This is a genomic window from Novosphingobium sp. Fuku2-ISO-50, assembly GCF_001519055.1.
Classification (GTDB): Bacteria; Pseudomonadota; Alphaproteobacteria; order Sphingomonadales; family Sphingomonadaceae; genus Novosphingobium.
In genome coordinates, this window is the sequence record NZ_KQ954295.1 from 1 (window position 1) to 56,641 (window position 56,641).

Here is a 56,641-nt window from a genome sequence, read left to right on the forward strand (position 1 = left end):
GCACGAACGGGTATATCAAGAGTATGGACGATCGCCGGGTACGCGAACCGGAAATTGCACCCGAGCTTGCAGCGCCCGCGCGCGCCCTGTAGAGCGCGGCCAGAACCTAACACGCGCATTCCCAAAGGACGACCATGGCCGCCCAGTACGCCTACGTCATGAAGAACATGACGAAGACCTTTCCCGGCGCGCAAAAGCCGGTGCTCAGCGATATCAATTTGCAGTTCTATCAGGGCGCAAAGATCGGGATCGTCGGGCCCAACGGCGTCGGCAAGTCGACGCTGATGAAAATCATGGCCGGGATCGACACCGACTATACCGGCGAAGCCTGGCCCGGCGAATACATCACCGTCGGCTATCTGGCGCAGGAACCGCAGCTCGATCCGAACAAGACCGTGCTCGAAAACGTCAAGGACGGCGCGCGCGAAGTCGCCGACCTGGTCGACCGGTTCAACGAAATTTCCAACATCATGGCCGATCCGCCGGAAGACGTCGATTTTGACGCGCTGATGGACGAAATGGGCGAGCTTCAGGGCAAGATCGACGCGGTCGACGGCTGGACGCTCGACAACCAGCTTGAAATCGCGATGGAAGCGCTGCGCTGCCCGCCGTCGGACTGGTCGGTCGAAAACCTGTCGGGCGGTGAACGTCGCCGTATCGCGCTGACCCGCCTGCTTATCCAGAAGCCGTCGATCCTGCTGCTCGACGAACCGACCAACCACCTTGATGCCGAAAGCGTCGAATGGCTGGAAAATCACCTCAAGGAATATGCCGGCGCGGTGCTGATGATCACCCACGACCGCTATTTCCTCGACAATGTGGTCGGCTGGATTCTCGAACTCGATCGGGGCAAATACTTCCCCTACGAAGGCAACTATTCGACGTATCTCGAAAAGAAGGCCAAGCGGCTCGAACAGGAAGACCGCGAAGCCACCGGTCGTCAGAAGGCGATCAACGACGAACTCGAGTGGATCCGCGCCGGGACCAAAGGTCGCCAGACCAAGTCCAAATCGCGTATCAAGAAGTTCGAGGAACTCGTCGCCAGCCAGAACAACCGCAGCCCCGGCAAGGCGCAGATCGTCATTCAGGTGCCCGAACGTCTGGGCGGCAAAGTCATCGAGGCCAAGGGCATTTCCAAGGCCTATGGCGACAAGCTGCTGTTTGAAAACCTGTCGTTCCTTCTGCCGCCGGGCGGCATTGTCGGCGTCATCGGCCCCAACGGGGCGGGTAAATCAACGCTGTTCAAGCTGATCACCGGCAAGGAACAACCCGATACCGGCACGATCGAGATCGGCTCGACCGTGCGGCTGGGCTATGTCGACCAGAGCCGCGATGCGCTCGATCCGGCCAAGAACGTCTGGGAGGAAATCTCCGGCGGGCACGACTACATGAAAGTCAACGGCTTCGACACCTCGACGCGGGCCTATGTCGGCGCGTTCAACTTCAAGGGCCAGGATCAGCAGAAAAACGTCGGCAAGCTGTCGGGCGGTGAACGCAACCGCGTCCACATGGCCAAGATGCTGAAAACCGGCGGCAACGTGCTGCTGCTCGACGAACCGACCAACGACCTTGACGTCGAAACGCTCGGCGCGCTCGAAGAAGCGATCGAAAACTTCGCCGGTTGCGCGGTCGTCATCAGCCACGACCGTTTCTTCCTCGATCGTCTGGCGACGCACATTCTCGCGTTCGAAGGCAACAGCCACGTCGAATGGTTCGAAGGCAACTTCGCCGCCTATGAAGAAGACAAGCGCCGCCGCCTCGGCGATGCCGCCGACCGTCCGACTCCGCTGGCCTATAAAAAGCTGTCGCGCTGACCCGATGCAGGGGGCGCCTCGCGCCCCCTGTTTCCCGAAATCGGACAGAGATCCTGCCCGTCCTGACCGGTTCAGGATTCGTGCAGCAGGCCTACGCAATACCCCGTAGCACATACTGAGTCGCAATCTGGTCGGTCAGGGCGTTGGCCCGCGCCAGGCGACAGGTCCTGCTCGGGAGACTGGCTATGGCGGCGCCGATCCATTCGACTGCCCGTTTGATTGCCCATTCGACGACAATGCCGATCTTGGCTGTGCTTCTGGCGCTCGCTTTTGCGCCAGGGGCCGCGCTGGCCGGAGAACCGGACCATGCGGGCAATCGCGGCGGCTGGCGGGGCGGATCGCACGCTGCGCCCAATGCGCCGCGACCGGCACCGCAAGGCGCGCGCGGCGGTGGCGCAATGCCGACGACACGACCCGCTTATGCACCGCAGGCGGCAGCCCCGGCCTGGCACAATGCTCCCCCGGTGCGCGGCGCCGAGGCAACACGCGGCGGTGGCTGGACGGCGAATGCGGGCGGGGCCAACTGGCGCGGATCCGGCACAGCCCATGGCGCGCATGCGCCCGGCTATCCCGCTCAGCCTTATGCCGCACGCGGTTATCAAGGCGGGAATGATCGGGCGCCGCGCTATCAGGGGCAATACGGTGCTGCGCAAGGCTATGCAGGCAGGGGCGCCGGATACGGTGAACGCGGCTATGGAGGTGATCGCGGCTATGGCGGGGAACGTGGCGGGCGCTGGAACAATGGCTGGCGCAACGATCGCCGCTTTGACTGGGTCGGCTGGCGCGGCGCCCATCGCGACGTGTTCCATCCGGGCTATTACTATCCGCCCTATGGCGGCTATGCCTATTCGCGCATCGGCATCGGCTATATGCTCGATGAAGCGTTCCTTGATGAACGCTACTGGATCGAAGACCCGGGCGCTTACCACTTGCCGCCGGTCTGGGGCCCCTATCGCTGGGTACGCTATTACAACGATTGCCTGTTGATCGACATCGACACCGGGCAAACGGTCGACGTTTTGTACAACGTATTCTGGTAATCACCGTTCAACGCGATCGGGCGCGGTTTCATCGTGGCAAAATCACGACGAAACTGGCGCGGAAAAGACCCGCCAGGCCGACCCGCAGACTTTCGGATCAGGCTCTTATTCGCAGACGTTGAGCGCATCGAGCACACGGTCCATCAGCGCATTGCCCGCTTCGGTCAGCCGGACATAGCGGCGCCGTCCGTCGACATTGTCAGAAGCGCGATAGATCAGCCCTTCCTGTTCCAGCCGGGCAAGCCAGCGCAGGATCGTGGTCGAGGGCACCCCCGCTTCGATGCAGACGCTTGAGACCTGGATTTCGCGCCGGCTCTTTTGGGCAATGTAGACGTCGAGCAGGATGTCCCATGCCGGCTCGCCAAACAGGCCGGAGATACCCACTGCGGCATCTCGCCGTCGACGTGCGCTGTATACCAACTTTGCCCGGCGCAGATACCGGCTTTCCATATCAAAACGGACGTCCAAGTGTGTCGTCTCCGTCAAACGGGCCATCCCTTGCCAACCGACAAGCAGAGACATGAAAACCTGATCATTGCTTCCGCCAGTTGGCCCGGCGACCAATACGGACCGACCAACATGGACAGGACAACGACCGAGTGCCCCACTTAAGACCAGTTACTTCCAGCCTTACCGCGTTAACCAAACTCTCAGGAGATTTTTCGTGATTTTGCAATGGGATTTGTCCGTAATGGACTAAAACACACCCAGATAACTCCTGCAGCATCGGCTTCGACACCTTATTTTCGACCCTCTTGCCGTTATTGTCGGCATGGGCCATGAACTTGCGCTGTCATGGTTTTTTCGTTCAATTCCGCCGCCCGCGACCCCGATCGCACCAATTTGCAACGCGCCGGCGAAATCGTGCGTGCCCGGCTCGATGCCGACCCGTCGGCCTATCGTCTGCCGGTCGAGGGAATCGAAATCTATGCCGTCGCCGACTTTCTGTCAGACGTCGACTGCCGTCGCCTGATGACCATCGTCGACGGCGTTGCCCGGCCCTCGCCCACCTACAACGGCAATATCGACGGCGGGCGCACCAGCTATACCGGCGATGTCGATCCGGGCGATCCGTTCATCCGCATGGTGCAGCGCCGGATCGACGACCTGCTCGGCCTTGACCCGGCACTGGGTGAAACCCTGCAGGGCCAACGCTACGCAGTCGGTCAGGAATTCAAGCATCATTTCGATTACTTCGTCGCCAAACACGAATACTGGGACGATGAACGCAAGCGCGGCGGCCAACGCAGCTGGACGGCGATGGGCTATCTCAATTCGGTCGAAGAAGGCGGCGCGACCAACTTTCCCAAGATCGACCTGACGATCCCGCCCCAGGCCGGGGTTCTGCTGGTGTGGAACAACATGGCCCGCGACGGGCGCCCCAATCCGCGCACGCTTCACGCCGGCATGCCTGTCATGCGCGGGATCAAATACGTGCTGACCAAATGGTATCGGGCGCACGCATGGTCCTGAAGGGGCGGCCTGCGCGGATTTGGGCCCCGGTCTGGCTGATCTGCACGCTGACGCTGGCAGGGTGCGCGGTCCAGACCGCGTCATCGCGCCCGCCGGAGCCCGCGCCCGCCGTCGCGATCGCGAACGATACGCCGCCGACGACGGCGCGCCCCGCTCTGCCCGCTGCAGAGCCCGCGCCCGTCACGCCCGATGTTGCGGCATCGACGGCCGACCGGCTCGATCGCCTGTTTGCCGAGGACAGCCGTGCCCAGCAGGCCCTCGACCCGCTGGGCGCACTGGCGCGGGGCGAAGCCGTGCCGCACGATTTGCTCGTGCTGACCTTTACCCCGGCGCTGACCGAGCGGCAGCGCACGGTGATCGACCATTCGCTGGCGCAGCTTGCCGCGATCGATCCCCAGGCGCTCGATGAACAGCGCCGCCTGTCCTACGATATCTTCCGCCAGACGCTCGATGAACAGCGCGCCTTTCTGGCTCCTGCGGCGCAGGCGCTGCTGGGTGTGCAGCCGTTCAATCACTTCATGGGCTTTCCGGTCGAGTTCCCGGAAATGGCGGCAACCAGCGAAGGCGGCTCGTTGCGCACGTATGCCGATGTCACGGCGCGGCTCGATCTCGAACGGTCGCTGCCGGTGCTGTTTGCCAACGCCGAGGCACGGTTTCGCGAAGGCATCGCCAGCGGTGTGGTCGAGCCGCGCCTGACCGTGATCGCCATGATCGCGGAGATCGACGCGATCCTCGCCCGGCCGCCCGAACGCTCGCTGTTCATGGCGCCGCTGCAACACCTGCCGCGCCATACCCCGATCGCGACACGGCGCCGGCTCGATCGCGCCTTTCTCGCTGCGACCCGTGATGCGGTCTATCCCGCCTATCGCAAGCTGCGCGCGTTCCTGGCCGACGAATATCTGCCCGCCGCGCGCGAATCGGTGGGCCTGTCGGCAATCCCCGGCGGCACCGGGCTCTATCGCCTGCTCGTGCGCGAAGAGACCACGCTCGATCTCGATCCCGAAGCCGTACACCAGACCGGGCTTGGCGAAGTTGCGCGGATTCAGCGAGAGATGGAGGGCGTCGAGCACGAGCTTGGCTTTGCCGTGCCGCTCAGGGCCTTTTTCGAAGTGATCCGCAGCGACCCCCGGTTTCACCCGAAAAGCGCCGATGACCTTGGCCTTGGCTTTCGCGCGGTCGGCGAAAAAGTCGCGCGACTGGCGCCCCGCTATTTCCTGCATCTGCCCTCGACGCCGCTGCAGATCCAGCCTTACCCCGATTATCGCGCCCGCTTCGAAGCCGGCGGCAGCTATAGCGAAGGCATGCCCGATGGCAGCCGCCCCGGCATATTCTGGTACAACACCTATGACTGGCAGCATCGGTTCCTGACCGGGATCTCCACGCTTTACCTGCACGAAGGCGCGCCGGGGCATCATTTTCAGATCAGCCTCGCGCAGGAAAATCCGGCGCTTCCCGATTTCCAGCGGTTTGGCGGCAATGCCGCCTATGTCGAAGGCTGGGCGCTCTATGCCGAAACGCTGGGCTATGACATGGGGCTCTATCGCGACCCGATGCAACATTGGGGCACGCTCGATGACGAGATGTTGCGCGCGATGCGGCTCGTGGTCGATACCGGGCTGCATACCCGCGCCTGGACCCGCGATCAGGCGATTGCCTATATGCTCGACAATTCAGGCATTGGCCGGATCGATGCCGCCGCCGAAGTCGATCGCTACATCGCCAATCCGGGGCAGGCGCTGGCCTACAAAATCGGGGCGATGACTATCCAGCGCCTGCGCGATGAAGCCCGCGCGGCGCTGGGCGCGAATTTTGACATTCGCGCCTTTCACGATCAGGTGCTGAACAGCGGCGCGCTGCCGCTGGCCGTCCTGGAGGCCAAGATCCGTCGCTGGATCGCGGCTCAGACCGCCAGCGCCTCGGCAATCAGGGCGCGCGTGTTGGCCAATCCGTAAAGCGCGATGAAGCTGCCCATGCGCGGCCCTTGCGACGATCCGAGCAACGTCTCGTAAAGCGCCTTGAACCAGTCGCGCAAGCTTTCAAAGCCGAACGCTTCATCCTTGCCCACTTCGTAGACGACGGTCTGGAACGCTTCGGCCCCGGCATCGGCAGGCATGCCCGCCAGCGCCGCGTCGAGCGCCGCCAGCGCCGCCGCCTCGTTGGCCGCCGGGGCACGGCGCTTGAGCGTCGGGGCAATGAAATCGCGGTTATACGCCAGCGCGCATGTCACCAGCGTATCAAGCGCGGGATGCGCCGCCGGATCGGCATTGGCGACATAGTTGCCAAGATAGGACCAGACCTGATCACGGCTCGCGCCCGCGCCGAGCACGCCGACCAGATTGAGCAACAGCCCAAAGGTCACCGGCAGGCTTTCGCCCGCGCCGCCGCGATAGCCGGTGGTGCGCAGCAAGTGCCAGACCGGATTGCCCAATTGCTGCTCGACCGGCTGCGCGGGCATCTTTTCGCGGAACTGCCAATATTCGTCGACCGCGCGCGGGATGATCCCGACATGCAGCGACTTGGCGCTCTTGGGTTCGCGGAACAAGTAGAAGCCGAGCGATTCTTCCGAGCCATATTCGAGCCATTGCTCGATGGTCAGCCCGTTGCCCTTCGACTTCGAGATCTTTTCGCCCTTTTCATCGAGAAACAGCTCGTAGATCAGGCCTTCGGGGCGTCGCCCGCCGAGCACTTTCGCGATCCGGCCCGATTGCGTGGCGCTGTCGGTCAGATCCTTGCCGCACATTTCGTAATCGACGCCAAGCGCGACCCAGCGCATCGCCCAGTCGACTTTCCATTGCAGCTTTGACCAGCCGCCCAGAATGCTCTGCTCGATCACGCTGCCGTCGGCATCGGTAAAGCGCACGAGGCCCGCATCGGCGTCGACCACTTCGATCGGCACTTGCAGCACGGCGCCGGTCGTGGGCGAAACCGGCAGGACCGGCGAATACGTCTTGCGCCGTTCCTCGCGCAGCGTCGGCAGCATGATCGCCATGATTTCGTCATAATGGCGCAGGACATTCTTCAACGCTTCGTCAAACGCGCTGGAATTGTAGCGATCCGAAGCCGAGACGAATTCGTAGTCAAAGCCAAAGCGATCGAGAAACTGGCGCAGCTTTGCGTTGTTGTGATGGGCAAAGCTCTCGTGCGTGCCGAACGGATCGGGAATGCGCGTCAGCGGCTTGCCCAGATTGGCCGTGAGCAAATCCTTGTTGGGGACATTGTCGGGCACTTTGCGCAGACCGTCCATATCGTCCGAAAAGGCGACCAGCCGCGTCGGCGCGGGCGTACCCGTCGCATCGGTGGTCAGCACTTCATAGGCGCGGCGCACCAGCGTCGTGCGCAAGACTTCCTGAAACGTGCCGATATGCGGCAGCCCCGAGGGGCCATAGCCGGTTTCGAATAGCACCGGCACGAGCGCACCGGTCGCATCGCGCTTGCCGTCGGGATAGCGCTTGATCAGTTTGCGCGCCTCTTCGAACGGCCAGGCTTTGGACACCTTGGCCGCTTCCAGAACGGCGTTGTCGAAAATGGCGGGTTCGGTTTGGGCGTTATCGGTCATAGCCATCGGGCCATTCGCGATTACGCCCGGTTTTGCAAGGGCTGCGTTGGCAGCGCGCTCTAAATCGCGGGCGCGGCACCAACGTTCTGCGTGGGTGGCGCGGGCAAAGGCCGCCCCACATCCGATGTCATGGCCTTGATCACGGTGATGACCGCCTCGGTCCGTACCGCCTTGATCGTGAATTCGGCCCCATTCACCGCGCCAACGCCCCTGCCTTCGGCATCGAGCGGAAATGTAAAATCGACATTTTTGGTTCTTCGCGCTGTCACTTTGGCAAAGCGTATCTTTGCGCGATCCCGTCCGCTCAACCCGAGATAGATCAGTCGCTCCACCGCCTGCTCGGTGATGAAATCCACCTCGGTCGGCTTGAGCGCAGGATCTGTCGGCGCGATCGGTCGGGTCCACAGCTTGGGCTGCCTTGCATAGCGGGAATTGTCGACAAACCACTCCTTCTGCCCGGCCGGGCCAACCCGCAGGCCAACGGTATCGCCATCGCGCAGGACCGAGCCGAGCAGGCTGTGCCACGCGCGATATTGGTGGTTGGGAGGGATGAAATAATCCCAGCCCGACGGACTTTCATAGACAAACACCAAAGTGTCGGCGTCGACGGCAAAGCCGAAGGGCAACCCCATGGTGCCCGGCATGGTGCTCTTGAAAGGGGCCTGCAAGTGATAAGCCGGAGTCGGCTCTGCTTCGACCTGGGCGTAAAATTCCTGCCCCGGCGTCACCACGATGGGTGTGCCTATGGGCGCGCGGGTCAGCTTGACCGTCTGATCGTCCAGCGCGCTGGCGCGCCCACCGGGGATGATGGCGCAAAGGATCAAGGCAAACAGGCTGGCGCGCATGGATCGTGTCCCAATCTTCAGGCACGAACCTAGCGCGCGGCCTGCCGATGAAAAGCGGCTTGTCCGATCCGCTGCCAAATTGGCGCCATCTCCGGCGCCCGGTGCGGCCTGGCTCAATCGCGCAGGATGAGGCTTGCCTGAGGCTTGTGCGCCCGGATCTCGTCTTCGGTCAGACCGCAGATCTCGTGCGGAAAAACCAGCCACTCGTCGGTTTCGTGGACATAGAAATCGGGGCGCAAGTCGGTCTTGTTGCGCCGGGGCTTCCAGTAGACGGTGGCGATGCGGATTTCGCGCGGGGTGTTGTGGCGACACCGCGCCTTGAGCTCGCGGAGGAACGCCTCGATCGATCGGCCCGAATCGAACACGTCATCGACCACCACCAGCCGGTCATCGGGCGAAAGCGTATCGATCAGATAGCCGAGCGAATAGACGTGGACTTCGGCGCTCTGCTGGTCGATCCCGGCATAGGACTTGGTGCGCACGGCGATATGATCGGTCTCGATCCCGCGATATTCCAGCAATTCCTGCACCGCGATGCCGACCGGCGCGCCGCCGCGCCAGATGCCGACGATATGCGTCGGGGTAAACCCGGAATCGGCGATCAGATTGGCCAGCCGGAACGAATCCTCGAGCAGGCGGTCGGCGGTAAGCCAGGTCTTTTCGACGGCAGCAGCAACGTTTCCCATCGACCCAGTCTAAGGGCACAAGCCGCGCGCCGATGCAAGCCCCCCTGCCCGACTCCCCGCCGACACGCGGCGCGCAAGCGGAGCCGCGCGCAAACGCGGCCCCGCAAACCGGGAGAATGGTGCGCAAAGGCCTTACCCTTTGAGCAGCGACAGCACATTCTGCTGGCTCTGGTTGGCTTGCGCGATCATCGCGGTCGACGCCTGCGACAGGATCTGCGCCTTGGCCAGATTGGTGGTTTCGGTCGAATAGTTGGTATCCTGGATGCGGCTGCGCGCCGCAGACAGATTGGTGATGTTGGTGTTGACGTTGTTGACCACCGAAGTCAGCCGGTTTTGCGCCGCGCCCAGCGAAGACTGGTTGGCGTTGACCTCGGCAATCGCGGCATCGACATTGGTGATCGTGGTTGCCGCGCCGGCCTGGGTCGATACGTCCATCGCTGCGGTCGTGCCGCTCGCACTGTTATAGGTCGTATTGCCCGCGCCGCCAGTGATGCCGAACAGCTGCGAACCGTTGAACGCGGGGCTGTCGATAACGACGTTTTCGCCGTTGTTGGCGCCGGTCTGAATGGTGAATTTCACATCGTTGCTGCCGTCGGTCGCGGGCGCTCCGGACGTGACATTGAAGACATTGACCCCGTTGAACGTGGTCGTCGACAAGATGCCGGAAATCTGCTGCGTCAGGTTGGCGACTTCGGTCTGCATCGACTGGCGATCCGACGCCTCATACGTGCCCGAGCTCGACTGCACCGCCAGTTCGCGGATGCGTTGCAGCATGTTGGTCACTTCGCTCAGCGCGCCGCCGGCGGTCTGCGCCAGCGAGACGCCGTCATTGGCATTGGAAACCGCCTGCTGCATGCCGTCGATCTGCGACGTCATCGTGTTGACGATGGCAAGGCCTGCCGCATTGTCGGCGGCACTGTTGATCTGCAGACCGGTCGACAGGCGTTGCATCGACTGCGAGGTCAATTGCGCGGCACTGTTCGAGGCATTGGCCGCCTGCACGGCGGCAATGTTGGTGTTGATGACTGTCATGGTTCCCATTCTCCACTATGGGCGGCCCCCTTTGGCGCGACATGCGGGGCAGTGCCGGCCGCATCCAAAGGGTTCCTGTGCGGGTAGAACGACACGCTGCGCCGGTTGTTAAGGGCCAGGCAGGGCAATCCCCCGCCAAGCCGGCCACGACGTTTACTTTCGTCCGCTCCCGCGCCAGACGGGTTGCCGATGGATTCGCCCCCGCCCGCCTCCTCCCCAGCTCCCGCTATCGTACCGCTGGCACTGCCGGCGCTGCATGCCAGCCATGGCGGCTGCTGGATCGACGACGCGCGCGCCGGGGCCGCGCGTGAAATCAGCAAGGGCGAGGCGATCGTCGCCGCCGCCGATACCCCGCTGATCGTGCTCAATGCGCCGCTGGTGGCCAGCCGCCTGGGCTATCCCGATCTTTCGGGGCTCGACTTGCTCGAACTGTTTGCCTTTGTCTTTCCCGCCCGTTTCGTGGTGCCGACGCCGCGCGGTCTGGCCCATGCGCTCGAATTGCCCGAACCAAAGGGCGATGCGGCAGTGCCCGGCTTTCTGCGGCTGGCCGCCGCAGCGCTGATTACCGAGACCACGCGGCCCGCATGGCCGCAGCGCGAAGGCGCCTGGACCGTGCTTCAGACAATGGCCCGGCTGCACTGGCCCTGGGCACCTTTGCTGGGCCAGTCGATCCGCCGCCCCGAACGCGCCGAACGCTGGCTGTTTACCCGCCTGCCCGAATGGGAAGAAGCCCCACCCCGCCCCCAGCCCGCGCAAGTCGTGCTCGACGAGGCGGCAATCGCCGCGCGGCTGGCCCATATCGCCGGCAGCGATGCCGAAGATCGACCGGCGCAACGCGCCTTTGCGCAAGAAGCGGCGCATGCCTTTGCCCCGCGCGGTCGTGCGCGGGCGCCGCATGTCGTGCTCGCGCAGGCCGGCACCGGCACCGGCAAGACCCTGGGCTATCTCGCGCCGGGCTCGTTGTGGAGCGCGGCCACCGGCGGCACCGTCTGGGTTTCGACGTATACCAAAGCTCTTCAGCGCCAGTTGCGCCGCGAAAGCCGCCGCGCCTTTGCCGACCGAGCGCAAGGCGAACGCCCCGCCGTCGTGGTGCGCAAGGGGCGCGAAAACTACCTCTGCCTGCTCAATCTCGAAGACGCCCTGCAAGGCGGATTTCAGGGGCGCCCGGCGATTTTGGCGCAATTGGTCGCGCGCTGGGCCGCCTATAGCCAGGATGGCGACATGATCGGCGGCGATTTGCCCGGCTGGCTGGGCACGCTGTTTCGCCGCCGGGGGATTGCCGCGCTGACCGATCAGCGCGGCGAATGCATTTATGCCGCCTGCCCGCATTACCGCAAATGCTTCATCGAACGCGCCGCGCGCGCTTCGGCCGAGGCGGATCTGGTCATCGCCAATCACGCGCTGGTGATGATCAACGCCGCAAGAGGGCGCGAAAGCGGTGCCCAGCCGACGCGAATCGTGTTCGACGAAGGCCATCATGTCTTTGATGCCGCCGATTCGACATTCGCCGCCGCGCTGACCGGCGCCGAAACGATCGAGCTGCGCCGCTGGGTGATCGGGCCCGAGGGCAAATCGCGCGGTCGTCGCCGCGGCCTGGCCGCCCGCCTCGCCGACGTGGCCAGCTATGACGACGACGGCGCGCTCGCCATCACCCGCGCGCGCAAAGCCGCCGAAGCGCTGCCCGGCGAAGGCTGGCTGGCGCGGATTGGCGAAGGCACGCCCTCGGGGCCGATCGAAACGCTGCTCGCGGCAACGCGCGGCGTGGTCCATGCCCGCGACGAAAGCGGCGGACAGGAGGCGGGCTATGGCCTCGAAACCGAGGCGGCCGGGCTCGACGGCGCGTATATCGCGATCGCGGGCGCCGCCGAAGACGCACTCGAAGCCTTGCGCCAGCCGCTGGTGCGGCTCGGCGCAAGGCTCGACGCGATCCTGGCCGATCCGCCCGACTGGCTTGACGGCGCGGCGCGCGCACGGATCGAGGGCGCGCGCGGATCGATCCAGTGGCGCTGCGACTTGCTGTCGGGCTGGATTGCGCTGCTCGCTCGCCTGGGGGGGCCCGCCGACCCCGATTTCGTCGACTGGCTGGCGGTCGACCGCTCCGAAGGGCGCGAATGGGATGTCGGGCTGCATCGCCGCTATCTCGATCCGATGAAGCCCTTTGCCGAAACCGTGCTCGCCCCGGCGCATGGCGTGCTGATGACCAGCGCGACGCTGTGCGACCGCAATGCCAAAGGCGCGGCGTTCGAGCATGACTGGGATTCGGCCATCGCGCGCAGCGGCGCGCGCCATCTGGCAATCGAGCCGCGCCGGTTCGCTGTCGACAGCCCGTTCGACTATGCGACGCAGGCCGAAGTCCTGATCGTCACCGATGTTCCGCGCGGCGACATCGCCGCCCTCGCCGGGGCCTATGCCCGGCTGATCGAGGCATCGGGCGGCGGCGCGCTGGGGCTGTTTACCGCGATCCGCCGCCTGCGCGCGGTCCACGGGCGGATCGTCGACCGGCTCGCGCGCGCCGGGCTGCCGCTCTATGCCCAGCATGTCGATCCGATCGATACCGGCACACTCGTCGACATCTTTCGCGATGATCCGCGCGCCTCGCTGCTCGGCACCGATGCCTTGCGCGACGGGGTCGATGTGCCGGGCGATTCGCTGCGGCTGGTGGTGATGGAGCAAGTCCCCTGGCCCAAACCGTCGATTCTGCATCGCGCGCGGCGCCTGGCCGGCGGCGGGCAAGCGCATGACGATGCGATCATCCGGGCGCGGCTGGCGCAGGCTTTTGGTCGATTGATCCGCTCCGGACAGGATCGCGGCGCGTTCGTCGTCCTGTCGGCGGCGTTTCCTTCGCGCCTGATCGGGGCCTTCCCCGCCGGAACGCCGGTGCGCCGGGTGACGCTTGATGTCGCTTTACAAAGCATCGCAGCCAGTGTTTCTGAGCCAGTCGTTTCTGGCCCCTCCGCCATGTCATCCGATCCAACATCCGGCGTGACCGCGCCGCCAACGTCCGGGAACCCTGCGTGAAGACGCTCGCCTTGTTCCGCCATGCCAAATCCGACTGGTCCGATGCGCGCGCGCGCGATTTCGATCGACCGCTCAATGCGCGCGGTCAACGCGGCGCGGCCGCGATGGGGCGGCATGTGCGCGATGGTCGCTGGCGCTTCGACCGGATCATCGCCTCGCCCGCCGTGCGCGTGGCCGAAACGATCGAAATCGCCAGCCGCGCCTGGGGCCGCACGTTTCCGGTGGAATGGGATCGCCGGATCTATCTGGCCAGTTCGGCGACGCTGATCGATCTCTTGCGCGAAGTGTCGGGCGATCCGGACAGCCTGTTGATGGTCGGGCATAATCCGGGACTCGAAGACCTGATCTTCGACCTCGTGCCCGATGACGGGAGCAGCCCTTTGCGCGCGATCGTCGAACAGAAGTTTCCGACGGCGACCTTTGCCGTGCTCGAATGCGCGATCGACCGCTGGGAAGATATCGACATCGGCTGTGCCCGGCTGACCGAACTGACTCGCCCGCGCGATCTCGACCCGACGCTCGGCCCCGAACTGCTCGACTGAAACGCTGATTTTTGGAAAATCAGCCGAGCGAAATCGCTTCCGCCAGCCGGGCGCGGATCGATTCGAGATGCGTGCGCAGCACCGCCAGCGCGGAAACCATTGCAAGTTCGGGCGCCAGTTCGGGCTCGCCGTCTTCTGACAGGGGGCCGCCTTCTGACAGGGGAATGCCCGGCAGGTCGATCGCCGAATGGTCCGCAATGCCATCGAACAAAGGCGCCGAGGTGTCGCGATGCGGCGGCGCGGCGCTGCGTCGTCCGGCCGGTTTGCCCAAAGCCTGACGCGCGCCGCGGATGGTATAGCCTTCGCGATGGAGCAGGCGATCGATTTCACCCAATAAGGCGATGTCCGCGGGGCGATAATAACGCCGCCCGCCGGCGCGGGTCAGCGGGCGCAACATCGGGAACTGTTCTTCCCAATAGCGCAGGACATGCTGGCGCAGGCCAAGCGCACGCGCAACTTCGCCGATCGTGCGCAGCGCACCGGCGTCCTTGCCGTCGCAAAACAGGTCATCGGCGGCTTGCCATGGCGCTGCAACGGCCTTGACGCCCGGCGCGGCACGTCCCCGCCCGGCAGCGCGGGGCTTCGCCCCGGCGCGCTGTCCGGCTGGAACGGAGCCGTTCATCCGGCCCTGCTCAATTGCCCGCGCAGATGCGGTCCTTGAGCATCTGGCTGGCCCGGAACGTCAGCACGCGGCGCGGCGTGATCGGCACTTCGATGCCGGTCTTGGGGTTACGGCCGATCCGCTCTGCCTTGTCCCGCAGAAGAAACGTGCCAAATCCCGAAATCTTCACATTTTCGCCCTCGGCCAAGGCATCGCACACATGATTGAGAATCGATTCAACCATGTCGAGCGACTCAGCACGCGACAAACCGACGCGGCGATTGATGCCTTCCGCGAGGTCCGCCCGCGTCAAAGTCCCAACAGAGCGCATCCGCCATTCCCCCAATTGTAACAAGTTCCCACTACCCGTATCCAAGATAGCGGCTTTTCGGTCCAAGGCAATGCGTTACGCGCCCGATCCGGACGATTCCGGACGCCTGTCCAGTTTATTTCGTCCCGTTTCTAGACGCGTGCGAGCGCTGCACCCCACGTGAAGCCCCCGCCCATCGCTTCGAACATGACCAGATCGCCAGACTTGATTCGCCCATCGCGCACAGCCTCGTCATAGGCGAGCGGCACCGAGGCCGCGCTGGTATTGGCGTGATGATCGACTGTCACGATGACCTTTTCGGGCGGCAGCGACAGTTTGCGCGCGGTGGCGTCGAGAATGCGCATATTGGCCTGGTGCGGCACGACCCAGTCGATCGCTTCGACCGTGACCCCGGCCTCGGTCAGGACTTCCTCAAGCACGCCGGCCAGATTGACGACCGCGTGGCGAAACACTTCGCGCCCCTTCATCCGCAGTTTGCCCACGGTCTGCGTCGTCGATGGCCCGCCATCGACATAGAGCAAGTCGTTATGGGCGCCATCGGCATGAAGCCGGCTGGCGATGATTCCCGGCGCATTGACGTCGGACGGATCGACGTCGATCGCTTCGAGCACCATGGCCCCGGCGCCATCGCCAAACAGCACGCATGTCGTGCGGTCTTCCCAATCGAGAATGCGGCTGAACGTTTCCGCACCGATCACCAGCGCACGACGTGCATTGCCCCCACGCAGCAGGGCATCGGCCGTCGTCAACGCATAGAGAAAGCCGGAGCAGACCGCCGCGATGTCGAACGCGATCCCGCCGTTACAGCCCAGATTATGCTGCACGATCGTCGCACTGGCGGGAAACGTCTGATCCGGCGTCGCCGTGGCGAGGATGATCAGATCGATGTCCGCCGCAGCAATTCCCGCAGCATCGAGCGCACGACGCGCCGCAAGCGTGGCCAGCGAACTGGTGGTTTCCCCCTCGCCCGCGATATACCGCGCGCGAATGCCGGTGCGCTCGACGATCCATTCGTCGGTGGTATCGACCCGTGTCGCCAATTCGGCATTGGTGACTTTGTGTTCGGGCAAGGCCGAACCGCTGCCGCGAATGGCAGAGCGCCGCACGGTTCCGCTCATAGCCCCGGCTCCGGCTCGGCTTCGCTCGGCACGGGCCGGCTCGGCGCGCCCTGAACCGCAGTCCTGGGGCTCGAACGGACGGGACTCTGGATTTTTTCAGCTCCGACATCGGCAAGGTCGGCGGCAATGCGCTCGGTCAGATTTTCCTCCAGCAGGCGGGCGGTGATCTCGATGGCATGGGCCACGCCGCGCGCCGTGGCGCCGCCATGGCTTTTCACGACAATGCCGTTGAGGCCGACGAAAAGCGCACCATTGTGATTGTTGGGATCGAGATGATGGCGCAAAAGTTCGGTCGCAGGGCGCGAGATGAGAAAGCCGAATTTCGACCGCAGCGAGCTGGAAAAGCTTCGCCGCAGGAGGTCGGCGACAAAACGGGCCGCGCCCTCCATCGCCTTCAGCGCGATATTGCCGGAAAAGCCGTCGGTGACAACGACATCGACATTGCCCCGGCTGATCTTGTCCGCCTCGATAAAACCGTCAAAGCTCAGTGCGAGCGTGGCGTCGACTTCCTTGAGCAGCGCAGCGGCATCGCGCAAGTCATCGGTGCCCTTGGTTTCTTCGCTGCCGATATTGAGCAGGCGCACCCGCGGACTGGCAAGGCCATTGGCAATCCGCGCATAAGCCGCGCCCATGATGGCGAACTGCACCAGATTGCGCGCATCGCACGCCGTGTTGGCGCCGAGATCGAGCATGACAAGGTCGTGATCGCCCAGCGTGGGCACCAGCGCGGCGAGCGCCGGCCGGTCGATACCCGGCAGTGTGCGCAAGGCCAGCTTGGCCATGGCCATCAGCGCGCCGGTATTGCCGGAACTGACCGCCGCGCCCGCCTGCCCCTGCTTTACCGCGTCGATCGCCAGCCCCATCGACGTCGTGCGCGCACGGCGCAGCGCCTGGGTCGGACGTTCATCGCCGGTAACGACATCGGGCGCATGACGAATGGTCGCACGCGCAGAAAGCCCTGGATGATGCGCCATTGCAGCCACCACCCGCGCTTCATCGCCGACCATCAGGAAAGTGAGGCGCGGATCGGCCGCAAGGGCCAGCGCCGCACCGGCGACCATCACGCTGAGCCCTTCATCGCCGCCCATCGCGTCAATGGCGATACGCGGCAGGCTCATGGTGCGATGGTCCCCCTCTGCGCGATCGGCTCGCCCGCCTGCCCCGGCTCTTTGATGCCGGGGTGATGCGGGCGGCCATAAGCGATGCGCGCTGATCCTGCAAAAATCTGACGACGCGATCGTCGCCAGTCAATCTGTCACGCGCCGAATCGATTGCCGATCCGGCGCGTGAAAACCGCGTGTCAGTTGCTGACCGCGAGAACTTCACGACCATTGTAATGGCCGCAAGCGTTGCACAAGTTGTGCGGACGCTTGAGTTCGCCGCAGTTGGAGCATTCATGGAAGGCTTCAACCTTCAGCGCATCGTGGCTGCGACGCATGCCGCGGCGGGACGGCGAGGTTTTACGCTTTGGGACGGCCATTTCGGCACCTGTTCCTGATAGATCTAAGTTCTGAGATACGGCGCGATAGGCAAAACCGGACGACCAGACAACCCCCACGAACCATTTCGCATGGAACATGCAGATCAGAACGGACGGGTCGGACCGAAAGGTGCCGCTCACGAGCGAAGGGGGGCCTATACGCAATTTCAGATGATTTGCAAGACGGCCTGCGATAGCATTCGCGATATGGCCGGAAGCCCAGACCCGGCCTGCCTTGCCGAGACCCCGCCAAGACCAGAGCGGGGAGCGGTTTGAACGGGAGAATACAAGAGGATGTACCTGCCCATTTCCCTGGCGGCGGCCGCCGCCGCCGCGTTTCTCAATCTCTGGCTTTCCATCCGCGTCGGCATGGTTCGCCAGGCCAAGAAGATCTCGATCGGCGACGGGGGCGACGAGGAATTGATCCGGCGCATGCGTGCGCAGGCCAATTTCATCGAAAACACGCCGATCGTGCTGATTCTCATCGCGGTGATCGAAGCTTCGCGCCCCGCCAATCCCTGGCTCGCCGCAAGCGCGACGATCTATATCCTCGCCCGCGTCGCACACGGCGTCGGCATGGACGGCGGGCCATTCCGCACCAGCCGCATGGTCGGCACGATGCTTACCATGCTGACTCTGCTCACTCTCGGCGTCTGGGCCGCAACCATCGCAATCGACATGTAATCGTGTGATCCTCCCCGCTTGCGGGGAGGATCTCAGGCCAGAACGGCGTCGGCCACGTAAGCATTGGTCTGGCGCTCGCGGCCAAACGTGCTGACCGGGCCGTGGCCGGGCACGAATGTCACATCGTTGCCCAGGGGCCACAGCTTTTGGGTAATCGAATCGATCAGCTTCTGATGATTGCCGAGCGGAAAATCGGTGCGCCCGATCGAGCCCTGAAACAGCACATCGCCGACAATCGCAAAGCGCGAGGGCGCATGAAAGAACACCACATGCCCCGGCGTGTGCCCCGGGCAATGGATCACATCGAGCACGCATTCCCCGATCGTGACGGTATCGCCATCATGCAGCCAGCGGGTGGGCTCGAACACTTCGCCCGCGATGCCATAGCGCGCGCCGTCCTCGTTCAGCTTCGCGATCCAGTAGCGGTCCGATTCTTCGGGCCCCTCGATCGGCACGCCCAGTTCTCGGGCAAAGGCACCTGTGGCGCCGCAATGGTCGATATGACCATGTGTCACGAGCAGCTTTTCGATGGTCACCCCGGTCTTGGCAATCGCCTGACGCAACAGCGGCAGATCGCCGCCCACGTCGACAAAGGCGCCGCGCATGGTCTTGGTACACCATACCAGCGTGCAGTTCTGCTGCAGCGGCGTAACGGGAATGATCGCCACTTTCAGCGGCGGTTCGGGCTTGGTTTGGGCTGTATCGGTCATCACGGCCCAAGATGATGCGCAGCAAGGCTCAGCGCAAGAGCTTCAGATTCGCCCGCCCTTCCACACCACCCGGCCAACGATCGTCACATCGGCGCGCGCACGTTCGGCGCTGGAATAGGCGGGATTGTCGCTGATCACCCGAATCGCGCCCGCTGCGCCCTGTTCGAGCCGCTTGACCAGCAGAACATCGTCGATGCGCACGACATGAATGCCATCGCGCCAGGGCCGCACAGACCGATCGACCAGGATCTCGTCCCCGTCGTGCAACGTCGGCTCCATCGAATCGCCTGTCACCTCGATCACGGTCAATTGCGCCGGATCGAGCCCCAGCGTGCGCAACCAGCGCTGACTGAAGCGCAAGCGGTCACCCGCCACTTCTTCGCCCGCCAGCGCCCCCGGACCTGCCGAAGCGCCCAGGGCAAGCCGGGGAATATCGACCCATTCCGCAGCTGATGCGCGGCCCTTTGGCGCGATCGCGATGGCGCCATCGATCCGCACCGTGGCAACCGCAGGCGTCTGCGGCGCGCCCAGTTCGCTCTCGCCCACGCCAAAGAACGTCGCGAGCGTGCGGCGATCGTTTTCCTCCAGCTTGCGCGGCGATCCCTTGCGCACAAACTGCTGCAGATAGGCCGCATTGCGCCCGAGCATGGCCGACAGCGCCGACAGGCTGACCCCGCGCGCACGCGCCAGATCCACCAGCCGCGCGCGCGCGTCGGCTTCGTCGTGGCCTGCCGGAATTCTGCCTGCTGAAATTCTGTCCGTCGCGTTCATTGCAGGACGGGTCATAGCGCAGCCATGGTTGACAGTTCCTCACCCCAAATTCGAAGGATATTTCCTAGACCGGGAGAATTTTCCTGTCAATCTAGGAAATATCTTATACCGACTCGAAGGACACACCCGATGCCGCTTTCCCGCCTGATCGCCGACCTCGCCGCCGCTTTCGGTCTTGCCCCCACCCAGCTTACCCCCGCCCCGCTCGCTTTCGCCGGTCACGGCGCATCCGCTAACCGCCGCGATCCAAACTTCTTCGGCTTGTGGCGCAATGCATCCCAGCCCGGCGAGTCACTGGCCCGCGAAACACGGGAGGAACATTTCATGAACAACGCACGGAGCACGACGATGTGGCGCAATGCCGACGAGACCCGCCCCCCGGTCCACCACAGCCAGCGCCCGTCACGCCACGCCGGGCATCGCCCGCGCGTGACCAGCGGCCAGCGGCTCGCCCAGGCGCTGTTCGACCTCGCCGGGCCGCTCGCCCGGCTGGTCCGCCACGGCGAAACGCAATGGTCGAGCGCGACGTTCACCGGCTCGCGCCACACGTTCGTGCTGCGCTTTCAGGGCGCCGAAGCGGTCGACCATGCCGAAGCGCTGACTCTGGCGATCAGCGATGACGAAGTGACCGTGCTGGGCGCGCTGATCGCCGAAATCACCGTCACCCGCTTTTCCCAGACGCTGCTCCCCGAGCCCGAAGCCGAAATCGAGATCAGCGCGCTGCTGCTCGATCAGTAACCAAGCGCCAGATCGACCGCCGGGGCAACCGCTTCGCCCCGGCGCCAGCGGTCGAGATTGACGAGAAAGCGGTCGACCGCGCGCGCAAACATCCTGTCTTGCGCACGGCCCGACAAATGCATCGTGACATGGGCATTGCGCGCGCGCCACAGCGGATGACCGGCGGGCAAGGGTTCGGGGGTGCAGACGTCGAGAAAGGCGCCACCCAGCCGCCCCGCGTCGAGCGCGGCGATCAGCGCATCCTGATCGATCACGCTGCCCCGCGCGACATTGATCACCACCGCGCCCGGTTTCATCGCCGCGATGGCGTCTGCGCCGATCAAGCCTTGCGTTTCGGGCGTAGCGGGGACCGCGATGATCACCCAGTCGAATTCGCCCAGCCGCGCGCGCCATGCGTCGGGGCCGATGCATCCGGCTGCGGGGCTGCGCCTGACCATGGTCACATCGACATCGAATCCGGCCAGCATCCGCGCCACGCGTCCGCCGATTTCGCCCGCGCCGAGGATCAGCGCGCGGCTGCCGTGCAATTCGCGCTTGCCCGGCGAATCGATCAGCCATTCCTCCCGATCCTGCGCCCGCACCACTTCGCGATAGCCCTTGGCGATCGTCAGCATGCCCATGACGACATATTCGGCAATGGTGATCGCGTTGATCCCGACACCGTTGGTCAACACGACACCGCGCGCCGCCAGGACTTCGAGCGGAAAGGCATCGACCCCGGCATAGACCGAATTGAGCCAGCGCAGCCGCGTCGCCAACCCGATCGCCTTGGCCATCGGGGCGACCTTGTGCAGATCGAACCAGCCGACCTCGGCCAGCGGGGCCAGCGCCATCAGTTCGTCCGTCGTGGCAAAGGCGCGCAAATCCACCCAGTCGGGCACGCGCCCCGCCAACAGCGGCCCTGCCATCGCGTTGACCACGACAACCGTGCGGCCCGGTTCGGCCTGCGTGTTCCTGATCACCCGTGCTTCTCCCACCTGTCCGCTAGTCAATCGGCAAGTCTTGCCGCGTAAACCTCCGGCGGAAAAGCGGTTTTGCAGTCCTTGGGCGCGATCGTTCGCGCTCCGGCGAAGCGCCGCTTGCCTCGGGAACGGACGCAATTGGCGGCCTCAGGATGCAAGTCAGCCTTCCGCACGACCGATTGAACGTTACGCACGAAGCGTCATGTCGAAAACGCAATGCAGGGGAATTTCATGGAGCAAATGCCGGGTACGCGGGGCTTGACCGGGCGCAGCACCCCATCGCGCGCGCCCCTGTTCGCCGCGCTGTTCGCGGGCTTTCTTGCGCTTTTCGCAGCTCCGGCGCTGGCCCGGTCGCATCCGGGCCCGATCATGAGCGAGGACCATGCCGGGCGCGTCGTCCTGCATCGCGCGGCCTGCGCGCGCGACGATCGGCCCGGGCACATGCATTGCCACGCCCATGTCATCGTGCGCGCCGATGGCGCTCCGCTCGGCGGCGCGGCGACGACGATTTCGCTGACACCGTCCGGCTATGGCCCGGCCGATCTACGCGCTGCCTACAGTGTCACGACCACCGGCAGCCCCGGCACGATCATCGCGATCATCGATGCCATGGCTATCCCAGGGCGGAAAGCGACCTTGCCACCTATCGGGCGCAATTCGGCCTGCCTGCCTGCACCAAGGCCAGCGGCTGTTTTACCCGGATCGATCAGCGCGGCGGCACGACCACGCCGCAGACCGACATCGGCTGGGCTCAGGAACAGGCGCTCGACATCCAGATAGCCAGCGCGATGTGCCCCAATTGCCGCATCCTGCTGATCGAGACCGACGATGATTCGATCGACAATCTGGCCGCCGGAGTCAGGCTCGCGGTGGCGAAAGGCGCCGCCGCGATTTCCAACAGCTATGGCGGGACCGAGCCCGGCACCCGCGCTTATGCGCTCACCTATAAACATCCCGGCATCGCCATGACCGCCAGCGCGGGCGACGCCGGCTATGGCGCCGAATTCCCCGCCAGCGCGCCGGACGTGATCGCCGTCGGCGGGACAAAGCTGGTGCGGGCCCCCAATACCCTGCGCGGGTGGAAGGAAACCGTCTGGACCCAGACCGGCAGCGGCTGTTCGGCCATCTATCCAAAGCCGCTGTGGCAGACCGATGCGTTGTGCACCAAACGGATGATGAACGATGTCGCCGCAGTCGCCGCGCCCGCGACCGGGGTAGCGGTCTATGGCCCGATCGGCCCGGTCAGCACTTCCGGCTGGATGGTGTTTGGCGGCACCAGTGTCGGCGCGCCCCTGATCGCGGGAATCTATGCCGCAGCCGGTGCCAAACCGACGGGCGCACGGTCCTTGTGGCGGCATCCGGGCGATCTTTTCGATGTGACTGCGGGCAGCGACGGCCAATGCGGCGGCACCTATTTCTGCACCGCGCAGACCGGCTATGACGGCCCCACCGGCAATGGCACGCCCAAAGGCAAGGCGGCGTTTTGATGCGCGAAGTGCCGGATGAACGGGGTTTGCCCAGCGTGTGCAAGTTTGCCCGACCGATATTGGCGCCGATCATGGCTCTTGCGCTGCTGGCGACGGGGCTCGCTCCGGCGGCCTGGGCCGAGGCCGCCGACGCGCCTGCCGACACCCGGCCCGACGCCGCCCCGGCAGTCCTGACCGCGATTCAGCCGCTTGCGCAAGGGCCTGGCGAAACCCGCTTTCGCCTGACTTTCGCGCCACGCGCCAACGGCTTTGCACAACTCGCCGACGCGCCCGACACGCATGGCAAGGCGGCGCTCGCGCTCGCGCTGACCACCCGCGCCAGCAGCGCGGCGATCGCCACCCGACTCGACGGGCTGGTCCGCACGGTCAGCTTCGAACAGACCGGCAGCGTGCTGATCATCCATTTCGCTACCACCGCCCCGGCCCGTGCCGACGCCATGACGATCAGCCCGACCGAGATCGAGATCACCGTCCACGCGCTGGCCCCGCCCCACGCCGAGACCGCCGCCGCCCACCGCAGCCCGCTCTCTGCGCCCGCCGACGATGTTGACGCGATCAGCGAACTGGTCATGCTCAAATATGCCGACGTCAGCGAAGTCGTCGGGCTGATCAGCCCCGGCGCGCAAGTCAAACCCAACGACCATTTCACCCCGCGCGAGCCCGGTTTCGGCTCGAACAGCCTGACCGGCGGCGCTTATGCCGCGCAAGGCCCCGGCCCTGCCGACATCTCGGATCAATCGATGGGCGAAGCGGTCGATGCCGCCGGTTCCATCGCGATCGACCGGCGGCTCAACGCGATCTGGCTGCACGCGTCAAAGGAGCGCATTGCCCGGCTCAAGGCCCAGATCGCGCAAATCGATGTGCCGGTCGACAGCGTGATTCTGGAAACCGAGCTGGTCGAGCTGACCGAAAGCGGTGCGAAATCGATCGGCATCGACTTTGCCAATGCCAATGGCCAACTGGCGCTGTTTTCCGTGCAATCGGGGCAATATATCCCGTCGGGATTCTTCGCCAACAATGCCGGGCGGCTGGCCAGCGGGCAATTGCAGGCGGCGATTTCGGCGCAAGTGTCCAAAGGCAACGGCAAGATCGTGTCGCGCCCGCGCATCGCCGCGCAATCGGGCGCGACCGCCAAGATCATCACCGGCGATGCGCTGCCGATCCTGACCTCGATCACGCTGTCCGGGGTAAACGGCGTTTCGCAGCAAGTGCAATACGTCAATGTCGGCGTGACGCTGCAGATCGCGCCGCGCGTCGGCGATGACGGCGCCGTGACCAGCCATGTGTTCTGCGTCGTGTCGAGCGTGACCGGCTATGCCCAGGGCTATCCCACGATCTCGCAGCGCGAAGCGGAAACCGTGGCCAGCGTCCACGACGGCGAAAGCTTCGTGATCGGTGGGCTGACCCAGGAAACGACGCTCGACAACAAGAGCAAGATCCCCCTGCTCGGCGACATCCCGCTGATCGGCCACGCCTTCGGCACGACATCGCACACCCGGCAAAAGACCGACCTCTATATCGTCGTCACCCCGCACATCGTCCGCCACAAGGCCTGACGCAAGAGCCCTCTACCTTGCAAGGCTATGGCATTCACACATTGCTCTTTGGTTCGTCATTCCCGCGAACGCGGGAATCCAGCCTCAACGGTTGCGTAATTACGAGACATCAGGACTGGATTCCCGCCTTCGCGGGAAAATACGATTTTGATTTAAAAATGGATATTTTTGCAAAAGGCGATGTGTGTATCAAGTAACCCTGCGGAGAGACGGTTGGGTTGGGGTATGTCGGGCTCCGTCCCCGGTGCCAATGCCCTTACTGCGGCTTCCAGTCCCAGCCGAGCGGATCGCCGTCCATGACGTCGATCCCGGCCGCGGATAGCGCGTCGCGCAAGGCGTCCGAACGGGCAAAATCCTTGTCCGCCCGCGCGGCGCGGCGGTCTTCAAGCACTTTGGCAATCGCCGCCTCATCGATCGTCGTCGCCTTGGGCCGCAAACGCAGCGCCGCGCGGTCGAGTGTCAAAAGGCCAAGGCCAAGCACCGCATCGACCGCGCCGATCGCGGCCAGCTTTTCGCCCGGATCGACCTTTTTCATGCCCACGATGTCATCGAGCACGGTCAGCGCGACCGGCGTGTTGAGATCGTCGCAGATCGCCGCGTCAAACCGGTCGAGCGCATCGCCAAATTTCGGCCCCGGCCGGGCGCCGCCGTCGCCCGCCCGTTCGCGCACTTGCGCCACGGCCAGAACCAGCCGCTTGAGCCGGGTCAGCGCCGCGCCGAGCCCGTCCCAGCTGAATTCCAGCTCGCTGCGGTAATGCGCCTGAAGGCACAGCAGACGATAGGCCAGCGGGTGATAGCCGCGATCGATCAGCAGTTGCAGGCGCAGGAATTCGCCCGAACTTTTCGACATCTTGCCCGATCGTTCGACCAGAAAATTGTTGTGCATCCACACGCGCGCGCCCGAATTGGCCGGAACATCGAGGCCGTTCGTGCAGCAAAATGCTTGATTCTGCGCGATTTCGTTGGGGTGGTGAATTTCGCGATGATCGATCCCGCCGGTGTGAATGTCGAAAGGAAAGCCGAGCAGCCGCCCGCTCATCACCGAGCATTCGAGATGCCAGCCCGGCGCGCCCCGGCCCCAGGGCGAATCCCATTCCATCTGCCGCTTTTCGCCCGGCGGTGTCTTGCGCCAGATGGCAAAGTCGGCGGGATGCCGCTTGCCTTCGACTTCGTCGATCCGGCCAGAGCCTTCTTCGGTGTGGCTACGCGCCAGACGCCCGTAATCGGCCACCGATCCGACATCGAAATAGAGCCCGCTGGGCAATTCGTAGCAGTGCTTTCCGGCGATCGCTTTGGCAAATTCGATCATCTGCGGCACGTATTCGGTGGCGATCGACCAATGCGCGGGCTGACGGATATTGAGCGCGGCGATGTCGGCCCAATAGGCCTGCGTATAATGGCGCGAAATGTCCCAGATCGACTGCGCGTTCGCCGCAGCGGCCTTTTCCATCTTGTCCTCGCCATCGTCCGCATCGTCGGTCAGATGCCCGACATCGGTGATGTTGATGACATGGGTCAGCTTGTAGCCCTTGTGGCTCAAGGTGCGGCCCAGCACATCGGCAAAGACATAAGCGCGCATATTGCCGATATGCGGATAGTTGTAGACCGTCGGTCCACAGCTGTAGACGCGCGCCTCGCCGGGGTGGACGGGCTGGAACGGCTCCAACTGGCGAGTGAGGCTGTTGAACAGCACGAGCGGGCGCGGATCGGTCATGGAAAGGGGCATTGCCCCGGCCCTGCCCCGAGCGTCAAGCCTGCCCGACACACCCCTTTGCCAACCCCGCTCGTCCTGTCGAAGGATGCGCGAGACGGCCCGGCCCAGTAAAGAACCTGCGCGCAGGGCAGGCGTTTGCGCGCATCCTTCGACAGGTTCAGGATGAGCGACCCCATTTACTATGTTGATTCAAAACTGCTTTATGAAAACCCCAGCCAGGTCACCACTTCATCGAGCGGTGCACGGGCCACGGGAAAGCGGTTGATCGAAGCGCCGGAATCGCGCCGGCCGATCGCCAGCCCGCAAAAGAAGATATGGTCATCCGGGATCGGCACGCACTCGCGAATCTGCTTCTGGTATATCGCCCATGCCTCTTGCGCACAGGAATCGAGCCCCTCTTCGCGCAGCAACAGCATGACCGTCTGCAACCACATGCCGATGTCCGCCCATTGCGGCGGGCCCATATAGCGCGGCATATGCACCAGCATCAGCACGGGCGCATCAAACGCCCGGAAATTGGCCGCAAATTGCGCCAATCGCCCGATCTTGTCCTCACGCGGGATATGCAGCGCGGCATACATCGCCTCGCCCACGCCAAAGCGCCGCTCCGCATAGACGCCATCGAGCCCGGCCGGATAGATCGCATATTCGGCCGCCTGTGCCGCGCGCCCTTGCGGCAGGACTTCGCCCACCGCCCCCAACAGCAAGGCCAATGGCTCGCCCGTCAGGACATGCGCGCTCCATGGCTGCACATTGCCCCCCGATGGCGCGCGCTGCGCCTTTTCCAGGACGCGCCGCAACACGTCCGAATCGACCGGATCGGGCAAAAAACGACGGACCGAGCGGCGGCTGGCCACTGCGGCGGAAACGGAGGTCGAGGCAGGTTCGGTCATTGGATTTAAGTGACCAATTAAACCGTGAGCGTCAATCGTCCTCGAACAAGTCGGCCAATTGCTCGACGATCGTGCCGCCCAATTGCTCGACATCCATGATCGTCACCGCGCGGCGATAATAGCGCGTGACGTCATGACCGATGCCGATGGCAACGAGCTGCACCGGCGACTGTTTCTCGATCCAGTCGATCACTTTGCGCAAATGCTGTTCGAGATAGCCCGCGCTGTTGACCGAGAGCGTCGAATCGTCGACCGGCGCCCCGTCGGAAATGACCATCAGGATGCGGCGATCTTCGGGCCGCGCCAAGAGGCGCGAATGTGCCCAGAGCAGCGCTTCGCCGTCGATGTTTTCCTTGAGCAGCCCTTCGCGCATCATCAGCCCGAGATTCTTGCGCGCGCGGCGCCAGGGTTCATCGGCCTTTTTGTAAACAATGTGGCGCAAATCGTTGAGACGGCCCGGATTTGCCGGTTTTCCGCCGAGCAGCCATGCTTCGCGCGATTGCCCGCCCTTCCACGCGCGGGTGGTAAAGCCGAGCACTTCGGTCTTCACCCCGCAGCGTTCGAGCGTGCGCGCCAGAATGTCCGCGCTGATCGCCGCGATCGAGATCGGTCGCCCGCGCATCGATCCCGAATTGTCGATCAGCAGCGTGACCACGGTGTCCTTGAATTCGACATCGCGCTCGATCTTGTAGCTCAGCGAATGGCCGGGCGAGATCACCACGCGGGCCAGCCGCGCGGCATCGACAATGCCCTCTTCCTGGTCGAAATCCCAGGACCGGTTCTGCTGCGCCATCAAGCGGCGCTGCAACCGGTTGGCCAGCCGCGTGACGACCGACTGCAACCCCTTCATCTGCGCATCGAGATAGGCGCGCAGCCGGGTCAGTTCTTCTTCGTCGCACAGATCGCTCGCCGCGATGACTTCGTCGAACTGTTCGGTATAGGCCTTGTAGTCGAAACCGTCGGGAATGTCGGTCCACGGCCGGTTGGGCCGGGTCGGCAGCATGCCTTCCTGGCCGTCGTCGGCCATGTCGGCGTCGGCGCTGTCCTCGGCTTCGGACGGTTCCTGATCCTGCTCGCTGTCTTCGCCGCCGTCGCTGGTGTCGCCGGCCATTTCGCTGGGATTCTGCTCTTCGGAGCCTTCGCTGTCGTCGGGCTGTTCCTCGCCATCGTCCTGATCCTCGCCCTCATCCTCGTCGGAATCGGTCTCGGGGGCGTCGGTGGGCTGGGTCAGTTCGAGATGGCCGAGCAGATCGAGCGTGAGCTGTTGAAACGCCTTTTGATCGTCAAGCGTTGCAGCCAGCGCGGCGAAATCGTCGCCCGCGCGCGCATCGATCCAGCTGCGCACCATATCGGCACCCAGACGCGCCGATTCGGGCACCGGCTGGCCGGTCAGGCGCTCGCGCAACAGCATCGCGACGGCGCTTTGCAGCGGAACCTCTTCGGCCCGCGACGCCCGCGCGATCGGATCGCTCAGCATGCGCATGTCGGTCGCAGCGCCGATATTGCCGCGAATCCCGGCATAGCCTTCGGAGCCCAGGGCTTCGTAGCGGACTTGTTCGACGGCATCATAGACCGCACGCGCCACCGGCTCACCCGGCGCGCGCGCCTGATGCAGCGCGGCATTGTGCAGCCGCAGTTTCAGCGCCATCGAATCGGCAAAACCGCGCGCCTCGGCGACTTGCGCCGCAGGCAGCGCGCGCGGCGGCATCGGCACGCGCAAGGCCATACCCGCCTGCCCGGGGGCATCGGCGGTCCATGCGACCTCGATCTCGGGTTCATCAGCGAGAGCCCGCGCCGTGCCGGTGAGCACGGAGCGAAACTGGTCGAGCGGCGATTCGTCACGCAAGGCGGTCAAACTTCCCTGATCTGGCGCCTTGCGGCCATCAATCGCCGCTCAGCACATCAACCGATGCTCTGCCCCGTCTTGGCCCAATCCGCAAGGAACCCTTCGATGCCCTTGTCGGTCAGGACATGGCGGAACAGACCCTTGATCACCGCCGGCGGGGCAGTGATGACATCGGCGCCGATCTTCGCGCTTTCCAGGACATGGATACCATGGCGGATCGACGCGACGAGGATTTCGGTGCGATAGTCGTAATTGTCGTAAATCAGGCGGATGTCGTCGATCAACTGCATCCCGTCAAAGCCGTTGTCGTCGTGACGCCCGACAAAGGGCGAAACAAAGCTGGCCCCGGCCTTCGCCGCAAGCAGCGCCTGAGTCGCCGAAAAACACAGCGTCACATTGACCATCGTGCCGTCGGAGGTCAGCGCCTTGCAGGTTTTCAGCCCGTCGATCGTCAGCGGCACCTTGATGCACACATTGTCGGCGATCTTGCGCAGGATTTCGGCCTCGCGCATCATGCCTTCATGGTCCAAAGCCACGACTTCGGCGCTGACCGGGCCATCGGTCAGCTTACAGATTTCCGCCGTGACTTCGAGGAAATCGCGCCCGGCCTTGGCAATCAGGCTGGGATTGGTGGTCACCCCGTCGAGCAGCCCGGTGGCGGCAAGATCGGCGATTTCGGCAGTGTCGGCGGTGTCGACGAAAAATTTCATGGGGGGATTCCTGCTGGGACTGGGCTTTTGCGCCCTATAGGCAAAGGCAGCGGCGGGGCAAACCCCCTAGCATTTGATCGCAAGGAACCCCCTGCCCCTTCCCATCCGTTCATCCTGAGCGTGCCGAAGGACACGCGCCAAGGCTTGCCCCAAGCGCCTCATGACCCGCCAAGCCAGCCCGCCTCGCGCATCCTTCGACAGGCTCAGGATGAGCGGGTTCTGGTCGCTTTCATATCCTTACGGCCTTGCCAATACGTCCGCCAGTTGCGGATCGCCGCCCGCTGACGGATCGGCGCGAATCGCGGCTTCTTCATCGCCGATCGCGTCCCACACTGCATCGTCGGCATGATGCGCCAGCTTGCGCGCCAGGGCATCGCCGCCCAGCCCGGCCAAGGCGGCAATCACCGGCCCGAGCACGGGATCATCGATGGCACGCAGCGCATCGCGAAATTCGGGAACCATCGCCTCGATCACCGCCGGGCCCATCGCGCTGCGCAACATCTGTGTCGCAGCGCGCGGCCCCCCGGCGAGGACGGCGCGCGCATTGGCGATCCCCATCGTCCTGACCGCCGCAGCCACGCGCGGCGCCGCCGCACGCGCCGCGCGCAAGGCCACCGGGCGCAACCAGGCATCGAGTCGCCGGTGAAACTCGGCCGACATCAGCGTCCGTTGCAAAATCAGCCCCGCCGGACCCAGGCCCGAAGCCAGATCGAGCCCGGCGATAAAGCGATCCCACGCCCCGCCCGGCTCGTTCAGCCGCGCCAAGGCGCGCTCGGTCGAGCGGCGCAACAGGCGGCGCACCGCTTCATCGAGACTGAGCGGAGGCAGCGCCGCGCAAGCGCTGAGCAGCAAGGCCGCTGTCCCGCCGATCATGGCGCGTCGCGAAATCTGGGGGCAGATCATCACAAATGCTTTCGCCCGGTTGTTGGCAACAGGCCAGCGGGTCTGGCCGCATAGCCCCTGCCTCCCTATATCCCGCCAAAGATGAACGCTGCCAAGACACCCCCGATAAAAGCCTGCCGCTGCCTGGTATTCAATCCGGGGCTGGAGGTGCTCGACTATCGCGTGCCTGCGGGCATGACGCTCGTGCCCGGCAGCGTGGTGGTCGCCCCGCTCGGCCCGCGCCAGATCATCGGCATTGTCTGGGACGAAGGGCGCCTGCCCGGCAACGACTATCCTTTGGCCAAGCTGCGCCCGCTGCTCTCGGTGCTGCCGGTGCCGCCGCTGCCTGCGCCTTTGCGCCGGTTGATCGAATGGACCGCCGACTATTACCTGGCCCCGCTGTCGCAAGTCGCGCGCATGGCGCTGTCGAGCAGTGCCGCGTTGCAGGGCGGCGGGATGATCACCGAATACCGCCTGACCGACAAACAGCCCGATCGCGTGACGCCGCAGCGCGCACAGGCAATCGAGCGGCTGGCCGGGCAACAGGCAACGATTCGCGAGTTGGCGACGATCGCCGGAGTGTCCGACGCGGTGCTGCGCGGCATGGTCGGCGCGGGGCTGATGGAGGCGGTGCGAGTCGACAGCGACCGCCCCTATCCCGAGCCCGACCCCGATCATGCCGTGCCCGATCTCAATCCGGGGCAGGCCGAAGCGGCGGAGCGGATTATCGATGCCGTGCGCACGCGGCACTTTCAGCCGTTCCTGCTCGACGGGGTGACCGGATCGGGCAAGACCGAGACGTATGCCGAAGCGATTGCCGCCGCGCTGACGATGGGGCGGCAGGTGCTGGTGCTCTTGCCCGAAATCGCGCTGACGCAGAATTTCCTCGCCCGGTTCGAAGCGCGCTTCGGCGCGGCACCGGTCGCCTGGCATTCCTCGCTCAAGGCGTCGGAGCGGCGGCGCGCCTGGCGCCATGTCGCCGACGGCGGGGCCAAAGTGGTGGTCGGCGCGCGCTCGGCGCTGTTTCTGCCGTTTGCCAATCTCGGCCTGATCGTCGTCGACGAAGCGCACGAGATCGCCTTCAAACAGGACGACGGCGTGCGGTACAATGCGCGCGATGTCGCGGTGATGCGCGCGCGGTTCGAATCGGTGCCGGTCGTGCTGGCCAGCGCCACCCCCGCGCTCGAAAGCCTGGCCATGGCCGATGCCGGGCGGTACGAACGGCTGGTGCTGCCCGACCGGTTCGGCGGGGCGCAGATGCCCGATATTCAAATCGTCGATCTGCGCGACCATCCGCCCGAACGGGGCCGCTGGATCGCGCCGCCGCTGGTCAAGGCACTGGAAGAACGGGCCAAACGCGGCGAACAGAGCCTCCTGTTTCTCAACCGGCGCGGCTATGCCCCGCTGACGCTGTGCCGGGGCTGCGGCTATCGCTTCTGCTGCCCCAATTGTTCGGCCTGGCTGGTCGAACACCGCCTGTCGCGCCGCCTCGCCTGCCACCATTGCGGCCATGAAGTGCCCCCGCCGCCGGTCTGCCCCGAATGCGGCGAGCCCGACTGCCTGGTCGCCTGCGGCCCCGGCGTCGAACGCATCGCCGACGAACTGGCCGAAATCCTGCCCGAGGCGCGCGTCATCGTGGCAACCTCGGACACGCTCAACAGCCCGGAAAAAGCGGCGGAATTCGTTGAATTGGCCACCAACGGCGGCGTCGATGTGATCGTCGGCACGCAATTGGTGACCAAGGGGTTTCACTTTCCCGACCTGACGCTGGTCGGCGTGATCGATGCCGACATGGGTCTCGAAGGCGGCGATCTGCGCGCGGCGGAGCGCACGTATCAACAGATCGCGCAAGTCGCCGGGCGCGCCGGGCGCGGCGAAAAACCGGGCGAAGTCCTGCTCCAGACCCGCCATCCCGAAGCCGCCGTCATCGCGGCGCTCGCCAGTGGCGACCGCGACGCCTTTTACGCCGCCGAAACCGAAGCCCGCCGCGACGCCTGCGCCCCGCCGTTCGGCCGCTGGGCCGCGATCATCGTATCCAGCGAAGACGAAGCCGAAGCGAAGGAAGCCGCGCGCGGCATCGGCGGCACCCGCCCCGTGCTCGACGACGTCGCCATCATGGGCCCCGCCCCCGCCCCGCTCTCGCTGCTGCGCGGTCGCTACCGCTATCGCTTCCTCGTCAACGCCCGCCGCTCAAGCGACCTGCAAACCGTCCTGCGCGACTGGCTCGCCCCCCTCAAATTCCCGCAAGGCGTGCGCGTGGCCGTAGACATCGATCCCTACAGCTTTGTTTAGCCACGTATGGCACTTGCGGACGCATGCGCAAAAGTGCGCGCTCCGCGAATTCATGGCTTGAGCACCGTCAGCCTGAACGGCCCGGCCTGGGCTGCCGCATTCGCAACAGCGGCGTTGGCGTCATCCAGTGGAAACGCCGTCACTGCCCAGTGGCGCAGATCCAGCAGCCCGCTGCGGATCAAGCCCACCAGACCCGGAATGGCGGCGGCGTCATACATCCACTGCCCGCGCACCGTGATCAGGTTGCGCATGATCCACGGATAGGGCAGCGCCAGATCCTCCCCGCCCATCATACCCACGCCTCCCATCAGCACAGCACGTCCGCCCTGTCGCAAAGTCATGATCGCGGCGCGGGTCACCGCAGCGGCTGCGGATGGCGGCAGGAAGTCCTGCACCGCGTCGATCGAGCCCGGTGCCGCAGCGCGCATCGCCGCCGTGTCGGTGTCGGCATCGCCGGTCAGCCGCACCGGCACCAGGCGCTCGCCGAAGCGCTGACGCAAGTCATCCAGCACTGCGATGTTGCGGCCCGGGGCGACCACGCAGCGCGCACCCATGGCCAATGCCAGCGCCACTGTCGAAGAGCCGAAGTTGCCCGTTGCGCCGCTCACCAAGAGCGTCCCACCGGGCCGGAAATCCATCGCCAGCAGCCCGCCATAGGCAATCAGCAACGCGCCGACGGCGCACCACCGCCCAGCCTCTGCCGGGTCGATCATGCCGATGGGTGCCGCATTCTCGGTCGGCACGCGGACCTGCGCGGCAAATGTGCCATCGCGGAAATAGCGCTGGAGCTTCTGCCCGCCCTCGCCTCGGGCGCTTGCCCCCTGCAGGGTGATATCCGGCGCGGGCAGGCCATCGCGCGCGCGCACCGTGGGATCGCAGAATACCCAGTCGCCGGGCTGTAGCCGAGTGGCATCCGGACCGACCGTACGCACCCGCCCGATAGCGCCGGCGCCCGGCACCACCGGCGTCGGCAACAGGTATCGCCGCGCGCCGCTCAATATCTCGCCCGAGTAAGACAGCACCGGCGCGGCGACCACATCCACAAGCACTTCGCCCGTACCGATCACCGGATCGATCACCTGCTCGACGCTCAGCGGCATTCCAAATTCGTGCAGGACAGCGGCCTTCATCTGCGAACTCCCCGAACAAGACAGACCGGAGATATAGCGTTCTGGAAATCGGCAGGAAGAACCGGTATGATACTGGTCTTTCATGGTACCACTCTCGGGGTCATGGCATGGCAGGTAACCGCCCTTTCGGAGACTTCCTCCGTTCCCGTCGCACGCGCCTCGGCCCGGACCAGACCGGCGATGCGACCCGGCATCGGCGTCGCACGCCGGGCCTCAAGCGCGAGGAAGTGGCACAGCGCGCCGGCATCAGCGCCGAGTGGTATGTCAAACTGGAACAGGGCCGTGCTGTCTCTCCCTCCGCCGAGACAGTGGAAGCACTTGGCCGCGCCCTGCGGCTTGATCAGATAGAGCTGACACACCTGCGCGCGCTTGCCGCTTCAGGCAGGCGACAGGCGTTCCGGCGCGAGGACACCCCGGATCAGTTGCGCCGCATGGTCTCCAGCCTTCCGGAACCGGCCTACCTCACCGGGCAGCGCTGGGACGTCCTCGCATGGAACGACGCTGCCACAGCGCTCTTCGGAGACTTCGGCCGGCTCTCGCCCGAGAACCGCAACATTCTGCACTGGATGTTCACCGATCCGAACGCCAGACACGTATTCGGCCAGACCTGGGCGGAGGAGGCGCGGCGCATGGTGTCACTGTTTCGTGCAGCGCATGACCTCTGGCCCGGCGACGAGGCTTTCATCGGCCTTGTGGATCGGATACGCGAGAGTTGTGGGGAGTTCGAGACATGGTGGTCCGAACATGGGATCGGCGCGCCGGTCTTCGGCACCAAGCACCTGCATCATCCGACGCTTGGCGCGGTGCGTTACGAATATGCGAGTTTCCAGGCCAACGACGACCCGGCGCTCAAGCTGGCGCTCTATACACGCGCCTGAAGCTGCGAGGCGTCCCAACCCGATTCTTTCGGGCCGTCATGCCGTTTCGCGCGCCAGCAGTTCGCGCTTGATGTCCAACCCGTAAGCATAGCCGCCGAGCGTGCCGTCGCTACGGATGACGCGGTGACAGGGGATCAGGACGGCGATGGGGTTGGCGCCGTTGGCGGTGCCGGCGGCGCGCACGGCGCCGGGGTGGCCGATGGCGGCGGCGATTGCGCCGTAGCTGCGAGTTTCGCCGGGGGGGATCGTGCGCAGGGCTCGCCAGACGGCTTCCTGAAATGCGGTGCCGCGCACGTCGAGCGGGATGTGATCGCCGCTGCCGGGGGCTTCGACCGCCGCGACAACCTGATCGAGCAGCGCGGCGAAGGCCTCGCCGCCTTCGGTGAGCGTGGCATGGGGGAAGCGTTTGGCGAGCGCGGCGCGGTCTTCGGCGAAGGACAGGCGGCATACGCCCTTGTCGGTCGCGGCGACGAGCATCGGGCCGAGGCTGGTCGGCACCACGGCCCAGCGAATCACCACCCCGCGCCCGCCATCGACCCAGGCCGACGGCGCCATGCCCAGCCGGTCAGCACCCGCCGCATAGAACCGCGAGGGGCCGGAAAAGCCCGCGTCATAGATCGCCTCGGTCACGCTGCCCGCGCCGCTCAGGCTTTCGGCCATGCGTTCGGCACGCAGCGCGCGGGCATAGGCGGCAGGCGACAGGCCGGTGTGGCGGGTGAACAACCGCTGAAAATGTGTCGGGCTATATCCGGCGCCCGCCGCCAGTTCGGCGAGCGCGGGCGGCGCATCGGCCTCGCGAATCGCGGCGATCGCAGCCACGATCGCCGCCTCGTCGCGCGCCAGATCGTCGGGGCGACAGCGCAGACAGGCGCGCAGACCTGCCGCGCGCGCCGCCGCGCCATCGGCGAAAAAGCGGACATGCTCGCGCCGGGGATGACGCGCGGCGCACGACGGGCGGCAATAGATCCCGGTCGACAGCACGCCGGTCACGAATCGCCCGTCAAACGCGCGGTCGCGCGCCATCACGGCGGTCCACGCCTGATCGTCGGTCATGGGGTCATCGACCATTGCGCTCTCCATCCGGCCTTCATGCGTCATCCTTTTGCCTGCATGGCACCGACAATGCATCCCGCGCCTTGCGATCAAAACGCGGGGCGGGCAAGAACGCGGGCATGTCCTTGCCACGCCCCATCCGCCTTTCGTCCCTGTTCGTCGCGCTCGCCGCCATGCTGGCGCTGATCGGGTTTGCGCGCCCGGCTTTTGCCGACCCGACCGACATCGCCGCCGCGAGCCGGGGCGTGGTGCGCGTGGTGCTGGTGCGCAACGGCTGGACCGGGGTTTCGATGCTCGGCCATGGCTCGGGCTTTGCCGTCGCGCCCGACATGATCGTCACCAATGCCCATGTCGTCGAAGCGGCGCATGGCGACGGCAATGTGGTGATCGGGGTGATCCCGTCGCAAGGGCGAGACAGCTATCCGGCGCGAATCGTCGCTTACTCGCCCGCCAACGATCTCGCGCTGCTGCAACTGGGCAACCATGCCGCGCTGCCGCCGCTGACGCTGTTTCCCGGCGTGGTGCAGGACGGCATGCAGATCGCGGCGGTCGGCTATCCCGGCAATGTCGACGCGGCGCAGGGGCTCAACACCGGCGACATCATCACCCCGCAGGATACGGTCAAGACGTATGGCCAGGTCTCGTCGGGGCGCTCGTCCAAGCAATTCGACACGATCCTGCACACCGCGCAATTGGGCGCGGGCAATTCGGGCGGGCCGCTGCTCGATACCTGCGGGCGCGTGCTGGGGGTCAACAGCTTTGGCACGGTCAGCGACAACGGCACGGATTCGTCCTTCTTTTTCGCCATTTCGATGCGAGAGCTCGAACCCTTCCTGAAGACCGCAGGCGTCGTACCGCATCTGGCCAGCCTGCCCTGCACCTCGATCGCCGATCTCGATCGCGCCGACACGCAGCGCGCCGCCGACGATCAGGCGCGGCTCGCCGCACAGGCCGCCGCACGCAGCGCCGCCAGGGACCACGCGCTCGACAAGGCGCGCCGCGATGCCGAAATGGACGTGCTGGCCGAACGCGACAACGGGCTGGCGATCGCCGCCCTGGCTCTCGTCGCAGCGATCGGCGCGGCGACCTTTGCCTTTCTCCAGTATCAGCGCGGCAAGACCCGCCCCTCGCGCATCGCCGTCGGCCTGACCATCGTGCTGATCCTCGGCGCGGCGTTTGCGTGGGTCTTGCGCCCCTCGCTCGGCGCCATCGACGAACGCGCCAAGGATCGCATCGCCGAAGTCGAAGCCAGCGGCACCCCCGAAGCCGACGCGAGCGGGGCTGATGCGAGTGGGGCCGGCGGATCGCGCAAGATGATCTGCGTGCTCGATCCGCAGCGCAGCCGCGTCACCGTGTCGGACATTACCGACGTCCCGCTCGAATGGGGCGCGGGCGGCTGTGTCAACGGCCGCGCGCAATATGGTCTGGCCCAGGATGGCTGGTCGCGGATCCTCGTGCCCAATGGCGAAGACACGATTTCAGTCACGCATTATGACCCGGAAACGCACACCTATACCGTCGAACGGTTTCTGATGGGCATCAACGACATGAACCGCGCCCGCGCCGAGCGGCAGAAAATCTCGATCCCCCCGTGCGGCGCACAGGAAGGCCTCGCGCGGCAATTCGGCGCGGCGCAGGGCGCGATCAAGGCGCTGCTGCCCAGCGAACCCAACGAACGCATGCGCTACACCTGCCAACCTGCGCGTTGATCGCGGCGCGTTGGTCGAGGCGGCACCGGCCCTCTCCCCCGCCCGAGCGCCCGTCGGCAGCATTCTGTGGGCGGTCGGGCGGGGGAGAGGGCCGGTGCCGCCTCACAAAATTCGCGTGATCGCGAAAGGCGGCGAATCAACGCGCTGTCCTTGTTTCGGGACAGGAATGCGCATACGTCTGCATTGCGGCAGGCAAGGCTTGCCATCTGCTATCTTGTCATACCCCCGCGAGGTTGCTAGGCGCCCCCCGGTTACGGGCCGATACGCATGCCGCTTTTCGGGTATATGGCGCGGCCCGCGCAACACATCCGGGTGTCAGACATTCGAAGAGGGGACTTAGGCGCGTGGGGATTTCCGGCGGCATTACGGCCAGCTTGGCAGGGCGTTACGCTTCGGCGCTCTATGACCTTGCCAACGAACAAGGCACGGTCGCGAGCGTGGAAAGCGATTTCGACCGGCTGGCAACGGCAATCGGCGAATCGGCCGACCTTGCCCAGTTGCTCCACGACCCGCAGGTTTCGCGCGAAGCAGCTGCCCGCGCGATCAAGGCGGTTGCCGAAGTGTTGTCGCTGACACCGCTCACCGGCAATTTCCTCGGCGTGCTGGCGGACAATCGCCGTCTTGCCGACTTGCCCTCGATGATTCGCGCTTTTGCCGCGATCGCCGCCGATGCGCGCGGCGAAATCACGGCCGACGTCACTACCGCGCACCCGCTGCTGGACAGCCAGCTTGCCGAGCTTTCGGCCAAGCTGGCCCAGCGCGAAGGCCGCTCGGTCAAACTCCGCACCCGTGTCGACCCCGCCGTTCTCGGTGGGCTGGTGGTCCAGATCGGCAGCCAGATGATCGATGGTTCGATCCGCACTCGTCTCAATTCGCTTGCCCAGGCCCTGAAGGCCTGAACGCCCGCGTAACTGTCCCACGAAAGGCAGAACATGGAAATCCGCGCTGCTGAAATCTCCCGGGTCATCAAGGACCAGATCGCCAGCTTCGGCACCGAGGCACAAGTCTCGGAAGTCGGCTCCGTGCTGTCGGTCGGCGACGGCATCGCCCGCATTCACGGTCTGGACCAGGTCCAGGCCGGTGAAATGGTCGAATTCGCCAATGGCATCAAGGGCATGGCGCTGAACCTCGAAGCCGACAATGTCGGCGTCGTGATCTTCGGCACCGACTCCGACATCAAGGAAGGCGACATCGTTCGCCGCACCGGCACGATCGTCGACGTTCCCATCGGCAAGGGCCTGCTCGGCCGCGTGGTCGATGCTCTGGGCAATCCGATCGACGGCAAGGGCCCGATCGAATACACCGAGCGCCGCCGCGTCGAAATCAAGGCGCCGGGCATCATCCCGCGCAAATCGGTTCACGAGCCGGTGCAGACCGGGCTCAAGGCGATCGACGCGCTCGTGCCGATCGGCCGTGGTCAGCGCGAATTGATCATCGGCGACCGTCAGACCGGCAAGACCGCCGTGGCGATCGACACCTTCATCAACCAGAAGGAAGCCAACGCCGGCACCGACGAATCGAAGAAGCTGTATTGCATCTACGTCGCCGTCGGCCAAAAGCGCTCGACCGTCGCGCAGATCGTGCGTCAGCTCGAAGAAAACGGCGCGATGGAATATTCGATCGTCGTCGCCGCGACCGCTTCGGAACCGGCTCCGCTGCAGTATCTGGCGCCCTACACCGGCTGCACGATGGGCGAATTCTTCCGCGACAACGCCATGCATGCGGTCATCGTCTATGACGACCTTTCCAAGCAGGCGGTTGCCTATCGTCAGATGTCGCTGCTGCTGCGCCGCCCGCCGGGCCGCGAAGCCTACCCTGGCGACGTGTTCTATCTGCACAGCCGTCTGCTCGAACGCGCCGCGAAAATGAACGACGACAATGGCGCCGGTTCGCTGACCGCGTTGCCGATCATCGAAACGCAGGCCGGCGACGTCTCGGCCTACATTCCGACCAACGTGATCTCGATCACCGACGGCCAGATCTTCCTTGAAACCGGCCTGTTCTATCAGGGCGTCCGTCCGGCCATCAACGTCGGCCTTTCGGTCAGCCGCGTCGGCTCTTCGGCGCAGACCAAGGCGATGAAGAAGGTTTCGGGCTCGATCAAGCTGGAGCTGGCGCAGTACCGCGAAATGGCGGCGTTTGCCCAGTTCGGCTCGGACCTCGACGCTTCGACGCAAAAGCTGCTCAACCGCGGCGCGCGCCTGACCGAGTTGCTCAAGCAGGCGCAGTTCTCGCCGCTGTCGTTCGAAGAACAGACCGTGGTGATCTTTGCCGGCACCAACGGCTATCTCGATTCGGTGCCGACCAATCAGGTGACCCAGTACGAGGCCGAGCTGCTGAGCTTCCTGCACGCCAGCCATGCCGACGTGCTCAAGGAAATCCGCGACACGAAGGATCTGGGCGACGGCGCCAAGGCGAAAGTCAAGGCCGCGCTCGACACCTTCGCCAAGCAGTTCGCCTGACCAGAGCCGTCGGCCCCGCCAAGGGGCCGGCCGGTTCGGCGAAACGTTCAGGTATTCATGCCGTCAGTCCGTCCCTAGCCGACGCCTGGCGGAGCCCAAGGGAAACGACGAGTGGCCTCGCTCAAGGAACTTAAAGGTCGGATCAACTCGGTCAAATCGACCCAGAAGATCACCAAGGCCAAGCAGATGGTCGCTGCGGCCAAACTGCGCAAGGCACAGGCCTCGGCCGAAGCCGCGCGCCCTTATGCCACGCGGCTGGCCGAAGTCGTCGGCAGCCTCGCCGGCCGCGTTCTGGTGGGCGAAAGCTCGCCGCGCCTGCTCGCAGGGACCGGCAAAAGCCAGGTCCACCTGCTGGTCGTGGCCAATTCCGATCGTGGCCTGTGCGGCGCGTTCAACGCCAACATCGTCAAGGCCGCCAAGCTCAAGGCGCACGAACTGCTCGCCGAAGGCAAGACCGTGCTGTTCTATCTGGTCGGGCGCAAAGGCCGTGCACCGATCCGCCGCGATTTCCCCAAGGCGGTTCTGGGCATGTTCGACACGACGCAAGTGCGCGAACCCGGCTTTACCGAAGCCGAAGCGATCACCAACGAGCTGCTCGCGCTGTTTGAAGCGGGCAAGTTCGATGTCGCCCACCTGATCTACGGCAAGTTCAAGAGCGCGCTGGTCCAGGAACCGACCGTGCAGCAGATCGTGCCCGTGCCGACACCCAAGGTCGCGGTCAGCGACGGCGCGGTCGTCGAATACGAGCCCGACGAGGAAACCATCCTCGCCGAACTGCTGCCGCGCTATCTGCGCACCCAGCTCTTTGGCGCGCTGCTTGAAAACGTCGCGAGCGAACAGGGCGCGTCGATGACCGCGATGGACAACGCGACACGCAACGCCGGCGAACTGATCAAGAAGCTGACGATCCAGTACAACCGCAGCCGTCAGGCCGCGATCACCACCGAACTCGTTGAAATCATTGCTGGCGCGGAAGCGCTGTAGCAACATCGAATTAATGCTGGCGCGCAAGCGCCGTAGCAACATCGAATTAATGCTGGCGCGCAAGCGCTGTAGCAACATCAAAATCGCTGGCGCCGAGGCGCTCTGACGATCCGATAAGAAGGCAAGGAACACCTCATGGCCACCGTGCTTACCTCTACCGGCAAGATCAGCCAGGTCATCGGCGCCGTCGTCGACGTGGCGTTCGACGGCGAACTGCCGTCGATCCTGACCGCGCTGGAAACCGACAACAACGGCAACCGCCTGGTCCTCGAAGTCGCCCAGCATCTCGGCGAAGGCACCGTCCGCACGATCGCGATGGACTCGACCGACGGTCTGACCCGCGGCCAGCCGGTGCGCAGCACCGGTGCCCAGATCACCGTGCCGGTCGGCCCCAAGACGCTCGGCCGCATTCTCAACGTCATCGGTGAACCGATCGACGACAACGGCCCGGTCGGTTCGGACATGTTCGCCCCGATCCATGCCAAGGCTCCCGAATTCGTCGAACAGTCGACCGAATCGGCGATCCTGGTCACCGGCATCAAGGTCATCGACTTGCTCGCGCCTTATGCGCGCGGCGGCAAGATCGGCCTGTTCGGCGGCGCTGGCGTCGGCAAGACCGTGTTGATCCAGGAACTGATCAACAACATCGCCAAAGGCCACGGCGGCGTGTCGGTGTTTGCGGGCGTCGGTGAACGCACCCGCGAAGGCAACGACCTTTACCACGAATTCCTCGACGCGGGCGTCATCGCCAAGGACGCCGACGGCAAGGCCACTTCGGAAGGTTCGAAAGTGGCGCTGGTCTTCGGTCAGATGAACGAACCGCCGGGTGCGCGTGCGCGCGTCGCCCTGTCGGGCCTGACCATGGCGGAATATTTCCGCGATCAGGAAGGCCAGGACGTGCTGTTCTTCGTCGACAACATCTTCCGCTTTACCCAGGCGGGTTCGGAAGTGTCGGCTCTGCTCGGTCGTATTCCTTCGGCGGTGGGCTATCAGCCGACTCTCGCCACCGACATGGGCCAGTTGCAGGAACGCATCACCTCGACCAACAAGGGCTCGATCACCTCGGTTCAGGCGATTTATGTTCCGGCCGACGACTTGACCGACCCTGCGCCGGCCGCTTCGTTTGCCCACCTTGACGCGACCACCACGCTGAACCGCGCGATTTCCGAACTCGGCATCTATCCGGCGGTCGACCCGCTCGATTCGACCAGCCGCGTGCTCGAACCGCGCATCGTCGGTGAAGAACACTACACCACGGCGCGCCGCGTTCAGGAAACGCTGCAGAAGTACAAGTCGCTGCAGGACATCATCGCCATTCTCGGGATGGACGAACTGTCCGAAGAGGACAAGCTGACCGTCGCCCGCGCGCGCAAGATCCAGCGCTTCCTGTCGCAGCCGTTCCACGTCGCCGAAGTGTTCACCGGCATCGCGGGCAAGTTCGTGCAGCTTGAAGACACTGTCCGTTCGTTCAAGGCGGTTGTCGACGGCGAATACGACCACCTGCCCGAAGCCGCGTTCTACATGGTCGGCGGGATCGAAGAAGCGGTCGAAAAGGGCAAGAAGCTGGCCGCTGAAGCCTGATGGCTTTGGGGCTCCGTGCGCCGGTCGATGGCTCGACCGGGGCGTGGGCAACAACGGGACTGCATGATCATGCCGCTGCATTTTGAACTCGTCACCCCCGCCCGGCTCGTCCTGTCGGAAGACGTCCATCTGGTCGTCGTGCCCGGCACCGAAGGCGAATTCGGCGTGCTGGAAGGCCACGCCCCGTTCACCGCAACGGTCAAGGACGGCGTGATCCGCGTCTGGCGCAGCGCCGGCGGCAGTGCGGAAGAAATCCCTGTGAAGGGCGGTTTTGCCGAAGTCAGCGCCAAGGGGCTGACGGTTCTGGCCGAACACGTCGGCTGAACCGAACTCGGACAAGCCAAAAAAGGGCGCGGTCGGCAACGACCGCGCCCTTTTTTTGGCTCCCCGGATTTCAAACGAGCCTTCAGGCGATACCCGTGGCTTTGACAATCACCGCGCCAACCACGCCGCCTGCCAACGGACCCAGCACCGGCACCCATGCGTATCCCCAGTCCGAATCGCGTTTGCCCGCAATCGGCAGGATTGCGTGGGCAATGCGCGGGCCAAGGTCGCGCGCGGGGTTGATCGCATAGCCGGTCTGCCCGCCGAGCGAGAGCCCGAGCGCCCAGACCAGAATGCCCCAGAAGAACGGCCCCATTCCGGGGGCCAGGCCACCGGCGACAAAGCCCTTCGCGGCGAGCGCCATGCCGATCACGATCAGCATGACTGTGCCGATCAGTTCGCTCAGCACGTTATGCGCCGGTGCGCGGATCGCGGGCTGGGTGCAAAACGCCGCCAGCTTGCTGTCGGGATCGCTCGTCGCCCAATGCGGCAGATAGACCAGCCAGACGAGCACGCCCGAAACCACCGCGCCCGCCATCTGCGCCGCGACATAAGGCACGACATGGCTGTAATCGCCCGAAACGATCGCCCCCGCCAGAGTCACCGCCGGATTGAGTTGTGCCACGCCGCCGACCCCAAGGCTGACGACAATCCCGCAAAACACGGCAAAGCCCCAACCCGCCGTAATCACGATCCAGCCGCTATCCTTGCCCTTGGACCGATCGAGCAAGACGTTGGCGACGACCCCGTTGCCGAACAGCAAGAGCACCATGGTGCCCAGAAATTCCCCGAAAACAGCGCCGTGCATCACGCTCCCTCTCCCTTTGGCCTGCCGGTCCCCGGATGCCGACGGTCATCCTCCAACAAAAGCCTTTGCTGCGTATGATGGCAAGGCATCAGTTATCGTCATGCAAGGGTCATAATCCGGCGACATGGGTCAAGCCGCCCGTTCCCTTTCCCGCAACCATACGACAGGACCCGATGCGGCAGATTGACATCTTGGTGACCGGCGCGCTGACCGGGGGAAATGACCACTTTCTCCATGGCGATCTGCGCGTGGTGTTTCATAACTGGCTGGGCGATGCCCCCTTGCCCCTGCTCGATGGACAGCCCTGGGCTTTTGTCGACTGGGTGTTGCCCGACTTGTCGGGCCTGGAACTGTGTCGGCGCCTGCGCTGCGACCCGCAGACCGAGGCGGCGCATGTAACCATGGTGCTCGAAGAGGACGAATCCGAGGTCAAGCGCCGCGCGCTGCGCGCCGGAGCCGACGATTACGTGATCGGCCCCATCGACCGATCGACCGTGCTCGACCGCGTCTTGTCGCTGCAATTGCCCGAAGCCGAATTGCCCGCGCGGACGCTGCGGCTGGGTGATCTGTCGCTCGACTTGTCCGCCTTGCAGGCGCGCTGGAAGGACAAGGCGATCGCCCTGATGCCCAACGAGTTTCGCCTTTTGCGCTATTTGATGGAACAGCCGGGCCAGGTCTTTTCGCGCGGACAATTGATCGCCGCGCTCGGCAAGCAGGGCCAGCCGATCGACGAGCGTACAGTCGATGCCTGGGTCAGTCGGCTTCGTCGCGCGCTGCGCGAAGCGGGCACGGGCTATCCCTTGCGCACGGTACGCTCGCTCGGCTACGTGCTCGACAGACCCTGATCGTTCGGGGCCCTGATGGCCAAAGGGGCGGGTCGGGGATTGCCGGGTAGAATGGCCTTGTCGACAGCACCGCAACAGACATCGGCAGGGCGGATCTCGCTGGTCCTGCCCTATTACAACGAGGAAAACTTCATCCTGCCGACGCTGCAGGCGATCGCGGCCCAGGATACCCGCGATTTCCGCCTGATCATCGTCAACAACCGGTCGAACGACGGGTCGCCCGCGCTGGTCGAGACGTTTCTGGCGGCAAGCGACATCGACTATACCCATGTCGAAGAAGACGTGCCGGGCGTGGTTTCGGCGCTGATGAAGGGGATCGCGCTGGCAACGGGCGAATTCATCGGTTTCCTGAACGCCGATACGATCTATCCGCCGCATTACGTTTCGCGCTGCCTCGCGCTGTTCGACGCCAATCCTGGCGCGACGAGCGTCATGGCGATCGACCTCTATGCCCCGCCCGAAAGCGCCGAAGGCCAGCGGCGGCTCAGGCGGGTGATGCTGGCCAGTCGCCTCATGCCGAAAAAGTGCCACGCCGGGACGTATGCCCAAGCCTGGCGGCTGGCCCCGTTTCGCGCCGCCGGTGCCTTTGACCGCGCGATCTGGCCCTATGTCCTGGAAGATCACGAAATCATGGTGCGCATGATGGACAAGGGGCCCTCGATCTATTCGCCAAGCCACTATTGCTTCCCCTCGCCCCGGCGCACCAATTCCGCCGCCGTCAGCTGGAACGCGCTCGAAAAGATCGCCTACGGGCTCTTGCCCGCGCGCGCGATGCCATGGTTTTTCCACCGTTACCTCGCCGGAAAATTCGCCCGCCGCAAAATGTTGAGCGAAGCTTTGCGCAACCGGAGCTGGGAATAGCCAACGCGGGGCTAAGGGGAGAAAAGGCCGTGGCGAACAAAGGGCGCGGGCTGAGCCGATCGATGGCGCTGGCACTGGTGGTGGGCAATCTGATCGGATCGGGGGTCTATCTGCTGCCCGGAACGCTGGCGCCGCTGGGCGTGAACCAGATCTTCGGCTGGATGGTAACGATCGCGGGCGCTTTGGCGATGGCGCTGGTGTTTGCGCGGCTCGGCGCGATGCGGCCGATGGCGGGCGGACCTTATGCTTATGCACAGGCCGCGTTCGGGCCCTTTGCCGGGTTTGTCACCGCGTGGAGCTATTGGATCCTGCTGTGGTCGGGCAATGGCGCGATCGCGCTCGCGGTGGTCAGCAATCTGTCGCTGGTGATCCCGGGAATGGCGCATGTGCCGGGGCTGCCGGCGGTATTGTCCGTCGGCTGCGTCTGGCTGCTGACATTCGTCAACATGCGCGGCGTGCGCCAGGCGGGCGAAGTCTCGCTGGTAACGACGCTGATCAAGCTCGTGCCGCTGCTGGCGGTGATCGCGCTGGCCGCGTGGCTGTGGCTGGGCGGGACACCGTTTGTCGTGCAGGCGCCGGTGCCTGTTGCGGGCGGCAGCATTGCGGCGGCGGCGGGGCTCACTTTCTGGGGCTTTCTCGGCCTCGAATCGGCAACCGTTCCGGCGGATAAAGTCGAAGACGCCAAACATGTCGTGCCGATGGCGACGCTGGTCGGGACAGTGCTGACCGGGGTCATCTATCTCGGCATTTCGCTCGCGTTTCTGGCCTATATGCCCAACGATGCGGCGGCGGCCTCGCCCGCGCCGGTGGCGGCGTTTCTGGGGCGCCATTTCGGCGGAGCGATTGCCGGCGCGGTGGCGGTGTTTGCCGCGATCAGCGCGTTTGGCACGCTCAACGGGTTTATCCTGCTGCAAGGCGAAATGCCATGGGCAATGGCGCGCGGCGGGGTCTTTCCGATGTGGTTTGCCGCCGAAAGCGCCGCCGGTACGCCGGTTCGCGCGCATCTGGTATCGAGCGTCCTGATGAGCGCGGTGATGCTGTTGAATTTCGGGCGCGGGATGGGCGATCTGTTTCAGTTCATCGCTTCGGTCAGTCTGGCGGCGGGGATGCTGTCTTATGCCATGACGATGTTCGCAGCGATCCGACTCTTGCCCGAAGAGCGGCTGCTGATCCCGGTCGCGCTGTTTGCGGCCGCGTTTACCGGCTGGGCGACATGGGGACTCGGGCTTGAGGCCATGGCCTATGCCGCCGTGCTGCTGCTGATCGGGGTGCCGATCTATTTCGCCGTGCGCCGGAGCAGAGGCCTTCCCCTCGCCCCGGCGTGATGCTCATTTACCCCGGTGCAGGGCCTTCCACAGCAACGAGCGGTCGCGAATGATCTCGTGCGCGGCGTTGTGTCCCGGCGCGCCGGTCACCCCGCCGCCGGGATGCGTGCCCGATCCGCACATGTAGAGCCCCTTGATCGGCGAACGGTAATCGCCGTTGCCCAGCACCGGACGCGCGGCCCAAAGCTGATCGAGCCCCATGGTGCCATGAAAGATGTCGCCGCCGATCAGGCCGAACTTGCGTTCGAGATCGAGCGGCGAATGGATCTGCCGGGCGATCACGCTCTTTTTGAAATTGGGCGCGTGGGCATCGATCGTGTCGATGATCAGGTCGGCAACCTCTTCGCGCACGTCGTCCCAGCTTTGCCCGTCAGGCAACTCGGGCGAAAACTGCTGACAGAACAGGCTGGCGACATGGGCACCCGGCGGCGCGAGGCTGTCATCGACCGTCGAAGGGATCTTGATTTCGACAATCGGTTCGCGCGACCAGCCGAACGCTTTCGCATCGTCATAGGCCTTGTCCATATAGTCGAGGCCCGGCGCGATGATGATCCCGGCGGTGTGATGCTCGGCCTTGTCCTTGCCGGGCAGAACGGTGAAATCGGGCAGTTCGGACAGCGCGACATTCATCCGGAACGTGCCCGATCCGGTCTTGAATCCCTTGATCCGGCGCCGGAAATCTTCGTCGAGATCGCTACCGTCGACCATCTGGCGATAGAGCAGCGCCGGGCCGACGTTGGCGGCAATGATCGGCGCATAAAGCTCTTCGCCGCTTTCGAGCTTCACGCCTTGCGCCTTGCCGTTGGCGACGAGCACTTTGGAAACCGGTGCCTCAAGGCTGATCTCCACGCCCTGTTCGACGCAGGCCGCCGCCATCGCCTGGGTAATCGAGCCCATGCCGCCGACCGCATGGCCCCACGCGCCAAGCTTGCCGTTCACTTCGCCAAAGACATGATGGAGCAGGACATAGGCCGACCCCGGCGTCGAAACCCCGGCGAAGTTGCCCACCACCGCGTCAAAGGCAAAGGCCGATTTGACATGATCATCCTCGAACCAGCCGTCGAGGAACTCGCGCGCCGACTTGGTGAAGATGTCGAGCAGATCGCGCTGGGTCGACAGGTCCATTTTCGCCAGCGGCCAGCCCTGCTTTGCCGCCGCTGCCAGCGCGCCAAACCCGCCGCCGACATTGGGCGGGGTCTGCAGCGCCAGATCGCGCAACACTTGCGCGACCTTTTCAAGCGCCGCGTCATAGTGCGGATAGGCCGCGGCATCGGCTTTCGAAAAGCGGGCAAATTGCGCCGCCGTCCGGTCCGCGCCCCCGCCGAGCTTCAGATAGGTATCGGGAAACGGGAAGAAATTCGAAATCGTCCGCTCGATCACGCGATAGCCGCGCTCGTGCAGCTTCATGTCGGCGATCACTTTGGGACGCAGCAGGCTGACGGTATAGCTGGCGGTCGAATTGCGAAAACCGGGATGAAATTCCTCGGTCACCGCCGCACCGCCGACAACGGCCCGCCGTTCGAGCACGCGCACACGCATCCCCGCACGGGCAAGGTAAAAGGCGCAAGTCAGGCCGTTGTGCCCGCCGCCGATGATGATCGCGTCATAACGGTTCGTCATGCTGGTCTTTCCCATCCAAATCAGAATGCCTGCTCCATCCCTTCGGCGGTGCCTTGTGCAGGCGCGCTTCGGGGATCAGCGTGCGGATCTTGCGGGCAAAGCTGCGCAGACACACTTCGCTGCGCCCGATCGGTCCTGCGCCATAGCTGTGGCTGGCCATGCCCTGCTGCACCCGCTCGATCAACCAGGTGTCTTCCTTGTTGACCACCCGGTTGATGCGCCAATTGGCATAGCGCGCCAGTTTCATGGCCCGCCGGTCGTCCGGCGTTGTGGCATCGGGTAGGGCATAGGCCATTTCGCGCAAGACGCAGGTCGTCGGCCCGGTCGGTATCCACTGCATGAAATCGATCTGATCCGCATAGATGTCGAACGCCATGTTGGGCCACAGCTTGTAATAGAGCCAGCGGCGCTGCGCCACTTCGGGCAAATGCGGCACATGCGGCAGGTGTGTCTGGTAGAATCGTTCCCAGGGGTTGTCCGAAAGCCGCTCGACCAGATCGCCCTTCATCCGATCGGCCCAGCCATGCGCGCTGATTTCATAGCTCTTTCCGAAAATCCGGGTCAGCCCGTCATGCGCCACGGGGATATGCAGATTGTCGGAATAGTTGTCGCCGAGGTTTTTCCAGTTGAGCGCGCGATCGCGCACCCGCAGTTCGGAAATGCAGCGCATGTCCTCAAATCGATATGGCGCGACTTCCGCTTCGAACGGCGCCATCATCGCGGCCACGCTCGGAAATCCGGCATCGCTCAGCCGCACGAAGACAAAGCCGTGCCATATTTCAAGCGCAACCGGCGACAGCCCATGGTCTTCGAGCCGCAGCGCCGGATAGTCCGCCTTCATCGGCACCCCGCTCAGCCGCCCGTCGGTTTCATAGGCCCAGGCATGATAGGGGCAGACGAACTTTTTAGCGCAGCCTGCCGTCCCTTCGACGAGCCGCATCGCGCGGTGGCGGCAGACATTGGCAAAGGCGCGGATTGCGCCGTCATCGCCGCGCACGACGATCACGCTTTCGCCGATATAGTCGAGCGTGCGCCAGTCGCCGGGCTGCGCCAGATCGCTTTCGTGACAGACAATCTGCCACGAGGGACGCATGATCCGTTCGATTTCAAGCTCATGAAATTCGGGATCGCCGTAGATCCAGCCCGGCAGGCTCCAATCGGCATCAGGATCGCCGGAACCGCTGGCTATGGTCTGGAAAGCATTGGCGAACTGGGCCATGAGAAACCTCGAATACGGCGAGCACGGCAGGACTGTTGCACGATCGTACAATACCACGCAGGATGCGCAAGTGACCAATTCGACGCCCCTTCCCCCGCCCCGCCGCGCCGAACCCGACGTGCGCCGCCAAAGCCTGATCGCGGCCTGCGCCCGCGTTCTGGCGCGCGAGGGCGCCGCAGGAACCAGCGTGCGCGTGATCGCGCGCGAGGCAGGCGTCTCGCCGGGATTGATCACGCACTATTTCGCCGGAATCGACGCTTTGATCGCAGCGACGTATGCCGATGTCGACCAGACCGTATCTGCCGCGCTCGAAGCTGCGGTTGCCGATGCCGGCGATGATCCGCGCGCGCGGCTGGATGCCTTTGTCACCGCCAGCTTTGCCCCGCCGATCGCCGATCGCGCCTTGCTGGCGACCTGGATCGCGTTCTGGAGCCTGGTCACCGCGCGCGCCGACATCGCACGCCAGCATGACGATCAATATGCCGGTTTTCGTGACCGGCTGACGCTGCTGCTGGCCGCATGCGGCGTGCCCGGCGAGCGGTTGCGACTGGCGGCGATTGCGGTGACCGCGCTGGTCGACGGGCTGTGGCTCGAACTGAGCCTGTCGCCCGGTTGTTTCAGCGCGGATGAGGCCGGCGCAATTGCGCGCGCGCATCTCGACAGCCTGATCGGGTTTCTTTAAGCAACTGATCGTTGCATTGTGCGCCGGCAAGCATATCTCAAGCCGGGGGCGCCAATTTGTGGTCGCACAACGATACCTGATCAAAACCGGGAGATACCATGAACGTTGCAGAAGCTGTCGCCTCGCGCCGCTCGGTGCGGGAATTTCTTGACCGTCCGGTCCCGTTTGAAACGATCGAGCGCGTGCTCGATCAGGCGCGCATGACGCCGTCGGGATGCAACTATCAACCGTGGGAAGCCGTCGTGCTGACCGGCGCGCCGCTCAAGGCGCTGCAAGAGGTGCTGCTGGCCGCGCAGCCTGATGATCCGTCCGAATACGACTGGTCCGCGCCGGGCAAGAGCCCCAAGTACCTGCCCCGTCTGCAGGCCGTGGGCGCCGCGATGTATGCCGCACTGGCGATCGAGCGGGCCGACAAGGAAAGCCGGACGGATTTCACCCGTGCCAACCTCGTCTCGTTCGGCGCGCCGGTGCTGCTGCTCGCCCACTTTCCCAAGCTGATGAAAGAGCCGCAGTGGTCGGATGTCGGCATGTGGCTGCAGACGATCATGCTGCTCCTGCGCGGCGAAGGGCTCGACACCTGCCCGCAGGAATACATGGGCAACTATGGCCGGACCATCAAGACGCACCTCGGCCTGTCGGACGATACCTTGCTGTTCTGCGGCCTGGCCATCGGCTGGCGCGACGAAGACGCGCCGGTCAACAATTTCCCCCGTGAACGCGTAGCGCTTGAAGAACAGGTCAAGTTCCTGGGCTTTTGATCCATACGACGCCCCTCCCCGCGCGGGGAGGGGCATTTGGGCGGCTTATTTCGTCAGGTCGGGGATCAGGTTGAAATAGAACGTCAGCGCGGGCTTGATATTGACCAGTCGGACGCGTTCGTTAAGGCCATGGCTGAAGCGTTCGTCGCGGCGGGTGAACACCGGGCTGGCATTATAGGCGGGTACGCCCAGCGCGCGATAGAACATCGAATCCGATCCGCCCGATGCCTGGTTGGGGATCACCGCGACATTTTTGCCCCATGCCGCATGGATCGCCTTTTCCGCCGCCACGACGTAATCGGCGCGCAACGGGGTTACCGGCGGGGTGATCGAGCCATCGGTGACATCGCTGACCTTGACGACATCCGATCCGATCACGGTCTTGAGCTGCGCCATGATCTGTTCGCGGCTATGGCCGGGAAAGATGCGGCAATTGATATTGGCGCGCGCGCGCTGCGGCAGCGCATTTTCCGCATGACCGCCCGACAGCATCGTTGCAACGCAGGTCGTGCCGGTCTTGCCGACGAGATCGGGATCGGCGCGCACGATCGCCAGCGGCGCGGCGTCGTTGGGATTGGCGGCAAAGGCACGCATCGCCGCTGCCTTGGCCGGGTCCGCCTCAAACGGGGCGGCTCGCTCGAACCACGCCTTGGTCAGCTCGTTCTGTTCGGGCGGAAACTGGTATGTCCCCACTTTGACCAGCGCCTGCGCCAATTGGACAATGGCATTGTCGGGGCGCGGTTCGGAACTGTGGCCGCCGGGGTTGGTCACTTCGAGCTGGTAATCGGCATAGGCCTTTTCGTTGCCGTCCCACAGCCAATAGAGCGGCTTGTCGGTGCCATCGGCAAATGTGCCGCCGCCGCCATCGGCATTGATCACGAGATCGGCGCCTTTCAGCTCCTCGGCCAGCGCGGCGCTGGTCGCCATGACGGTCTCTTCGTCGCCCGAAAAGGCGATGACGATGCTGCGGCGGGGCTTGTAGCCATGCGCGCGCAGATCGATCACCGCCGAGACCAGCACCGCCCCGTCAAACTTCATGTCGGTCGCGCCGCGGCCATAAAGCACGCCGTCTTCGACCACCGGGCCAAAGGGATCGCGCTTCCAGTCGCCACGTTTCGCCTCGACCACGTCCATATGGCCCGACAGCACCAGCGGCTTCAGCTTGGGATCGCTGCCCGCCCAGGTGGCGACAAGCGTTGCCGTCTCGCCACGCCTGGTGACAACGACATCGGCCGGGGCCCAGCCGCCCGCGATCAGCCGGTCCTTGATCAGGGCCGCGACTTCGTTCGTGCGGTTGCCCTCGCCGCGCACCGAGCGCACGGCGATTTCCCGGGTGGCAAGGTCCAGCGCCTGGGCCTCTTCGGCTGCGGTCGGCACGGGGACAGCGGACGGACGCGCAACAGCGACCGAACCGGCGCCCGCGAATGCCAATGCAGCAGGTGCCACGGCGACTGTGAGGATGCGCAAAGCGGTGGGATTGGTCATGACGGACGTGATCTCCTTTGACGCGAGTGCTGCCGGTTGGACGCCGCGATGGCAACCACCTTTGCGAATCAAAATCAGCCTCGCGATTCGAACTTCGCGATGCCGATTGCCTGGATGGCGAGGCGCTTGCCCCTTCGGCAAGGCCTTGATGCAATGCGAACCCTCCCTTTCATGAAAAGGTTTGCCGAACGATCGGCTTGCGCATGTTGCACATTTCAGTCCTGAGACCACTTTCATGCATACGTGTGAGATTATTGTTTTATATATATTTTTTTACGCCACAAATTCTCCGTTTACGGAAACGGAAAGCAGTCCAATTGAACTGTTGCGTTTTTTGCATCTATAATTGCCTGTTTCGCACTTGCGCAAACCACCCACCTGACGCATACGGAAATTGCCTTTCAGGCATCCTCTCCCAAACTTTCCAGAGCCGCCCGGTTTCGAGCGGCTCTTTTTTTTGCTCAAGCTCGGCGACGCTTCGGCGCGTCTCAACCGATCAGGCGTGGGGAAGGATCACTGTACGCCCGATCACCCGCCGATCGCGCATCGCGGCATAGGCTTCGCGCCATTGCGACAGCGGCACGGCGGCCTGGACATGCGGACGGATACGCCCGGCCTCTGCCAGAGCATGAATGGCCGCAAGGTGTTCGCGGCCATGGTCTGGAAAGCGCCGCCCATATTCGCCCGCGCGCACACCGATAATCGAAAAACCCTTGATCAGCGGGATATTGGCCGCAACAGTCGGGATTCGTCCGCCGGCAAAACCGACCACCAGCAAACGCCCGCCAAACGCCGTGTAGCGACAGGCTTCATCGAACACGTCGCCACCGACCGGATCAAACACCAGATCGGCCCCGCGCCCGTCGGTCATGTCGAGCACCGCCCGGCGAATCCCGGTCGGCCCGACCAACCCTGCCTCGATGGGGTAAAGCCCGCGCACCGCGTCGAGTTTGTCCGCTTGCGAGGCGACCGCGATCGTGCGCAGACCCAGTTCGCGCGCCAGATCGACGGCCGCCAGCCCGACCCCGCCTGCCGCGCCCTGCACCACCAGCCATTCGCCCGGCTGCGCCCGCCCCAGCCGAACCAGCGAGGCCCACGCCGTCAGATAGGCGACCCGCAAGGCCGCTCCCTGCGCAAACGACAGCGCATCGGGCAGGCGTTGCACCGCGCCGACAGGAAACACGCCATAGTGCGCGACGCCCCCGGTCAATCCGCCGCAGATCACCCGGTCGCCGACCTGCCAATCGGCATGGCCCCGATCGGCATGACTCTCGCCCAGTTCGACAATCACGCCTGCGGATTCCATCCCCGGCACGAACGGCAGCGAAGGCTTGGCCTGATAGAGCCCTTGCGTCATCAAAAGATCGGGAAAGCCGAGCGCGGTCGCTTCGATCCGCACCAGCACTTCGCCCGCGCCGGGGCGGGGAATGGGCCGGTCAGCCAGTGCAAGGCCCGACAGATCGTCGGACAGGGCGCGAACTTCGAGCGCGCGCATCGTCATGGCCATGCTCTCCGATTGGTCCCTGTCATGATGGCAGGGACCAATTCCGTAAAGACGACCGCAATGCAAGCGGAGTTAAAATAACTGTGCGAATCCGGCGCTGTCTTCTGATGAAGGCAGCGCCGGAAAAAGGGTCAGGCTGCCGAAGCGCGCTGGTGCAGACGGCTGATCGCGTCGAGCGAGGAAAGCAGCGCACCTTCCTGCCAGCAACCGTAATAGGAACAATGTTCGCCGGCGAGCACGATGCGGCCCTCCATCGAGACGAGATCCTGGTAATGCGCCTCGCGGCTTTCTTCGGTCCAGGTGGCGCAGCAGCCGAGAATCCACGGCATACGGCTCCACGCGACGGTCGCGCCGGACCGGAATTCGGCCTTGTATTCGGCCGGATGGAACACCGATCCCTGATCAAGCGCTGCGGCGATGCGCTTTTCAGGCGTCATCCCGGCCAGCTTGTAGGCGCCGATACCAAACGGATAAGCGCCGAGAATCACTGCCGGACCATCGCCGAACCAGTTGCCGGTGGGATAGGAAATCAGGCTGATGTCCTGATCGGTAAACGAATGGCCGCCATAAATGGCATAGTCGGTTTCCCAGAACCGGCGCTTCATCTCCAGCCCGATCTTGACCGAATTGCCATAGGGCAATGCGCGGATCGCCGCCTTTTTCTTGTCGGAAACCTGGATGTCGAGCTGCCCCAGCACGGTCGCAGGGATCGTGCAAACCAGCCAATCGGCCCTGGTTTCGCCGGTCGCGCCGGTCTTGGTGTCGGTCCAGCTTGCCGTGACGCCCTTGTCATCCTGCGCAATTTTCGTGACATGGGTGTTGAGACGGACAAGGCTGCCGACTTTGGCGGCAAAGGCCTTGCCGATATGGTCCATCCCGCCCTTGGGCTGGAACATCGTCGTTTGCATGACATGCTCGGTGTAGAATCCGATCTGCTGCCACACTTTGGTCGACAGCGTGTCCGACAACGAACCGACGTCCCCCGGAATCGGCGCGCCGTTCACACCGCCGCCCGGCGGACGATCCCAGCCGCGCTGTTCGCCGACTTTGACGCCCTTGGTGTAGGCCATGCTCTTGTCGAGCACGCCCCAGTCCTTCATCGCTTCAAGCAGCTTGGCCTTGTCGTCAGCCGTCACCGCCGTATCGAGCGCACCGGCGTTGAGCGACTTGGCCAGCAATTCGGCGACGTGCCCCTTGTAGTCGACATAGAGGTCGCGATAGCGCTGCGGCTTGCCGCCATAGGCGTCCTTGTGATGCACAAACGCATTGTGGTTGAGCTGGGCGAAATGCTCCAGCTCCACGCCCAGTTCCTTGCAGTAATGCAGCACGGTGCGGTGGTGATAGGGAATCCGCCAGGGACCGGGGTTGAGATAGTTGCCCGGAGCGAAGCCGACCGTCTGGGTCGAGCCCAGTTCGGCAATCGTGTCGCCCCCGCGCACCGAATAGTTGCGCCCGCCGGTGCGCCCCTGGAATTCCAGGATCTGCACTTTGTAGCCAGCCTTGGTCAATTCATAGGCGGCCAGCATCCCGGCCAGCCCCGAGCCGAGCACCAGCACGCTCGCCCCCGGACGCGCGCCCGACAGCTTTGGCGGGCCGTTGAACTGGCTTTCGGCGGCATGACCGAGCACGGTCATCGCCTGATACAGCGCGGCCGTCCCGCCCACTTTGCCGATCATGGTCAGCAGCTGGCGACGAGTCGGCGGGGCAAGGAAATCAGGCGATGGGAAATCGGTCATGGATCGTCCTTATGAAAAAGGAAAAAAGGTCAGTGCCCGCAATTGCAATCGGGCACGGGGGGATTGGTCGAACCGATGCGATCGATGTCCGCAACCGTCACCGGATCCTTGTAATCGTTGAAATGCCCGCGGACATACGTGATCACCGCCGCGATCTGCGGCTTGGTCAGGATGTCGGTAAACCACGGCATCCCGCCCCGTCCCTTGAGCAGAATGATGATCGGATAGTCCTTGTTGGCAAGATTCCTGTTGCCGGCCAACGCGGGCACACGCGCACCGGCCTCGCCGCCGCCCTTGGCGTCGGGCATGTGGCAGGCTTGGCAGATTTCCTCGAAAATTTGTTTGCCGCTGTCGGCGACTTCGGCGTTGCTGCCCGATGGTCCGGGGCGATCCTGGGCGAATCCGGGATCAGCCAGTGTCGCCGCCGCCAACAAGCTGATGCCGGACAGCGCAACCAGACCAACCTTGTGTTTCCTGACCATTCTTTTCGTTCTCTATCTTGTTTGACCGGCGATTGAAGGTGCGCCCGACAAGTGAATGCCGTTGGTCGGAGCCTGTCAAGCGATGGCCTGCACGGCCCTGCGGCGCCAAGGCACACTTGCCCATACGCCATTTCGCGTAATCGCGGCTGCCGCCGGATGTGCTTTGCCGCTTGGGGATGGCACCATCTTGTGGGATCAACGGGACCGTTGCGGCGACAAGCTCATACTCGCTTCAGGCCTCCTTGATGGAATTCACCCACTCATCGCCTAGTGTGCCGCCGCCGAGAGACACTTGAAAAAGGATCAACCATGCCTGCAAAGCCCCTCATGAAAGCCCTTCTTGGCGCCGCGCTCGGCGTCGCACTGGTGCCCGCCGCGCCGGCTATGGCTCAGGTCGTGAAGTACGAAAGCAGC

General features: G+C 64.6%; 52 protein-coding genes (1 of these 52 cut by a window edge). 25 read left to right on the forward strand and 27 right to left on the reverse strand.

Features of this window, described 5'->3' with window-relative positions:
• Positions 1–134 precede the first annotated feature (134 nt).
• Together ettA and AQZ50_RS20125 are read left to right on the forward strand one after the other, a co-directional pair.
• A complete protein-coding gene (gene ettA / locus AQZ50_RS13780; protein ID WP_067747058.1) occupies positions 135–1,814 on the forward strand; it encodes an energy-dependent translational throttle protein EttA in 1,680 nt (559 codons plus the stop codon).
• A gap of 185 nt (positions 1,815–1,999) precedes the next feature.
• Positions 2,000–2,854, forward strand: coding sequence for an RcnB family protein (locus AQZ50_RS20125; RefSeq protein WP_231730296.1), 855 nt, complete (start codon positions 2,000–2,002; stop codon positions 2,852–2,854).
• A 105-nt stretch (positions 2,855–2,959) separates the two neighbouring features.
• Here AQZ50_RS20125 and AQZ50_RS13790 read toward each other — a convergent pair whose 3' ends face one another.
• Positions 2,960–3,238 (reverse strand): winged helix DNA-binding protein, encoded by a 279-nt coding sequence (locus AQZ50_RS13790; RefSeq protein WP_231730297.1) that lies wholly within the window; start codon positions 3,236–3,238, stop codon positions 2,960–2,962.
• A gap of 411 nt (positions 3,239–3,649) precedes the next feature.
• Between AQZ50_RS13790 and AQZ50_RS13795 the strand changes: the two genes are divergently transcribed.
• Together AQZ50_RS13795 and AQZ50_RS13800 are read left to right on the forward strand one after the other, a co-directional pair.
• Positions 3,650–4,327, forward strand: coding sequence for a prolyl hydroxylase family protein (locus AQZ50_RS13795; protein ID WP_067747060.1), 678 nt, complete (start codon positions 3,650–3,652; stop codon positions 4,325–4,327).
• Positions 4,318–6,279: a DUF885 domain-containing protein gene (locus AQZ50_RS13800; RefSeq protein WP_231730298.1), complete on the forward strand. Its 1,962-nt coding sequence runs from the start codon at positions 4,318–4,320 to the stop codon at positions 6,277–6,279. Before AQZ50_RS13795 ends, AQZ50_RS13800 begins: the two co-directional genes overlap by 10 nt.
• On the opposite strand, the gene AQZ50_RS13805 is transcribed toward AQZ50_RS13800, so the two are convergent.
• The 4 genes from AQZ50_RS13805 to AQZ50_RS13820 form a co-directional block, all read right to left on the reverse strand.
• On the reverse strand, positions 6,228–7,883 hold the full coding sequence (locus tag AQZ50_RS13805) for a lysine--tRNA ligase (protein WP_067747062.1): 1,656 nt from the start codon (positions 7,881–7,883) through the stop codon (positions 6,228–6,230). The two genes, AQZ50_RS13800 and AQZ50_RS13805, sit on opposite strands and share 52 nt — an antisense overlap.
• A 59-nt stretch (positions 7,884–7,942) precedes the next feature.
• The gene (locus tag AQZ50_RS13810; RefSeq protein ID WP_067747063.1) at positions 7,943–8,728 is read right to left on the reverse strand and encodes a hypothetical protein; all 786 of its coding nucleotides are present in this window, start codon (positions 8,726–8,728) and stop codon (positions 7,943–7,945) included.
• Between the two features lie 113 nt (positions 8,729–8,841).
• Positions 8,842–9,414, reverse strand: a complete 573-nt coding sequence (locus tag AQZ50_RS13815; RefSeq protein ID WP_067747064.1) for a phosphoribosyltransferase — start codon at positions 9,412–9,414, stop codon at positions 8,842–8,844.
• A 132-nt stretch (positions 9,415–9,546) separates the two neighbouring features.
• A complete protein-coding gene (locus tag AQZ50_RS13820) occupies positions 9,547–10,446 on the reverse strand; it encodes a flagellin N-terminal helical domain-containing protein (protein WP_067747065.1) in 900 nt (299 codons plus the stop codon).
• Between the two features lie 189 nt (positions 10,447–10,635).
• On the opposite strand from AQZ50_RS13820, the gene AQZ50_RS13825 reads away from it, so the two are divergent.
• Positions 10,636–13,464, forward strand: a complete 2,829-nt coding sequence (locus tag AQZ50_RS13825) for an ATP-dependent DNA helicase (protein ID WP_067747066.1) — start codon at positions 10,636–10,638, stop codon at positions 13,462–13,464.
• Positions 13,461–14,006, forward strand: a complete 546-nt coding sequence (locus AQZ50_RS13830; protein WP_067747067.1) for a SixA phosphatase family protein — start codon at positions 13,461–13,463, stop codon at positions 14,004–14,006. The genes AQZ50_RS13825 and AQZ50_RS13830 overlap by 4 nt, the downstream gene beginning before the upstream one ends.
• Positions 14,007–14,025: 19 nt before the next feature.
• On the opposite strand, the gene AQZ50_RS21255 is transcribed toward AQZ50_RS13830, so the two are convergent.
• From AQZ50_RS21255 to rpmF, 5 genes are all read right to left on the reverse strand, one after another.
• Complete coding sequence (locus AQZ50_RS21255; protein WP_067747068.1) at positions 14,026–14,628, reverse strand: MerR family transcriptional regulator; 603 nt, start codon at positions 14,626–14,628, stop codon at positions 14,026–14,028.
• A gap of 10 nt (positions 14,629–14,638) precedes the next feature.
• Positions 14,639–14,938: an integration host factor subunit alpha gene (locus AQZ50_RS13840; protein WP_067747069.1), complete on the reverse strand. Its 300-nt coding sequence runs from the start codon at positions 14,936–14,938 to the stop codon at positions 14,639–14,641.
• 131 nt (positions 14,939–15,069) lie between these two features.
• Positions 15,070–16,056, reverse strand: coding sequence for a beta-ketoacyl-ACP synthase III (locus tag AQZ50_RS13845; RefSeq protein WP_067747070.1), 987 nt, complete (start codon positions 16,054–16,056; stop codon positions 15,070–15,072).
• Complete coding sequence (plsX, locus tag AQZ50_RS13850) at positions 16,053–17,174, reverse strand: phosphate acyltransferase PlsX (RefSeq protein ID WP_067747071.1); 1,122 nt, start codon at positions 17,172–17,174, stop codon at positions 16,053–16,055. The genes AQZ50_RS13845 and plsX overlap by 4 nt, the downstream gene beginning before the upstream one ends.
• A gap of 182 nt (positions 17,175–17,356) precedes the next feature.
• Positions 17,357–17,536 (reverse strand): 50S ribosomal protein L32, encoded by a 180-nt coding sequence (rpmF, locus tag AQZ50_RS13855; RefSeq protein WP_067747072.1) that lies wholly within the window; start codon positions 17,534–17,536, stop codon positions 17,357–17,359.
• A 294-nt stretch (positions 17,537–17,830) separates the two neighbouring features.
• Between rpmF and AQZ50_RS13860 the strand changes: the two genes are divergently transcribed.
• On the forward strand, positions 17,831–18,220 hold the full coding sequence (locus AQZ50_RS13860) for an MAPEG family protein (protein ID WP_067747073.1): 390 nt from the start codon (positions 17,831–17,833) through the stop codon (positions 18,218–18,220).
• A gap of 32 nt (positions 18,221–18,252) precedes the next feature.
• Here AQZ50_RS13860 and AQZ50_RS13865 read toward each other — a convergent pair whose 3' ends face one another.
• Together AQZ50_RS13865 and AQZ50_RS13870 are read right to left on the reverse strand one after the other, a co-directional pair.
• Positions 18,253–18,930, reverse strand: a complete 678-nt coding sequence (locus tag AQZ50_RS13865; protein ID WP_067747074.1) for an MBL fold metallo-hydrolase — start codon at positions 18,928–18,930, stop codon at positions 18,253–18,255.
• A gap of 42 nt (positions 18,931–18,972) precedes the next feature.
• Positions 18,973–19,701 carry a S24 family peptidase gene (locus tag AQZ50_RS13870; protein WP_067747075.1) on the reverse strand — a complete coding sequence of 243 codons (729 nt, stop codon included), beginning with the start codon at positions 19,699–19,701 and terminating at the stop codon, positions 18,973–18,975.
• 129 nt (positions 19,702–19,830) lie between these two features.
• On the opposite strand from AQZ50_RS13870, the gene AQZ50_RS13875 reads away from it, so the two are divergent.
• The gene (locus tag AQZ50_RS13875; RefSeq protein WP_067747076.1) at positions 19,831–20,439 is read left to right on the forward strand and encodes a hypothetical protein; all 609 of its coding nucleotides are present in this window, start codon (positions 19,831–19,833) and stop codon (positions 20,437–20,439) included.
• Here the strand turns inward: AQZ50_RS13875 and AQZ50_RS13880 are convergent.
• Positions 20,433–21,347, reverse strand: a complete 915-nt coding sequence (locus tag AQZ50_RS13880) for a D-2-hydroxyacid dehydrogenase (protein ID WP_067747242.1) — start codon at positions 21,345–21,347, stop codon at positions 20,433–20,435. The two genes, AQZ50_RS13875 and AQZ50_RS13880, sit on opposite strands and share 7 nt — an antisense overlap.
• 285 nt (positions 21,348–21,632) lie before the next feature.
• On the opposite strand from AQZ50_RS13880, the gene AQZ50_RS20510 reads away from it, so the two are divergent.
• Genes AQZ50_RS20510 through AQZ50_RS13895 form a run of 3 tightly spaced genes read left to right on the forward strand, consistent with a single transcriptional unit; the run spans position 21,633 to position 24,444 of the window.
• Positions 21,633–22,181: a hypothetical protein gene (locus tag AQZ50_RS20510; protein WP_156427367.1), complete on the forward strand. Its 549-nt coding sequence runs from the start codon at positions 21,633–21,635 to the stop codon at positions 22,179–22,181.
• Between the two features lie 8 nt (positions 22,182–22,189).
• Complete coding sequence (locus AQZ50_RS20515; RefSeq protein ID WP_156427368.1) at positions 22,190–22,888, forward strand: S8 family serine peptidase; 699 nt, start codon at positions 22,190–22,192, stop codon at positions 22,886–22,888.
• Positions 22,888–24,444, forward strand: a complete 1,557-nt coding sequence (locus tag AQZ50_RS13895) for a type II secretion system protein GspD (protein ID WP_067747079.1) — start codon at positions 22,888–22,890, stop codon at positions 24,442–24,444. The genes AQZ50_RS20515 and AQZ50_RS13895 overlap by 1 nt, the downstream gene beginning before the upstream one ends.
• A 256-nt stretch (positions 24,445–24,700) precedes the next feature.
• Here AQZ50_RS13895 and cysS read toward each other — a convergent pair whose 3' ends face one another.
• The 5 genes from cysS to AQZ50_RS13920 all read right to left on the reverse strand — a co-directional run bounded on the left by cysS (position 24,701) and on the right by AQZ50_RS13920 (position 30,510).
• Entirely contained in the window at positions 24,701–26,158 is a 1,458-nt protein-coding gene (gene cysS / locus AQZ50_RS13900) for a cysteine--tRNA ligase (RefSeq protein WP_067747080.1), read from the reverse strand.
• A 200-nt stretch (positions 26,159–26,358) separates the two neighbouring features.
• Positions 26,359–27,051: a nitroreductase gene (locus AQZ50_RS13905; protein ID WP_067747081.1), complete on the reverse strand. Its 693-nt coding sequence runs from the start codon at positions 27,049–27,051 to the stop codon at positions 26,359–26,361.
• Positions 27,052–27,082: 31 nt separating this feature from the next.
• Entirely contained in the window at positions 27,083–28,897 is a 1,815-nt protein-coding gene (gene cobT / locus AQZ50_RS13910) for a cobaltochelatase subunit CobT (protein ID WP_067747244.1), read from the reverse strand.
• Positions 28,898–28,953: 56 nt separating this feature from the next.
• Entirely contained in the window at positions 28,954–29,607 is a 654-nt protein-coding gene (fsa, locus tag AQZ50_RS13915; RefSeq protein ID WP_067747082.1) for a fructose-6-phosphate aldolase, read from the reverse strand.
• 237 nt (positions 29,608–29,844) lie between these two features.
• On the reverse strand, positions 29,845–30,510 hold the full coding sequence (locus tag AQZ50_RS13920; RefSeq protein ID WP_067747083.1) for a DUF4197 family protein: 666 nt from the start codon (positions 30,508–30,510) through the stop codon (positions 29,845–29,847).
• 81 nt (positions 30,511–30,591) lie between these two features.
• Between AQZ50_RS13920 and AQZ50_RS13925 the strand changes: the two genes are divergently transcribed.
• Complete coding sequence (locus tag AQZ50_RS13925; RefSeq protein WP_369801427.1) at positions 30,592–32,781, forward strand: primosomal protein N'; 2,190 nt, start codon at positions 30,592–30,594, stop codon at positions 32,779–32,781.
• A 50-nt stretch (positions 32,782–32,831) separates the two neighbouring features.
• Here the strand turns inward: AQZ50_RS13925 and AQZ50_RS13930 are convergent, their stop codons facing one another.
• Positions 32,832–33,995 carry an alcohol dehydrogenase catalytic domain-containing protein gene (locus AQZ50_RS13930; protein WP_231730300.1) on the reverse strand — a complete coding sequence of 388 codons (1,164 nt, stop codon included), beginning with the start codon at positions 33,993–33,995 and terminating at the stop codon, positions 32,832–32,834.
• A gap of 23 nt (positions 33,996–34,018) precedes the next feature.
• On the opposite strand from AQZ50_RS13930, the gene AQZ50_RS13935 reads away from it, so the two are divergent.
• A complete protein-coding gene (locus AQZ50_RS13935) occupies positions 34,019–34,789 on the forward strand; it encodes a helix-turn-helix transcriptional regulator (protein ID WP_067747085.1) in 771 nt (256 codons plus the stop codon).
• A 36-nt stretch (positions 34,790–34,825) separates the two neighbouring features.
• On the opposite strand, the gene ada is transcribed toward AQZ50_RS13935, so the two are convergent.
• Positions 34,826–35,857 (reverse strand): bifunctional DNA-binding transcriptional regulator/O6-methylguanine-DNA methyltransferase Ada, encoded by a 1,032-nt coding sequence (gene ada / locus AQZ50_RS13940; RefSeq protein WP_231730301.1) that lies wholly within the window; start codon positions 35,855–35,857, stop codon positions 34,826–34,828.
• A gap of 104 nt (positions 35,858–35,961) precedes the next feature.
• Between ada and AQZ50_RS13945 the strand changes: the two genes are divergently transcribed.
• The 6 genes from AQZ50_RS13945 to AQZ50_RS13970 all read left to right on the forward strand — a co-directional run bounded on the left by AQZ50_RS13945 (position 35,962) and on the right by AQZ50_RS13970 (position 42,902).
• On the forward strand, positions 35,962–37,551 hold the full coding sequence (locus tag AQZ50_RS13945) for a S1 family peptidase (protein ID WP_067747086.1): 1,590 nt from the start codon (positions 35,962–35,964) through the stop codon (positions 37,549–37,551).
• A 344-nt stretch (positions 37,552–37,895) separates the two neighbouring features.
• Complete coding sequence (locus tag AQZ50_RS13950) at positions 37,896–38,450, forward strand: F0F1 ATP synthase subunit delta (RefSeq protein ID WP_067747087.1); 555 nt, start codon at positions 37,896–37,898, stop codon at positions 38,448–38,450.
• A gap of 33 nt (positions 38,451–38,483) precedes the next feature.
• Positions 38,484–40,013 (forward strand): F0F1 ATP synthase subunit alpha, encoded by a 1,530-nt coding sequence (atpA, locus tag AQZ50_RS13955; protein WP_067747088.1) that lies wholly within the window; start codon positions 38,484–38,486, stop codon positions 40,011–40,013.
• Positions 40,014–40,124: 111 nt separating this feature from the next.
• The gene (locus tag AQZ50_RS13960) at positions 40,125–40,997 is read left to right on the forward strand and encodes a F0F1 ATP synthase subunit gamma (RefSeq protein ID WP_067747089.1); all 873 of its coding nucleotides are present in this window, start codon (positions 40,125–40,127) and stop codon (positions 40,995–40,997) included.
• A gap of 135 nt (positions 40,998–41,132) precedes the next feature.
• On the forward strand, positions 41,133–42,578 hold the full coding sequence (gene atpD, locus AQZ50_RS13965) for a F0F1 ATP synthase subunit beta (protein WP_067747090.1): 1,446 nt from the start codon (positions 41,133–41,135) through the stop codon (positions 42,576–42,578).
• A gap of 69 nt (positions 42,579–42,647) precedes the next feature.
• Positions 42,648–42,902 carry an ATP synthase F1 subunit epsilon gene (locus AQZ50_RS13970; protein WP_067747250.1) on the forward strand — a complete coding sequence of 85 codons (255 nt, stop codon included), beginning with the start codon at positions 42,648–42,650 and terminating at the stop codon, positions 42,900–42,902.
• 82 nt (positions 42,903–42,984) lie between these two features.
• On the opposite strand, the gene AQZ50_RS13975 is transcribed toward AQZ50_RS13970, so the two are convergent.
• The gene (locus tag AQZ50_RS13975) at positions 42,985–43,710 is read right to left on the reverse strand and encodes an MIP/aquaporin family protein (protein WP_067747091.1); all 726 of its coding nucleotides are present in this window, start codon (positions 43,708–43,710) and stop codon (positions 42,985–42,987) included.
• A gap of 173 nt (positions 43,711–43,883) precedes the next feature.
• Here AQZ50_RS13975 and AQZ50_RS13980 point away from each other — a divergent pair, with 173 nt between their 5' ends.
• Genes AQZ50_RS13980 through AQZ50_RS13990 form a run of 3 tightly spaced genes read left to right on the forward strand, consistent with a single transcriptional unit; the run spans position 43,884 to position 46,741 of the window.
• Positions 43,884–44,555 carry a response regulator transcription factor gene (locus AQZ50_RS13980; RefSeq protein WP_067747092.1) on the forward strand — a complete coding sequence of 224 codons (672 nt, stop codon included), beginning with the start codon at positions 43,884–43,886 and terminating at the stop codon, positions 44,553–44,555.
• Positions 44,556–44,606: 51 nt separating this feature from the next.
• Entirely contained in the window at positions 44,607–45,416 is an 810-nt protein-coding gene (locus tag AQZ50_RS13985) for a glycosyltransferase family 2 protein (protein WP_067747093.1), read from the forward strand.
• A 29-nt stretch (positions 45,417–45,445) separates the two neighbouring features.
• Positions 45,446–46,741 (forward strand): amino acid permease, encoded by a 1,296-nt coding sequence (locus AQZ50_RS13990; RefSeq protein ID WP_231730302.1) that lies wholly within the window; start codon positions 45,446–45,448, stop codon positions 46,739–46,741.
• Between the two features lie 3 nt (positions 46,742–46,744).
• Here AQZ50_RS13990 and AQZ50_RS13995 read toward each other — a convergent pair whose 3' ends face one another.
• Together AQZ50_RS13995 and AQZ50_RS14000 are read right to left on the reverse strand one after the other, a co-directional pair.
• Complete coding sequence (locus AQZ50_RS13995; protein WP_067747094.1) at positions 46,745–48,361, reverse strand: phytoene desaturase family protein; 1,617 nt, start codon at positions 48,359–48,361, stop codon at positions 46,745–46,747.
• Positions 48,345–49,580: an aromatic ring-hydroxylating oxygenase subunit alpha gene (locus AQZ50_RS14000; RefSeq protein WP_067747095.1), complete on the reverse strand. Its 1,236-nt coding sequence runs from the start codon at positions 49,578–49,580 to the stop codon at positions 48,345–48,347. The genes AQZ50_RS13995 and AQZ50_RS14000 overlap by 17 nt, the downstream gene beginning before the upstream one ends.
• On the opposite strand from AQZ50_RS14000, the gene AQZ50_RS14005 reads away from it, so the two are divergent.
• Together AQZ50_RS14005 and AQZ50_RS14010 are read left to right on the forward strand one after the other, a co-directional pair.
• Positions 49,579–50,262 (forward strand): TetR family transcriptional regulator C-terminal domain-containing protein, encoded by a 684-nt coding sequence (locus tag AQZ50_RS14005; protein WP_082703658.1) that lies wholly within the window; start codon positions 49,579–49,581, stop codon positions 50,260–50,262. The genes AQZ50_RS14000 and AQZ50_RS14005 overlap by 2 nt on opposite strands.
• A 98-nt stretch (positions 50,263–50,360) precedes the next feature.
• Positions 50,361–51,020: a nitroreductase gene (locus AQZ50_RS14010; protein WP_067747096.1), complete on the forward strand. Its 660-nt coding sequence runs from the start codon at positions 50,361–50,363 to the stop codon at positions 51,018–51,020.
• A 45-nt stretch (positions 51,021–51,065) separates the two neighbouring features.
• Here the strand turns inward: AQZ50_RS14010 and AQZ50_RS14015 are convergent, their stop codons facing one another.
• The 4 genes from AQZ50_RS14015 to AQZ50_RS14030 form a co-directional block, all read right to left on the reverse strand.
• Positions 51,066–52,505 (reverse strand): M20/M25/M40 family metallo-hydrolase, encoded by a 1,440-nt coding sequence (locus tag AQZ50_RS14015; protein ID WP_082703659.1) that lies wholly within the window; start codon positions 52,503–52,505, stop codon positions 51,066–51,068.
• A 496-nt stretch (positions 52,506–53,001) separates the two neighbouring features.
• Positions 53,002–54,000 carry an NADPH:quinone oxidoreductase family protein gene (locus AQZ50_RS14020; RefSeq protein WP_067747261.1) on the reverse strand — a complete coding sequence of 333 codons (999 nt, stop codon included), beginning with the start codon at positions 53,998–54,000 and terminating at the stop codon, positions 53,002–53,004.
• A 140-nt stretch (positions 54,001–54,140) separates the two neighbouring features.
• A complete protein-coding gene (locus AQZ50_RS14025; RefSeq protein WP_067747097.1) occupies positions 54,141–55,745 on the reverse strand; it encodes a flavin monoamine oxidase family protein in 1,605 nt (534 codons plus the stop codon).
• Positions 55,746–55,774: 29 nt separating this feature from the next.
• The gene (locus AQZ50_RS14030) at positions 55,775–56,227 is read right to left on the reverse strand and encodes a c-type cytochrome (protein ID WP_067747098.1); all 453 of its coding nucleotides are present in this window, start codon (positions 56,225–56,227) and stop codon (positions 55,775–55,777) included.
• A 309-nt stretch (positions 56,228–56,536) separates the two neighbouring features.
• Here AQZ50_RS14030 and AQZ50_RS14035 point away from each other — a divergent pair, with 309 nt between their 5' ends.
• A protein-coding gene (locus AQZ50_RS14035; RefSeq protein WP_067747099.1) for a Rid family hydrolase crosses the window boundary here: on the forward strand, positions 56,537–56,641 show its start. It continues 411 nt past the right edge of the window; only the first 105 of its 516 coding nucleotides appear in the window; it begins with the start codon at positions 56,537–56,539; the stop codon falls past the right edge of the window.

Bases quoted from the DNA above. Each gene is read 5' to 3' on its own strand.
- ettA (WP_067747058.1), top strand. From the start codon at position 135: ATGGCCGCCCAGTACGCCTACGTCATGAAGAACATGACGAAGACCTTT.
- AQZ50_RS20125 (WP_231730296.1), top strand. From the start codon at position 2,000: ATGGCGGCGCCGATCCATTCGACTGCCCGTTTGATTGCCCATTCGACG.
- AQZ50_RS13795 (WP_067747060.1), top strand. From the start codon at position 3,650: ATGGTTTTTTCGTTCAATTCCGCCGCCCGCGACCCCGATCGCACCAAT.
- AQZ50_RS13800 (WP_231730298.1), top strand. From the start codon at position 4,318: ATGGTCCTGAAGGGGCGGCCTGCGCGGATTTGGGCCCCGGTCTGGCTG.
- AQZ50_RS13805 (WP_067747062.1), bottom strand. From the start codon at position 7,883: ATGACCGATAACGCCCAAACCGAACCCGCCATTTTCGACAACGCCGTT.
- AQZ50_RS13810 (WP_067747063.1), bottom strand. From the start codon at position 8,728: ATGCGCGCCAGCCTGTTTGCCTTGATCCTTTGCGCCATCATCCCCGGT.
- AQZ50_RS13815 (WP_067747064.1), bottom strand. From the start codon at position 9,414: ATGGGAAACGTTGCTGCTGCCGTCGAAAAGACCTGGCTTACCGCCGAC.
- AQZ50_RS13820 (WP_067747065.1), bottom strand. From the start codon at position 10,446: ATGACAGTCATCAACACCAACATTGCCGCCGTGCAGGCGGCCAATGCC.
- AQZ50_RS13825 (WP_067747066.1), top strand. From the start codon at position 10,636: ATGGATTCGCCCCCGCCCGCCTCCTCCCCAGCTCCCGCTATCGTACCG.
- AQZ50_RS21255 (WP_067747068.1), bottom strand. From the start codon at position 14,628: ATGAACGGCTCCGTTCCAGCCGGACAGCGCGCCGGGGCGAAGCCCCGC.
- AQZ50_RS13840 (WP_067747069.1), bottom strand. From the start codon at position 14,938: ATGCGCTCTGTTGGGACTTTGACGCGGGCGGACCTCGCGGAAGGCATC.
- AQZ50_RS13845 (WP_067747070.1), bottom strand. From the start codon at position 16,056: ATGAGCGGAACCGTGCGGCGCTCTGCCATTCGCGGCAGCGGTTCGGCC.
- plsX (WP_067747071.1), bottom strand. From the start codon at position 17,174: ATGAGCCTGCCGCGTATCGCCATTGACGCGATGGGCGGCGATGAAGGG.
- rpmF (WP_067747072.1), bottom strand. From the start codon at position 17,536: ATGGCCGTCCCAAAGCGTAAAACCTCGCCGTCCCGCCGCGGCATGCGT.
- AQZ50_RS13860 (WP_067747073.1), top strand. From the start codon at position 17,831: ATGTACCTGCCCATTTCCCTGGCGGCGGCCGCCGCCGCCGCGTTTCTC.
- AQZ50_RS13865 (WP_067747074.1), bottom strand. From the start codon at position 18,930: ATGACCGATACAGCCCAAACCAAGCCCGAACCGCCGCTGAAAGTGGCG.
- AQZ50_RS13870 (WP_067747075.1), bottom strand. From the start codon at position 19,701: ATGAACGCGACGGACAGAATTTCAGCAGGCAGAATTCCGGCAGGCCAC.
- AQZ50_RS13875 (WP_067747076.1), top strand. From the start codon at position 19,831: ATGCCGCTTTCCCGCCTGATCGCCGACCTCGCCGCCGCTTTCGGTCTT.
- AQZ50_RS13880 (WP_067747242.1), bottom strand. From the start codon at position 21,347: ATGGCAGGGCCGCTGTTGGCGGGGCGCGTGCCCGACTGGGTGGATTTG.
- AQZ50_RS20510 (WP_156427367.1), top strand. From the start codon at position 21,633: ATGGAGCAAATGCCGGGTACGCGGGGCTTGACCGGGCGCAGCACCCCA.
- AQZ50_RS20515 (WP_156427368.1), top strand. From the start codon at position 22,190: ATGTGCCCCAATTGCCGCATCCTGCTGATCGAGACCGACGATGATTCG.
- AQZ50_RS13895 (WP_067747079.1), top strand. From the start codon at position 22,888: ATGCGCGAAGTGCCGGATGAACGGGGTTTGCCCAGCGTGTGCAAGTTT.
- cysS (WP_067747080.1), bottom strand. From the start codon at position 26,158: ATGACCGATCCGCGCCCGCTCGTGCTGTTCAACAGCCTCACTCGCCAG.
- AQZ50_RS13905 (WP_067747081.1), bottom strand. From the start codon at position 27,051: ATGACCGAACCTGCCTCGACCTCCGTTTCCGCCGCAGTGGCCAGCCGC.
- fsa (WP_067747082.1), bottom strand. From the start codon at position 29,607: ATGAAATTTTTCGTCGACACCGCCGACACTGCCGAAATCGCCGATCTT.
- AQZ50_RS13920 (WP_067747083.1), bottom strand. From the start codon at position 30,510: ATGATCTGCCCCCAGATTTCGCGACGCGCCATGATCGGCGGGACAGCG.
- AQZ50_RS13925 (WP_369801427.1), top strand. From the start codon at position 30,592: ATGAACGCTGCCAAGACACCCCCGATAAAAGCCTGCCGCTGCCTGGTA.
- AQZ50_RS13930 (WP_231730300.1), bottom strand. From the start codon at position 33,995: ATGAAAGACCAGTATCATACCGGTTCTTCCTGCCGATTTCCAGAACGC.
- AQZ50_RS13935 (WP_067747085.1), top strand. From the start codon at position 34,019: ATGGCAGGTAACCGCCCTTTCGGAGACTTCCTCCGTTCCCGTCGCACG.
- ada (WP_231730301.1), bottom strand. From the start codon at position 35,857: ATGGTCGATGACCCCATGACCGACGATCAGGCGTGGACCGCCGTGATG.
- AQZ50_RS13945 (WP_067747086.1), top strand. From the start codon at position 35,962: ATGTCCTTGCCACGCCCCATCCGCCTTTCGTCCCTGTTCGTCGCGCTC.
- atpA (WP_067747088.1), top strand. From the start codon at position 38,484: ATGGAAATCCGCGCTGCTGAAATCTCCCGGGTCATCAAGGACCAGATC.
- atpD (WP_067747090.1), top strand. From the start codon at position 41,133: ATGGCCACCGTGCTTACCTCTACCGGCAAGATCAGCCAGGTCATCGGC.
- AQZ50_RS13970 (WP_067747250.1), top strand. From the start codon at position 42,648: ATGCCGCTGCATTTTGAACTCGTCACCCCCGCCCGGCTCGTCCTGTCG.
- AQZ50_RS13975 (WP_067747091.1), bottom strand. From the start codon at position 43,710: ATGCACGGCGCTGTTTTCGGGGAATTTCTGGGCACCATGGTGCTCTTG.
- AQZ50_RS13980 (WP_067747092.1), top strand. From the start codon at position 43,884: ATGCGGCAGATTGACATCTTGGTGACCGGCGCGCTGACCGGGGGAAAT.
- AQZ50_RS13985 (WP_067747093.1), top strand. From the start codon at position 44,607: ATGGCCTTGTCGACAGCACCGCAACAGACATCGGCAGGGCGGATCTCG.
- AQZ50_RS13995 (WP_067747094.1), bottom strand. From the start codon at position 48,361: ATGACGAACCGTTATGACGCGATCATCATCGGCGGCGGGCACAACGGC.
- AQZ50_RS14005 (WP_082703658.1), top strand. From the start codon at position 49,579: ATGAGAAACCTCGAATACGGCGAGCACGGCAGGACTGTTGCACGATCG.
- AQZ50_RS14000 (WP_067747095.1), bottom strand. From the start codon at position 49,580: ATGGCCCAGTTCGCCAATGCTTTCCAGACCATAGCCAGCGGTTCCGGC.
- AQZ50_RS14010 (WP_067747096.1), top strand. From the start codon at position 50,361: ATGAACGTTGCAGAAGCTGTCGCCTCGCGCCGCTCGGTGCGGGAATTT.
- AQZ50_RS14015 (WP_082703659.1), bottom strand. From the start codon at position 52,505: ATGACCAATCCCACCGCTTTGCGCATCCTCACAGTCGCCGTGGCACCT.
- AQZ50_RS14020 (WP_067747261.1), bottom strand. From the start codon at position 54,000: ATGCGCGCGCTCGAAGTTCGCGCCCTGTCCGACGATCTGTCGGGCCTT.
- AQZ50_RS14025 (WP_067747097.1), bottom strand. From the start codon at position 55,745: ATGACCGATTTCCCATCGCCTGATTTCCTTGCCCCGCCGACTCGTCGC.
- AQZ50_RS14030 (WP_067747098.1), bottom strand. From the start codon at position 56,227: ATGGTCAGGAAACACAAGGTTGGTCTGGTTGCGCTGTCCGGCATCAGC.